The sequence below is a fragment of the Enterococcus eurekensis genome, assembly GCF_042654605.1.
Lineage (GTDB): Bacteria > Bacillota > Bacilli > Lactobacillales > Enterococcaceae > Enterococcus_I > Enterococcus_I eurekensis.
On record NZ_JBHSGT010000013.1, the window covers coordinates 57,672 to 115,342 of the forward strand.

Annotated in this window: 56 protein-coding genes, 1 pseudogene, 1 riboswitch and 2 other annotated features (2 of these 60 cut by a window edge); of the genes and pseudogenes, 10 read left to right on the plus strand and 47 right to left on the minus strand. The window is 36.7% G+C overall.

The window, feature by feature from the left end; all coding sequences use genetic code 11:
* The 4 genes from ACFO3L_RS01390 to ACFO3L_RS01405 all read right to left on the minus strand — a co-directional run.
* Positions 1–317, minus strand: the beginning of a protein-coding gene (locus tag ACFO3L_RS01390) for a DUF4179 domain-containing protein (protein ID WP_379963093.1). Its footprint begins 700 nt before the window's first position; the window shows 317 of its 1,017 coding nt (coding positions 1–317); it begins with the start codon at positions 315–317; the stop codon falls past the left edge of the window.
* Positions 310–831 (minus strand): sigma-70 family RNA polymerase sigma factor, encoded by a 522-nt coding sequence (locus ACFO3L_RS01395; protein ID WP_379963095.1) that lies wholly within the window; start codon positions 829–831, stop codon positions 310–312. Before ACFO3L_RS01395 ends, ACFO3L_RS01390 begins: the two co-directional genes overlap by 8 nt.
* Before the next feature lie 104 nt (positions 832–935).
* Positions 936–2,453, minus strand: a complete 1,518-nt coding sequence (locus ACFO3L_RS01400) for a DUF1846 domain-containing protein (RefSeq protein ID WP_379963097.1) — start codon at positions 2,451–2,453, stop codon at positions 936–938.
* A gap of 113 nt (positions 2,454–2,566) precedes the next feature.
* Positions 2,567–4,579: a hypothetical protein gene (locus tag ACFO3L_RS01405; RefSeq protein ID WP_379963099.1), complete on the minus strand. Its 2,013-nt coding sequence runs from the start codon at positions 4,577–4,579 to the stop codon at positions 2,567–2,569.
* A gap of 683 nt (positions 4,580–5,262) precedes the next feature.
* Between ACFO3L_RS01405 and ACFO3L_RS01410 the strand changes: the two genes are divergently transcribed.
* Positions 5,263–5,643 (plus strand): hypothetical protein, encoded by a 381-nt coding sequence (locus ACFO3L_RS01410; RefSeq protein ID WP_379963101.1) that lies wholly within the window; start codon positions 5,263–5,265, stop codon positions 5,641–5,643.
* A complete protein-coding gene (locus ACFO3L_RS01415; RefSeq protein ID WP_379963103.1) occupies positions 5,640–6,059 on the plus strand; it encodes a DUF2871 domain-containing protein in 420 nt (139 codons plus the stop codon). The genes ACFO3L_RS01410 and ACFO3L_RS01415 overlap by 4 nt, the downstream gene beginning before the upstream one ends.
* Positions 6,060–7,132: 1,073 nt before the next feature.
* Here the strand turns inward: ACFO3L_RS01415 and metF are convergent.
* Both metF and metE read right to left on the minus strand, forming a co-directional pair.
* Positions 7,133–7,996 carry a methylenetetrahydrofolate reductase [NAD(P)H] gene (gene metF, locus ACFO3L_RS01420; protein WP_379963105.1) on the minus strand — a complete coding sequence of 288 codons (864 nt, stop codon included), beginning with the start codon at positions 7,994–7,996 and terminating at the stop codon, positions 7,133–7,135.
* A 5-nt stretch (positions 7,997–8,001) separates the two neighbouring features.
* Positions 8,002–10,248, minus strand: coding sequence for a 5-methyltetrahydropteroyltriglutamate--homocysteine S-methyltransferase (gene metE / locus ACFO3L_RS01425; RefSeq protein WP_379963107.1), 2,247 nt, complete (start codon positions 10,246–10,248; stop codon positions 8,002–8,004).
* A 134-nt stretch (positions 10,249–10,382) separates the two neighbouring features.
* Here metE and ACFO3L_RS01430 point away from each other — a divergent pair, with 134 nt between their 5' ends.
* A complete protein-coding gene (locus ACFO3L_RS01430; RefSeq protein WP_379963109.1) occupies positions 10,383–11,306 on the plus strand; it encodes a LysR family transcriptional regulator in 924 nt (307 codons plus the stop codon).
* Between the two features lie 45 nt (positions 11,307–11,351).
* Here ACFO3L_RS01430 and trpA read toward each other — a convergent pair whose 3' ends face one another.
* The 13 genes from trpA to ACFO3L_RS01495 all read right to left on the minus strand — a co-directional run bounded on the left by trpA (position 11,352) and on the right by ACFO3L_RS01495 (position 22,778).
* Positions 11,352–12,125 carry a tryptophan synthase subunit alpha gene (trpA, locus tag ACFO3L_RS01435; protein WP_379963111.1) on the minus strand — a complete coding sequence of 258 codons (774 nt, stop codon included), beginning with the start codon at positions 12,123–12,125 and terminating at the stop codon, positions 11,352–11,354.
* Positions 12,118–13,317 (minus strand): tryptophan synthase subunit beta, encoded by a 1,200-nt coding sequence (trpB, locus tag ACFO3L_RS01440; protein WP_379963113.1) that lies wholly within the window; start codon positions 13,315–13,317, stop codon positions 12,118–12,120. The genes trpA and trpB overlap by 8 nt, the downstream gene beginning before the upstream one ends.
* Before the next feature lie 3 nt (positions 13,318–13,320).
* Positions 13,321–13,938, minus strand: a complete 618-nt coding sequence (locus ACFO3L_RS01445; protein WP_379963115.1) for a phosphoribosylanthranilate isomerase — start codon at positions 13,936–13,938, stop codon at positions 13,321–13,323.
* The gene (trpC, locus tag ACFO3L_RS01450; RefSeq protein WP_379963117.1) at positions 13,935–14,693 is read right to left on the minus strand and encodes an indole-3-glycerol phosphate synthase TrpC; all 759 of its coding nucleotides are present in this window, start codon (positions 14,691–14,693) and stop codon (positions 13,935–13,937) included. The genes ACFO3L_RS01445 and trpC overlap by 4 nt, the downstream gene beginning before the upstream one ends.
* A gap of 10 nt (positions 14,694–14,703) precedes the next feature.
* Complete coding sequence (gene trpD, locus ACFO3L_RS01455; RefSeq protein WP_379963119.1) at positions 14,704–15,708, minus strand: anthranilate phosphoribosyltransferase; 1,005 nt, start codon at positions 15,706–15,708, stop codon at positions 14,704–14,706.
* Positions 15,709–16,272 carry an anthranilate synthase component II gene (locus ACFO3L_RS01460; RefSeq protein ID WP_379963121.1) on the minus strand — a complete coding sequence of 188 codons (564 nt, stop codon included), beginning with the start codon at positions 16,270–16,272 and terminating at the stop codon, positions 15,709–15,711.
* The gene (gene trpE / locus ACFO3L_RS01465; RefSeq protein ID WP_379963123.1) at positions 16,269–17,657 is read right to left on the minus strand and encodes an anthranilate synthase component I; all 1,389 of its coding nucleotides are present in this window, start codon (positions 17,655–17,657) and stop codon (positions 16,269–16,271) included. Before trpE ends, ACFO3L_RS01460 begins: the two co-directional genes overlap by 4 nt.
* Positions 17,658–17,720: 63 nt before the next feature.
* Positions 17,721–17,962 (minus strand) — a binding site (T-box leader).
* Positions 17,963–18,009: 47 nt separating this feature from the next.
* Positions 18,010–18,243 (minus strand) — a binding site (T-box leader).
* 81 nt (positions 18,244–18,324) lie between these two features.
* Complete coding sequence (locus ACFO3L_RS01470) at positions 18,325–18,774, minus strand: ASCH domain-containing protein (RefSeq protein WP_379963125.1); 450 nt, start codon at positions 18,772–18,774, stop codon at positions 18,325–18,327.
* 58 nt (positions 18,775–18,832) lie between these two features.
* Positions 18,833–19,513 carry a GAP family protein gene (locus ACFO3L_RS01475; protein ID WP_379963127.1) on the minus strand — a complete coding sequence of 227 codons (681 nt, stop codon included), beginning with the start codon at positions 19,511–19,513 and terminating at the stop codon, positions 18,833–18,835.
* Positions 19,514–19,566: 53 nt separating this feature from the next.
* Positions 19,567–19,656: riboswitch (guanidine-I (ykkC/yxkD leader) on the minus strand.
* Positions 19,657–19,727: 71 nt separating this feature from the next.
* Positions 19,728–20,699, minus strand: a complete 972-nt coding sequence (locus ACFO3L_RS01480; protein ID WP_379963129.1) for a diaminopimelate dehydrogenase — start codon at positions 20,697–20,699, stop codon at positions 19,728–19,730.
* Between the two features lie 122 nt (positions 20,700–20,821).
* Positions 20,822–21,292: a YehS family protein gene (locus tag ACFO3L_RS01485; RefSeq protein ID WP_379963131.1), complete on the minus strand. Its 471-nt coding sequence runs from the start codon at positions 21,290–21,292 to the stop codon at positions 20,822–20,824.
* Positions 21,293–21,362: 70 nt separating this feature from the next.
* Positions 21,363–22,169, minus strand: coding sequence for an alpha/beta hydrolase (locus tag ACFO3L_RS01490; RefSeq protein ID WP_379963133.1), 807 nt, complete (start codon positions 22,167–22,169; stop codon positions 21,363–21,365).
* A 60-nt stretch (positions 22,170–22,229) separates the two neighbouring features.
* Positions 22,230–22,778 (minus strand): DUF1697 domain-containing protein, encoded by a 549-nt coding sequence (locus ACFO3L_RS01495; RefSeq protein ID WP_379963135.1) that lies wholly within the window; start codon positions 22,776–22,778, stop codon positions 22,230–22,232.
* Between the two features lie 244 nt (positions 22,779–23,022).
* Between ACFO3L_RS01495 and rluF the strand changes: the two genes are divergently transcribed.
* A complete protein-coding gene (gene rluF / locus ACFO3L_RS01500) occupies positions 23,023–23,730 on the plus strand; it encodes a 23S rRNA pseudouridine(2604) synthase RluF (protein WP_379963137.1) in 708 nt (235 codons plus the stop codon).
* A gap of 21 nt (positions 23,731–23,751) precedes the next feature.
* On the opposite strand, the gene ACFO3L_RS01505 is transcribed toward rluF, so the two are convergent.
* The 4 genes from ACFO3L_RS01505 to ACFO3L_RS01520 form a co-directional block, all read right to left on the minus strand.
* Positions 23,752–24,474, minus strand: a complete 723-nt coding sequence (locus ACFO3L_RS01505) for a hypothetical protein (protein ID WP_379963139.1) — start codon at positions 24,472–24,474, stop codon at positions 23,752–23,754.
* A 102-nt stretch (positions 24,475–24,576) separates the two neighbouring features.
* Positions 24,577–25,026, minus strand: coding sequence for a DUF7000 family protein (locus tag ACFO3L_RS01510; RefSeq protein WP_379963141.1), 450 nt, complete (start codon positions 25,024–25,026; stop codon positions 24,577–24,579).
* A gap of 48 nt (positions 25,027–25,074) precedes the next feature.
* Complete coding sequence (truA, locus tag ACFO3L_RS01515; protein ID WP_379963143.1) at positions 25,075–25,824, minus strand: tRNA pseudouridine(38-40) synthase TruA; 750 nt, start codon at positions 25,822–25,824, stop codon at positions 25,075–25,077.
* A gap of 217 nt (positions 25,825–26,041) precedes the next feature.
* Positions 26,042–27,148, minus strand: coding sequence for an alpha/beta hydrolase (locus ACFO3L_RS01520; RefSeq protein ID WP_379963145.1), 1,107 nt, complete (start codon positions 27,146–27,148; stop codon positions 26,042–26,044).
* Positions 27,149–27,474: 326 nt separating this feature from the next.
* Between ACFO3L_RS01520 and ACFO3L_RS01525 the strand changes: the two genes are divergently transcribed.
* Positions 27,475–28,056, plus strand: a complete 582-nt coding sequence (locus tag ACFO3L_RS01525; protein WP_379963147.1) for a rhodanese-like domain-containing protein — start codon at positions 27,475–27,477, stop codon at positions 28,054–28,056.
* 92 nt (positions 28,057–28,148) lie between these two features.
* Here the strand turns inward: ACFO3L_RS01525 and ACFO3L_RS01530 are convergent, their stop codons facing one another.
* The 12 genes from ACFO3L_RS01530 to ACFO3L_RS01585 form a co-directional block, all read right to left on the minus strand.
* Positions 28,149–28,664, minus strand: coding sequence for a signal peptidase I (locus ACFO3L_RS01530; protein ID WP_379963149.1), 516 nt, complete (start codon positions 28,662–28,664; stop codon positions 28,149–28,151).
* 11 nt (positions 28,665–28,675) lie between these two features.
* On the minus strand, positions 28,676–29,269 hold the full coding sequence (locus tag ACFO3L_RS01535) for a hypothetical protein (RefSeq protein ID WP_379963151.1): 594 nt from the start codon (positions 29,267–29,269) through the stop codon (positions 28,676–28,678).
* 149 nt (positions 29,270–29,418) lie between these two features.
* Entirely contained in the window at positions 29,419–29,904 is a 486-nt protein-coding gene (locus ACFO3L_RS01540) for a signal peptidase I (protein WP_379963153.1), read from the minus strand.
* Complete coding sequence (locus ACFO3L_RS01545; RefSeq protein WP_379963155.1) at positions 29,901–31,436, minus strand: hypothetical protein; 1,536 nt, start codon at positions 31,434–31,436, stop codon at positions 29,901–29,903. The genes ACFO3L_RS01540 and ACFO3L_RS01545 overlap by 4 nt, the downstream gene beginning before the upstream one ends.
* Before the next feature lie 33 nt (positions 31,437–31,469).
* Positions 31,470–32,066: a SipW-dependent-type signal peptide-containing protein gene (locus ACFO3L_RS01550; protein WP_379963157.1), complete on the minus strand. Its 597-nt coding sequence runs from the start codon at positions 32,064–32,066 to the stop codon at positions 31,470–31,472.
* A 473-nt stretch (positions 32,067–32,539) separates the two neighbouring features.
* A complete protein-coding gene (locus ACFO3L_RS01555) occupies positions 32,540–34,522 on the minus strand; it encodes a heavy metal translocating P-type ATPase (protein ID WP_379963159.1) in 1,983 nt (660 codons plus the stop codon).
* Positions 34,523–34,724: 202 nt separating this feature from the next.
* Positions 34,725–36,302, minus strand: a complete 1,578-nt coding sequence (locus ACFO3L_RS01560; protein ID WP_379963161.1) for a heavy metal translocating P-type ATPase — start codon at positions 36,300–36,302, stop codon at positions 34,725–34,727.
* A gap of 26 nt (positions 36,303–36,328) precedes the next feature.
* Positions 36,329–36,568 (minus strand): hypothetical protein, encoded by a 240-nt coding sequence (locus ACFO3L_RS01565; protein ID WP_379963163.1) that lies wholly within the window; start codon positions 36,566–36,568, stop codon positions 36,329–36,331.
* A gap of 345 nt (positions 36,569–36,913) precedes the next feature.
* A complete protein-coding gene (locus ACFO3L_RS01570) occupies positions 36,914–38,803 on the minus strand; it encodes a hypothetical protein (protein ID WP_379963165.1) in 1,890 nt (629 codons plus the stop codon).
* Between the two features lie 173 nt (positions 38,804–38,976).
* Positions 38,977–39,426 carry an FUSC family protein gene (locus tag ACFO3L_RS01575; protein ID WP_379963167.1) on the minus strand — a complete coding sequence of 150 codons (450 nt, stop codon included), beginning with the start codon at positions 39,424–39,426 and terminating at the stop codon, positions 38,977–38,979.
* A gap of 269 nt (positions 39,427–39,695) precedes the next feature.
* Positions 39,696–39,920: a hypothetical protein gene (locus ACFO3L_RS01580; RefSeq protein ID WP_379963169.1), complete on the minus strand. Its 225-nt coding sequence runs from the start codon at positions 39,918–39,920 to the stop codon at positions 39,696–39,698.
* Between the two features lie 208 nt (positions 39,921–40,128).
* Positions 40,129–40,977 (minus strand): aldo/keto reductase, encoded by an 849-nt coding sequence (locus ACFO3L_RS01585; protein ID WP_379963171.1) that lies wholly within the window; start codon positions 40,975–40,977, stop codon positions 40,129–40,131.
* Positions 40,978–41,210: 233 nt separating this feature from the next.
* On the opposite strand from ACFO3L_RS01585, the gene ACFO3L_RS01590 reads away from it, so the two are divergent.
* The 4 genes from ACFO3L_RS01590 to ACFO3L_RS01605 are packed head-to-tail and all read left to right on the plus strand — an operon-like array spanning position 41,211 to position 44,757.
* A complete protein-coding gene (locus ACFO3L_RS01590; protein WP_379963173.1) occupies positions 41,211–41,927 on the plus strand; it encodes an amino acid ABC transporter permease in 717 nt (238 codons plus the stop codon).
* Positions 41,920–42,654 (plus strand): amino acid ABC transporter ATP-binding protein, encoded by a 735-nt coding sequence (locus tag ACFO3L_RS01595; RefSeq protein ID WP_379963175.1) that lies wholly within the window; start codon positions 41,920–41,922, stop codon positions 42,652–42,654. Before ACFO3L_RS01590 ends, ACFO3L_RS01595 begins: the two co-directional genes overlap by 8 nt.
* 24 nt (positions 42,655–42,678) lie before the next feature.
* Positions 42,679–43,563 carry a transporter substrate-binding domain-containing protein gene (locus tag ACFO3L_RS01600; protein WP_379963177.1) on the plus strand — a complete coding sequence of 295 codons (885 nt, stop codon included), beginning with the start codon at positions 42,679–42,681 and terminating at the stop codon, positions 43,561–43,563.
* A gap of 12 nt (positions 43,564–43,575) precedes the next feature.
* The gene (locus ACFO3L_RS01605; protein ID WP_379963179.1) at positions 43,576–44,757 is read left to right on the plus strand and encodes a M20 family metallopeptidase; all 1,182 of its coding nucleotides are present in this window, start codon (positions 43,576–43,578) and stop codon (positions 44,755–44,757) included.
* Positions 44,758–44,807: 50 nt separating this feature from the next.
* Here ACFO3L_RS01605 and ACFO3L_RS01610 read toward each other — a convergent pair whose 3' ends face one another.
* From ACFO3L_RS01610 to ACFO3L_RS01655, 10 genes and pseudogenes are all read right to left on the minus strand, one after another.
* Positions 44,808–45,320, minus strand: coding sequence for a VanZ family protein (locus ACFO3L_RS01610; RefSeq protein WP_379963181.1), 513 nt, complete (start codon positions 45,318–45,320; stop codon positions 44,808–44,810).
* Positions 45,321–45,341: 21 nt separating this feature from the next.
* Positions 45,342–46,934 (minus strand): putative ABC transporter permease subunit, encoded by a 1,593-nt coding sequence (locus tag ACFO3L_RS01615; RefSeq protein ID WP_379963183.1) that lies wholly within the window; start codon positions 46,932–46,934, stop codon positions 45,342–45,344.
* Positions 46,927–47,685 carry an ABC transporter ATP-binding protein gene (locus ACFO3L_RS01620; RefSeq protein ID WP_379963185.1) on the minus strand — a complete coding sequence of 253 codons (759 nt, stop codon included), beginning with the start codon at positions 47,683–47,685 and terminating at the stop codon, positions 46,927–46,929. The genes ACFO3L_RS01615 and ACFO3L_RS01620 overlap by 8 nt, the downstream gene beginning before the upstream one ends.
* 348 nt (positions 47,686–48,033) lie before the next feature.
* On the minus strand, positions 48,034–48,165 hold the full coding sequence (locus tag ACFO3L_RS01625) for a hypothetical protein (protein WP_379963187.1): 132 nt from the start codon (positions 48,163–48,165) through the stop codon (positions 48,034–48,036).
* A 1,023-nt stretch (positions 48,166–49,188) separates the two neighbouring features.
* Positions 49,189–49,777, minus strand: a pseudogene (locus ACFO3L_RS01630) (amidohydrolase family protein); the annotation flags it as partial.
* A gap of 256 nt (positions 49,778–50,033) precedes the next feature.
* Positions 50,034–50,273 (minus strand): hypothetical protein, encoded by a 240-nt coding sequence (locus ACFO3L_RS01635; protein ID WP_379963189.1) that lies wholly within the window; start codon positions 50,271–50,273, stop codon positions 50,034–50,036.
* A 194-nt stretch (positions 50,274–50,467) separates the two neighbouring features.
* Positions 50,468–51,121 (minus strand): tRNA (guanosine(46)-N7)-methyltransferase TrmB, encoded by a 654-nt coding sequence (trmB, locus tag ACFO3L_RS01640; protein ID WP_379963191.1) that lies wholly within the window; start codon positions 51,119–51,121, stop codon positions 50,468–50,470.
* Between the two features lie 54 nt (positions 51,122–51,175).
* On the minus strand, positions 51,176–51,952 hold the full coding sequence (locus ACFO3L_RS01645; protein WP_379963193.1) for a phosphotransferase family protein: 777 nt from the start codon (positions 51,950–51,952) through the stop codon (positions 51,176–51,178).
* 95 nt (positions 51,953–52,047) lie between these two features.
* On the minus strand, positions 52,048–53,265 hold the full coding sequence (locus ACFO3L_RS01650) for an ABC transporter permease (protein WP_379963195.1): 1,218 nt from the start codon (positions 53,263–53,265) through the stop codon (positions 52,048–52,050).
* Between the two features lie 6 nt (positions 53,266–53,271).
* The gene (locus ACFO3L_RS01655) at positions 53,272–54,000 is read right to left on the minus strand and encodes an ABC transporter ATP-binding protein (RefSeq protein ID WP_379963197.1); all 729 of its coding nucleotides are present in this window, start codon (positions 53,998–54,000) and stop codon (positions 53,272–53,274) included.
* Between the two features lie 251 nt (positions 54,001–54,251).
* On the opposite strand from ACFO3L_RS01655, the gene ACFO3L_RS01660 reads away from it, so the two are divergent.
* On the plus strand, positions 54,252–54,785 hold the full coding sequence (locus ACFO3L_RS01660) for a 3'-5' exonuclease (RefSeq protein WP_379963199.1): 534 nt from the start codon (positions 54,252–54,254) through the stop codon (positions 54,783–54,785).
* 418 nt (positions 54,786–55,203) lie between these two features.
* Here the strand turns inward: ACFO3L_RS01660 and ACFO3L_RS01665 are convergent, their stop codons facing one another.
* Both ACFO3L_RS01665 and ACFO3L_RS01670 read right to left on the minus strand, forming a co-directional pair.
* On the minus strand, positions 55,204–57,090 hold the full coding sequence (locus tag ACFO3L_RS01665; protein ID WP_379963201.1) for an ABC transporter ATP-binding protein: 1,887 nt from the start codon (positions 57,088–57,090) through the stop codon (positions 55,204–55,206).
* Positions 57,087–57,671 carry the end of an ABC transporter ATP-binding protein gene (locus ACFO3L_RS01670; RefSeq protein WP_379963203.1) on the minus strand. Its footprint extends 1,143 nt past the window's final position, so 585 of the gene's 1,728 nt are visible here — the last part of the coding sequence; its start codon lies beyond the right edge, outside the window; the stop codon is at positions 57,087–57,089. Before ACFO3L_RS01670 ends, ACFO3L_RS01665 begins: the two co-directional genes overlap by 4 nt.

A 57,671-nucleotide genomic window follows, 5' to 3' on the forward strand; every position in this document is an offset into this window, starting at 1 on the left:
TCTTCACTTACTTCATTGATTTTAGTCACGAGCCCTTGCTCCTCTAAGCTTCGTCCAACTAAATCATTGAACTGACTATAGAGCGATCCAATAAAAGGAATACTTGCAAAAGCTTGCGAAACTGGTGCAATTGCAAGGCTTAAAATGATTCCCACACTAGCCATCGCTAAGATTATCCCTTTAGGTCTAATCATCGGACTCTTAAAATATGTTTCATGATTTTTCCCCATCAGAATGCCTTTTCTAATTGCTTGGCGAACATCTTCTTCTGGAACTTCAATCGTCTGTTTTATTTTCTCGAATTCATGTTTATTCATCGTAACCCTCACCTTTCAATATTTTTTTCAATTGCTTTCTCCCTCGAAATAAATAAGTTTTTACAGTTCCTTCTGGTATTACGAGTACCTGAGAGACTTCTTTTACCGTTAACTCTTGAAAATAATGCAATAAAATCACATCTCGATACTTCTTACGTAATTGTTGAACGACCTTTAACAGTTCAGAGTTGCTTAGATTTCTATCTGCTTCATTCAAAACTTGAACATTTTCTTCTTCAACAAACGAAATTTTCTTCTTTTTTCGGATGCACTCATAAGACGTGCGAATTAAAATACGAATTAACCAAGTGGAGAAATATTCCACTTCTTTTAGTTTCTTCAGGCCGACATAAGCTTTGTAAGATGTTTCTTGAACAACATCTAACGCGTCCTCTCGATTCCCGACATATAAATAAGCTGTTCGATACAATTGTTCCGTATGTAGTATTAATAACTCTTCAAAAGCTGCTTCGTCACCGGCTTTGGCTCTTTGTACTAACATTCCTTTTTCCATCTTTTCCCTCCTTTTACTTATTAGAGTCCCTTGAGGTCACATTGGTTTCATTTTTCAAAAAAAAAATCCTTTCACGTTTTACCGTGAAGGGATTTTTTACTTACTTAAATATAATACAAGTTTTTTGATGGGAAGTTTGGATCACAAGTAGATGAAATTCCTAAACTACGTAAAACTTGTTCGTCATCTTTGTTTAAAATAACGGTTGAATGAGCTTGTCCATCTTTTAATTCACTTAATTTTCCGTAAGCTAATTGCGCTGTCGGATTGGTTACCGCACTAATCGATAAGGCAATTAAAATTTCAGAAATATTTAAAGAAGTCACTCGGCCATCTAATTCTTTAGTTTTTAACTTTTGAATGGGTTCTAAAATATTTGGTGATAATAATAAAATCTCATCACTAATATTGGCTAATGTTTTAATTGCGTTAAGTAAAGCTGACGCACTCGCATCCATTAGTTCTGAACCACGCCCCGTAATAATCGTACCATCGGTTAACTCCAAGGCCATAACTGGTGGAGTAAACTCTTGGTCCCATTCAGGTAAGCTCTTTAAGCGTTCTGAATACTGACGAGCTGGTGCCACACAATTACGATCTTCTGGTTTCAAATCAAGTTCTTCCATAATGATTTGCATCCGATTTAAGGCATCAATATCGGTTAAGCCTTTTTTATAGTTACTTTCAGTTTCAAAATAACGACGAATAATTTCTTGTCTAGCAGCTTCTTGTACAATCTCATCATCAATAATCCCAAAACCAATTCGATTAACGCCCATATCAGTTGGTGAATGGAATTCTGCTTCACGACCGGTAATACGTTCGATGGTTCGTTTAATAATTGGGAAAGTTTCAATGTCACGATTATAGTTAATGGCTACTTTTCCATAATAATCATAATGGAAAGAGTCAATCATATTAACATCTTTTAAATCAACCGTTGCTGCTTCATAAGCAATATTGACTGGGTGTTTTAACGGAATATTCCAAACAGGGAAAGTCTCAAATTTTGAATAACCACCCGTATGCCCATAACGACTTTCATGATAAAGTTGATTCAAGCAAGTTGCTAATTTTCCACTCCCTGCTCCAGGTCCTGTCACGACAACAATTGGTTTCGTTGTTGGAATATATTCATTTTGTCCAAAACCTTCATCGCTAACAATTTGATCAACATTGACTGGGTAACCTTCAATCTCACGATGTGTGTAAACTTTCATCCCACGTTGACGCAACTTATTCATAAAGATTTTTGTTGATGGTTGTCCATTATAACGAGTAATCACGACACTGTTAACGGCTAATTCATAGTCACTCAACTCATCAATCAAACGTAAAATATCCATATCATACGTGATACCATAATCCCCACGAATTTTATTACGCTCGATATCACCTGCGTAAACACAAATGATGATTTCCGTTTTGTCTTTTAATTTGTGTAGTAATTTAATTTTTGCATCTTCATCAAAACCAGGTAACACGCGTTTTGCGTGCATGTCACCAATTAATTTCCCACCAAACTCCAAGTACAATTTGTCGTAATTGTTCACGCGTTCTAAAATATACTTCGATTGCTCTTCGATATACTTCTGTGGATCAAACCCAATTTTCTTTGCCATAACATACATACCCCTCATCTATATTGACTCGAAAGAAATGCTCTTTATCCATTCAAACAGAAAACGGGCCAATTGACAACTAAAATCGAATAATTTTTAATGAAAAATTAGTTTCATTGACGCTCTAAGATAATCGTCTCATAAGCTTTTAACTTGTAAGGGAGTACAAAATGATCTACTTGTTTTTTCAAAGTTACTTGATGTTGACCATCTCGTGAAATTAAAGTAACTGGAACCTGCTCCAAGTGTTGTTCCTCTGGTAAACAAAGGCGAATTTCTTCAAAATCATCGAGTGAAAAATTCGTAAAATACAAACGTTGTTCATCTTGTTGAAATTGAACGACAGGCATATCGATTAAATAAGCGACCTTGCTTTGAGCTAAGAAACGCTTAATAATTTTTTCTTTGTAGTTAATATATTTCCCATCCCACGCATATTTCAAGTGATAACGAATCGGTAAAACAAAGAACTGTCCAGCAACTTGGGCCATGCCTGTTCCAAAAGCTTCACGATTTTCATTATACAAACTCGTTAAGCATTCGACTTCTGATTCATATTCAACACTTGCCAAGTGACCAATTTGTTGCATCACAGTCATTCGTGCTTTAAAGACCCCTTCAATCGCTTCTGATCCATTCCATTCTTCATGCGTATGCTGGCCTGTTTGTGGCACTAACCACTCATAATTTTTGGCTTTAATTAAATACGCTAATTGACGTTCAAATAAGATAGCGACACTCGTACCGTCTAATAGAACTTGGTTGTGCTCAAATAAGGCAATAATCGCCTCATCGCTTAAATTACGTAAAAGTTGGTCGCTAATCGCAACCACTTCTGAATTTAGTTGCTCTTTTTGTTCAATATCCCATAGAGTACTATTAATTCCAAACGTCGACAACAATGCTGACCATTCAAACTCACGTGGAAACATTTCCTCTAAACTTTCTTGCTCACCACCATGTCGCGTATAAACCGTTCTAGGGCTATACAACACTTTCACACCTTTTAATTCATGGCGTTTAATTGGCTTTTGTGCACTGTAATCAAGTAGTTGTTTACTCTCAGCTAAAATCTTTTGGTGATTATACGACTGAACCACACCATTGCCCATCATGTCGTAAAAATTAAATAAAATCCCTTTGGCTCCGACTAAAAGCGTAGTCTCTAGTTGTAACTGGGTAAATTTGTTTGACTTGGCATACATTGAATACATATAGTTTTCTAACTCAGGTAACATGCGTGCATCCGCCCGTAACATATCCGCCACTGGACGAACATTTCGATTGAACTCACGAATGTATTTCAACCCTGGAATTTCGTTGTAACTGGGTAAATGTGGACGTGAAGTAGCGGGATGTTCAATTGATAATTTTTCAAATAAAGCATGCCAGTCTCGACCTTCTAGTGCATGGTATTCCGGTTGCGAAGACATCAAACCAACACGCGTTTCTGGTGAAATTTCGTGAACGGCTTGAGCGATTGCTTTGGCGATTTGATTCATTTCAAGTGCTACCTGCTCTAAAAAGACCCTGCGTTCCTTAGTGGGTGCTCCTTCTTGGAAAACGCGGGCTACAAATGCTTCGCGCGATAAATTGTCACCCAATTTTTGATTAAAAATAGCCATATGTCCTTCACAAAAACAGCCAAAAGTAAGTGGCTTATGATTGAAATGGCGAAAATCATCATCTAACCAAATATGACTTGGTTGAACACTCGCATACATCCCGTAAATTTCAGCGATATATTCGACAAATTTCGGATCTGCCGGACAAGCTACCGCTGTTGCTTTAACGCCTTGGTAATCCACCATCGTCCGAAACTTAAAATCTTCTGTTAAGTGACGGCCACGATCACTATATAGTAAGTTCGTCCATGGATTCATCGAAATTGTAACGGGTTCGTCTTTTAAGTCCTCCATAAAACGTCGTGTGATTGCTAACCACGGCTCAACTTGTTTTTTAGTGACATGTCCGACATTTAATTCCTCACTGTTAATAATAAGATTAATATCATCTAGTTTGGCTTCATGAGTCAATTGTTTCAGTTCATCCATCTTTGTTTGGTCCCAATAATGTGGATCAATTCCTAACCGTAATGAATAGATATATTTTTCAGATGCTGTCATACGTCGCTTCTTCCATTTATTTTACTCACTTTATCATAATGAATCCTGCTAAAAATGACCATCGAATATTAATGATTTTCATGGACTATCTTCCTTTTCAAAAAATATTTAAGCTTTAATTGTCTGTACAAGAAAAATGGGATTGCCCTAAGTCTAATACTCAGTAAGACAAAGATAGTATGAAAGTATCGAGCATAAAGTCGAGGCCAAAAAGCTTTTAACTGTGGGTGTTAAGTAGTTATTCTAATTAATAACTGACAGTTACAATAGTGTTCTTAGAAATCCCCCACTTCTAAATAAAGTGAAGCATAGGTAATTCAAGATTATTTTCATGTATCACAAAAATCCTTAATCATATCTATCGACTTCTCCATTTTGATATGATAAATTTATAAAGGTGACAAAATGTCACTAAAGAAATCACCTAGAAAATCAGCTCACATCCCACGAAAGGAGAATTACTTTGCCGATAGAACGTCAATCTCGTATTGAAACCATTCTCTTAGATATTTTCTCTGAAAAACATCTAAGCCAAGTCAACGTTTCAGAAATTGTCGAAAAAATGTAAATGTCCCGTGGTAGTTTTTATAAATATTTCGAAGATTTAGAAGATGCTTATCAATATATCATCAAAAAAAATTCAGCTATTATTCATCAAGATATTCTCCGTTACGCGATGATGCATGAGTCTAATTTTTTTCAGGGGAATTCGTGACTATTTTACTTGGTGTGATGCACTTGAGCGAACGAGTAATTATTGGAAAGGTCTTGTGTTACTGACACGTGTTAATCACCAATCGACTGTCAGAAAAAGTGACTTCAAAAAAGATTCTATCTATGCTAAGCAATGGATAGCTCTACTGAAAAAGAACCATTATCATGTCGACTCAAAAGAAGAAGCTGTTGCTTTATTATCTTTTATGACCGAAATGATCATTGATTCTTTAACCAACTGGATTATCAATCAGTCGGATACCCAAGATTTTCTGAGAGACTTTGACTATCGAGTTAAATGGCTAACTCAAGGAATAACAGACAAAAAGAAAGAGGATGACGAACAATGATGAACAAATTAGCAAGAGCAAGTATGACGTATACAATTTTAGGTTTATTGGCTGGACTATTTTACCGTGAGTTTACAAAAATGAATGACTTTACTGGGACAACACAACTAAGTGTTTTACATACGCACTTACTCATTTTAGGAATGTTTTTCTTCTTAATTGTATTACTTTTAGATAATGCGTTTCATTTATCAGCTGAAAAAAACTTCAAAAAATTCTACATTTTCTACAACAGTGGTTTCGGTTTAACTGTTTTAATGATGATTATTCATGGAATCATGCAAGTACTTGATAAATCCGATCATGCAGCAATTAGCGGAATGGCTGGTTTAGGGCATATTATCCTATCAGTTGGTATTTTTTTCTTCTTCCAATCATTATTAAGTGCGGTTAAGAAAAAAAACAGCTTAATATAAGTAAAAAAGAGGTATGACAGCAGTCGCACCCCTTTTATATTTCAGATATTTTTTTAGGTTGAATAATATTTGGTGTTGATGGAAAAATCTCATAGAGATTTTCTTTCAGCACTTTTTTAATTTTGACGACAAAAAGAGACCTCAAACTGATAAAATGTAGTCGGCTAAAACAAACACGATCAGGAGTGAAGCCCCATGGACAATAGTACTAGAAAAATGCTTGGATTAACAGATGAAAATATTACTTTCCCAGAAGATTGGTTGAAGGATGCGAAAATAGACGGTGTCACTGAGGGATCGAACAATTAAAATTAAATTAATTAATCGCGTTTCCTATGGCTATCGCAACCATTATCATTTAAGAGATCAAACATATATCATTCTGGGCTTAATTTTTGTCCCCACTGAAGCTTGATATGAATAATCAATAAATCATTTGAAAACAGCACTAGCGACTCGAAGAAAAATACCTTGTGCCCGCTACGTCAAAAGACGAAATGTGAATTACTCTAGGAGGTGTGAAAAAAGTCGTTTTGCTCTAAGCAACTGGAGGTAAATTTAAACAATCGGGGTTTTCGATTGATTAAATTTAGTGAAGTTGCCGTAAGAGCAGACTTTTTTCACCCGTTTAGTGCTTTAGCACTTAACAAGAGTTTGAAGCTTTCGAGCTGAGTTGTCACGCAGATTCTGATATTGTATCCGTAACTCACTACGTTCGAACGGCTCCAACAACTACAGGCTCTATTAGAGGTCATGAAATGAGCGAATAGTGACGAGTAATAAGCAAAGAATCGTTTGAAAGTGTTTTGTACTTTCAAAAAGATTATAGCTTATTACCGAGTCGCTGCTCATTTCATACCGTTTCGAAGCGGTCTCGCAGCTTTCGTCAACAGGGTGATTTTTCGCAGGGGAGCGGGAGGCTCCGCCACTCTTTTCTAATATCAAAAAATCGATTGAGAAACAATTTACTCTACCGATTATGACGATTATTTTTACTCATTTTGGGCCCATCAAAACAATTTGACGAACAACCATTTTTTACGAGCTAAAATGCCTTTATCAGATTTTTAGCTTTAAACGACAAAACTTGCTGTTTTACTTGTAAACAACGATTGCGTATTGGTGACAATATGTTGCGCTACTTTGGCATCATTCATCGTATACAAATGAATACCTGATACGTCTTGGGTCACGAGATCGACAATTTGATCTACCGCATATGCCAGCCCGGCAGCTCGTAAAGCAATCGGATCGTGTTCGTATTTTTCAAGGATAGCCAAAAATTTACGTGGCAACTTGGTTTTAGTCGTTTTCAGTAACCGCAAAGCTTGATTACGATTAACAATTGGCATAATACCGGCAATGATTGGTGCTCCAATTTCTGCTAATTCACAAGCTTCTTGAAAATGATAGAAACAATCATTATCGAGAAACAGTTGGGAAATTAGTTGATGGCACCCCGCTTCTACCTTCTTTTTTAAGTGTTTAATATCACTTAATCGACTGATTGATTCTGGATGGATTTCCGGATAACAAGCGCCACTTAAATCAAACTGCGGGGCGACTTGTTTAATATAACTCGTCAATTCACTAGCATACTGAAAATCAGTTTTTGGTGTTAACTGTGGTAAGATATCGCCACGCAAGGCCAAAACTTGATGGATTCCTAATTTATCTAGCTGTGACAAAACTTCATCGACTTCTTGCCTAGATAAATAAGTGGCTGGTAAATGTGCTATTGTTGAAATATTCAATTCTTGATGAATATAACTAGCTACTTTAACGGTTGTCTCGGCGACATTATTTGTGCCATTACTACAAGTGACACTAATAAACTCGGGTTGCAATCGTTCGAGTTCTTGGAGTGTTTCAAATAATTTATTGAGTCCGATTGTCGTATTTGGTGGAAAAACTTCAAATGATAACCCCTTTAACAAAATATTTACAACTCCTCTCGTACGCTCCTCGCTGCTTCCGTCATATTGGCTAAACTGGCTCTTGTTTCTGGAATTCCTCGTGTTTTTAAGCCACAGTCAGGATTAATCCAAACTTTTTCAATTGGAACTTTGGTTAAAATCGTTTGGATTGTTTCTTTAATTTCCTCGACCGTCGGTACTCGCGGCGAATGAATATCATAAACACCTGGTCCAACTTGTGTCTTAAAGTTTTGACGCTGTAATTCATCTAAGATTTCTAAATTCGAGCGGGAAGCTTCAAACGAAATCACATCAGCGTCCATTTGATCAATAGCTGGGATAATGTCAGTAAATTCGCTATAACACATATGCGTATGAATTTGTGTTTCTGGTTGGACCTTACTATGAACTAAACGAAAAGCGGGAATCGCCCAATCTAAATATTCTTTGCTCCAATCCGATTTTCTAAGAGGAAGTTTTTCTCTCAGTGCTGCTTCGTCAATTTGAATCATCTTGATACCATTCGCTTCTAAATCCAAAACTTCTTCTTGAATCGCCAATGCAATTTGGTAAGTTGATTCCTTTAGGCTAATATCTTCACGTGGAAATGACCAATTTAAGATCGTCACGGGTCCTGTTAACATGCCTTTCACAATTTTATCCGTTTGGCCTTGCGCATATTTCGACCATTTAACTGTGATGGCTTGCTCCCGTTCGACATCGCCCCAAATAATCGGTGGCTTAACACCACGAGTGCCATACGATTGTACCCAACCATTTTGACTGAATAAATAACCTGATAAATTTTGTCCAAAATATTCAACCATGTCATTTCGCTCAAATTCCCCATGAACTAAAATGTCCAAACCGATTGACTCTTGCCAAGCCAACCAGTCATTTATTTGTGCGGCTACAAAATCATCATACTCAACTTGCGATAATTCTTTACGGTTAAATTTTGCACGAGTTTGTTTAACTTCTTTCGTTTGAGGGAAAGAGCCAATCGTTGTGGTCGGTAAAACAGGTAATTGAAACCGGGCTTTCTGTAAGGTTTCGCGTTGGCTAAAGATTGGTTTTCTGGTAAAATCATCGACTGTCAATTGCGCAATTTTCTCAACCAAAGCCTGATTTTGAACAAATCTTTCCGTTTCAAAAAGTTGTCTATTTAATAGTTGTTGTTCCGTCGCTTCGTCCTTTAAAATCGTATCCAAATCAGTTAGTTCACGTAATTTTTCTTTAGCAAAAGAAAAATGTTGTTTAATCTCTTTAGGAAATGATTCATTTTCAGTCGTAAAAGGGACATGTAGTAATGAACAAGAAGTCGTCAAAACTAGGTTTGAAACATTCAAGGAACGAAGTAAAGCTTGTGTTTTTTGATAATTATTCCGCCAAATATTTTTTCCATTCACAACACCTGCGTACAAAATTTTATCTTGTGGGAAATTTTGTTGTACAAGTGCTTGGTTTTGTATACCTTCAACAAAATCTAAGCCAATCGCATCAATTGGTAAATCGATTAAAGTTTGATACACATCTCGAACATCACCAAAATAGGTTTGAAGTAAAACTTGAATGTTTTTGTTTGCTAATAATTGTTGGTAGGTCAATTCAAATTCTTTGATTTCATCAACTGTCAAATCTTTTACTAGCCCTGGTTCATCCAGTTGTATCGAGATCGCACCCAACTCACTTAGACGAGTAAATACTTCTTTATAGGCCTCAATCAAAGCCTCACTGATTGCTTTTCGATCCACGCCTACTTCGAACTCACACAGTTGCAACAATGTGAAAGGACCGAGTAAAACCGGTTGTGTCTCAATTCCTAGTTGCTTTGCTTCTAAATATTCATCAAAAATTTTGCTGCCTTTTAACTGAATTTTTGTCTTTTTTTCAATTTTTGGTACGATGTAATGGTAATTGGTATTGAACCATTTCTTCATCGGACGGGCTTTAATATCACCTTTTTCTCCTTGATAGCCTCTTGCAATTGCAAAATACCGTTCAAATTCTGATAATTTCGTTGCTTCTAAAGATGCTGGTATGAGATTAAACAAAAAACTTGTATCCAGTGTTGTGTCATAAAAAGAAAAATCATTACTCGGAATAATTGTGATACCACTAGCTTTGATGAGTTGCCAATGTTTTTCACGCAACTCTTTACCAAACGCTACTAACTCTTCTTCGTTAATCTCGTTTCGAAAATATTTTTCTGTTGCATATTTCAATTCTCTTTGTTCGCCGATTCTTGGAAAACCGATAATTGTTGTTGTCATGTCTGATTCCCCCTCAAGTTGTTACGTCATAATTTATCACGCTTCGACGATTTGCGATAATTGATAAAAATAACATCTAGTTATAGCTATAAACTATACCTTCTGCTATATTATTTAAAACGGGAGGGATTCGTATGCGCTTAGAACAATTAATGTATTTAGAAAAAATCATCGAAAAAGGCTCGATTAATGAGGCCGCTAAAGAGTTATTCTTAACACAACCGAGCCTCTCAAACGCTGTCAAAGATTTGGAAAATGAGATGGGGATTCAACTTTTACTGCGTAATGCGCGTGGTGTTAGTCTGACACCTGAAGGGCGAGAATTTTTAGTTTATAGTCGTCAAATTTTAGATCAAGTCAACTTACTCGAAGAGAAATTCAAACATAGCGAGCCAAGAAAACAAGCTTTTTCCGTTTCTGCACAACACTATGCTTTCGTTGTTCACGCCTTCGTTGAATTAATTCGAAGCGTCGATGCCAAAGAGTACGATTTTACCTTGCGCGAAACAGAAACCGAAAATATTTTTTCCGATTTAACTAGTTTCCGTAGTGAACTCGGTGTCTTGTATTTAAACTCGTTCAATCGGCAAGTCATGACGAAACTTTTCAATGAAAAAAATTTAGTCTTCACGCCACTGTTTGATGCCAAACCACATGTCTTTGTGAGTCGCGAGAATCCTTTAACCAAAAAGAAAAAACTCACACTGGAAGATTTAGAAGATTACCCCTATTTATCTTATGAGCAAGGAGAAAACAATTCCTTTTATTTTTCAGAAGAGATCTTAAGTACATGGAATCGAAAAATGAACATTAAAGTTAGTGACCGTGCGACGATTTTTAATTTGATGGTTGGGTTAAATGGCTACACGATTAGCTCGGGGATTATTAGTAGTGAATTGAACGATGATAAGATTGTTGCAATCCCACTGGATCATGATGATACGATGACCCTTGGTTGGTTAAAACAAAAGCAACGTGAACTGAGTCCCGTTGCTCGTCTGTATTTAGAGATGCTAAAAAACCATATTCGACAATATGGTTTTCAAATCTATGAATAAGCTTGCGCAAGCTTCTTTCGTTTGGAGAGAACTTGCGCTTTTTTGTTAACCGCCAGTTAATTGTAAAACCAGTTCACCGGTTTCTTTGATGCCTTTTCTGGCTAATGAATCGACAATTTTCGAGCCAACAATCACGCCATCACAACATGCATTGAAGCGTTCCACATGCGCACGTTCAGAAACGCCAAAACCAGCTAAAACTGGAATGTCACTCACTTTTGTAATTTCACTAAGATGCGTGTCCAACGATTCACGGTACGTTTGATTAACCCCCGTTGTCCCATTCACTGTCACCGCGTAAATAAATCCTTGCGCCTCTTTTACGAGTTGTTCAATTCGTTCTTTTTTGCTCATTAAAGTCACTAACTGAATCAAGGCAATATCGGTTTGATCTAGCTCAGGTAAAATCAATTCTTGATGTTCATAGGGAATATCCGGAATAATCAAACCTTTCACGTCGGTTGATTCCAATTCTTTTAATAGTCGCGTAAAACCAAAGCGTAAAAAGGAATTGGCATATCCCATTAAAATAATTGGAACGGGCGCGTTGATTTGTTGTAATCGTTCAACGATTTTAGCGAAAGTCACTTGATGCGCGAATGCTTGCTGAGCTGATTTTTGAATAATTGGCCCATCTGCAACTGGGTCTGAAAAAGGAATTCCTAACTCAATTGCTGTTGCACCACTATCGGATAATATTTGAATTTCTTCTTCTAATCGTTCCAATCCGCTTCCACCAGCCACGATATATGGAATAAATAACTTCGTCCCTTTGTTTTTTTTATCTTGCAAATACGACGTTAAACTTTTTTCAGGCATTATTTTCACCCTCCATTCGATTTTTAATTTGAATCACATCTTTATCGCCACGACCAGATAAACAAACAACTATAATCTTTTCTTTTGATAGGTTTGGAGCTAATTTGATGAGGTGAGCTATTGCATGTGAACTTTCTAGGGCTGGAATAATCCCTTCTGTTCGAGAGAGTAAATGAAAAGCAGCGAGTGCTTCTTCATCGGTCACCGCAACATATTTTGCTCGTTTAATATCTGCTAGATAAGAATGTTCCGGACCAACACCAGGATAATCAAGTCCAGCTGAAATCGAATACGGCTCGATGACTTGACCGTCTTCATCTTGTAGTAAATACATCTTTGATCCATGGAGAATACCGACTTCGCCTTTTGTTAAAGTTGCTGCATGCTCACTTGTTTCTAGTCCCATTCCCGCTGCTTCCACACCAATTAGTTCGACAGTTGAATCATTAATGAACGGGGCAAATAAACCAATCGCATTACTACCTCCCCCAATACAGGCCATCGCAATATCAGGTAACTTTCCTTCTTTTGTTAAAATTTGTTGCCGCGTTTCTTTTCCAATCACACTTTGAAAATCACGAACCATTTCCGGATAAGGATGAGGTCCCAAAGCCGAACCTAAAATATAATGCGTATCCTCAATATTGGCTACCCAGTAACGTAAAGCCTCATTGACTGCATCCTTTAAGGTATTATTGCCAGCTTCGACACTTTCAACTTTTGCCCCTAAAAGTTCCATGCGAAAAACATTCAAAGCTTGACGTTCGACATCTAAAGCACCCATGAAAACTGTACATTCCATACCAAATAATGCAGCAGCTGTTGCGGTAGCGACACCATGTTGTCCAGCTCCCGTTTCAGCAATAATTTTCTTTTTCCCCATTTTCTTAGCTAGTAAGACTTGCCCTAAGGCATTGTTAATTTTATGGGCTCCCGTGTGATTTAAATCTTCCCGTTTTAAATAGATTTTGGCACCACCTAAATGCTTGGTTAGTTGTTCGGCTAAATATAAAGGTGTTTCACGTCCAACATAATCTTTTAAAATCGCAGCTAATTCTGCTTGAAATCCTTCGTCTTTTTTTGATAATTCATAGGCTTCACTTAATTCTTTTAAGGCTTCCATCAACGTTTCTGGCACAAATTGACCACCATATTCGCCATAAAAGCCTTTTTCATCTGGTTGTTGGTACATCTTCTAACCCCTAACTGCCTGTATGAAGGCCTGAATTTTTTGAATATCTTTTACACTATTTGTTTCAACCGCACTTGAGACATCGACGCCATATGGTTGAAAATAATGAATCGCAGCTTGAACATTTTTAGCACTTAAACCACCGGCCACCCAAAACTGCTTTTGTTGCAATTGTTGTTGGGTCTTTCTTGCTACAACAGACCAATCAAAAACTTGACCATTGCCTCCAGCGTGCTGATGATTGCTCGGCGCATCGAGCAATAAACTGTTCGCCCGACTCCTCATAATTTGTTGCGATAAATCATTCGCTTGACTATCCAATGCTTGAATCAGCGGTACCGTTATAACTTGATTTATCATGCTTGGTATTTCACCATGAATTTGAATAACATCAAGTTCAGCGATTTCGATGATTCGCTGTAAATCGACGAATGATGGTGAAACAAACACTCCCACTTTCTTGACATTTTCTGGAACATTTTGTGTAATCTTCCGCACACATTCCGGCGTCACCTGACGCTTGCTTGGGGCAAAAACAAAACCTAAATAATCGGCACCCGCAGCTACTGTCGCTTCCACGCTCGCTTGATTCATCAAGCCACAAATTTTAACTTTTGTCATAAGCGTTGAACCTGTAACCTTTCCGCAACTTGTGCCGGATTTTCAGCACGCATCAGCGTTTCTCCAACTAAAACGGCCTGATAATTTTTGGCAACTTTTGCCACATCAGCCGCTGTTTTAAATCCCGATTCACTAATATAAACTACGTCTTGTTTACTTGGCGCTAACGCGACACTTGTTTCAAGCGTCACATCAAAGGTTTTTAAATTGCGGTTATTCACACCGATAATTTTGGCTCCCAATTGTTCCGCAATTGCCAGTTCTTTAGCATCATGCGTTTCGACTAAGACTTCTAAACCAAGTTTGGTCGCTTCTGCATAAAGCTCGTACAACTGCTCTAGTGACAAGGCCGCCACAATCAATAAAACAATACTTGCACCGGCATTTCGCGCTCGAATTAATTGCTTTTTGGAAATGATAAAGTCTTTGCATAAAATTGGAACAGCTACCACTTGACTGATTGCATGTAAATCATCGATAGAGCCTTTAAAAAAGACAGTATCAGTTAAAACAGAAATCGCACTCACTTTCGCTGCTTGATATTTTTGAGATTGTTCCAAAATATCAATTGTCGGTTGAATGTCCCCCTTTGAAGGTGAAGCACGTTTAATTTCACCGATTAAATGCATCCGCTCGGGCTTATTTTTGACCGTTTCATAAAAAGAAGCGCGTGGTCGGAACTCTTGCAACACTTCGTCTGGTAGTTGCGCAACTTCACGTGCTTTTTCTTGTAAGATTTTATCTAAAAAATTCATCGACTTCCTCCTATTTTTGCGCTTGTAGTAAGGCTTGTAATTTATCGAAAGCTGCACCAGATGCAATACAGGTTCGAGCCAAGGCAAATCCTTCCTCTAATGTTTTGACTTTTCCATTAGCGAAAAATCCTAGACCAGCATTCAAAACAACCGTTTCTAGATAAGGGGAGGCTTGATTGGTTAGGACGTTCTTTAAAATTTCTGCGTTTTGCTGTGCATCGCCTCCAAGAATTGCTGCTAATGGTAGTGGCTCAAAGCCATAGTCTGCTGGATTTAGAACAAATTCTTGCACCTGTCCCTTTTCTAACAGCGCACACTGGGTTACACCCGATAAATTCGCCTCGTCCATCCCAGAAGCACCATGTAAAACAATTGCACGCTTGCGTCCAAGTTGACCTAGGGTTGCCGCAGTATCAACGATTGTTTCACCCGCATAAGTTCCCATTAACTGTGTTTCTAGCTGTACCGGATTAATCAGTGGCCCTAACATATTAAAAATGGTCGGTGTCGCCAGTTCTTTACGGATTTTCATCACGGCTCGCATACTTGGATGCATGGCTGGCGCATATAAAAAAGCAATCCCAATTTCATTCAACCAATCCGCTAGTTCCTCTGGTTTGGTTTCTAAACGTAATCCCAGCTGCTCTAAAGTATCCGCACTACCCGAACGGCTTGAAATACTACGGTTACCGTGCTTTGCCATGACAATCCCACCAGCAGCTAAGACAAATGCAGCTGTTGTCGACACATTAAAGCTGTTGGAATGATCACCACCCGTACCACAATTATCCATCGAATTTTGTGGTGTATTTGTCACACGTAGCGCATTTTTTTGCATGACTTTAGCAAAAGCCGAAAGCTCAGCTACACTCACACCCTTGTATTTTAAAGCGACTAATAAGGCACCTAATTGCCCTTCAGAAAATTCTTGCCTAAAAATCGATTCTGCAATTTGTTGCATCTCTTCAAAAGATAAATGTTGCCCTTGATATAATTGTTCGAATAATTGCTGCATTTAACTCGCCTCCACGACTTTCATAAAAGTATCAATCATGTGTTGTCCTTGTGGCGTTCCCAAAGATTCCGGATGAAATTGCAACCCAAAAACCGGATAATCTTGGTGCTCCACCGCCATAATCCCATCCGAACACTCGGCGGTTATTTTTAAGCAAGAGGGCAATGTTTCACGTTCAATAATATACGAATGGTAACGCATCACCGTAAGCTCGCCTTCAATTGATTGAAATAGACCGGATTTTTGATATTGAATCATCGATTGTTTTCCATGGATAATTTTCGGTGCTCGAATGACCTTGCCACCAAAAACTTCCCCTAAAGCTTGATGCCCCAGACAGATACCTAGAATCGGTTTCTCGCGGTACATTTGTTCAATTATCGTTGTCAGTAAGCCGGCTTCCTTTGGTAAACCCGGTCCTGGCGATAATACAATCCCTTGCGCTTTTTGTGCCATTGCTAATAAAGTTGGATCATCATTTCGTAAGACTGTGATTTCTACCTCGCCAAATTGTTGCACGAGATTATACGTAAATGAATCATAATTATCGACAAGTAAAATCATCTTTCTCCGACCTCCAATAATGTTTTAGCTTTTTGTAATGTTTCAAAATATTCAGCAGTTGGATCCGAATCGTAAACAATCCCAGCACCCGCTTGGACGTACGCTCGTTGATTTTTTAAGACGAGCGTACGAATACCAATTGCAAAATCCGCTTGATTGTCTTGCGAGAAATAACCGATGGCACCGGCATAGACACCACGTTTAACTGGTTCCCATTCGTAAATCCGTTGCATTGCTCGAATTTTTGGCGCCCCACTGACTGTCCCAGCTGGTAGCGTGGCTTTTAACGCATCCATCGCGGTTAAGCCTTTTTTTAATTTCCCCTCAACTAGCGAAACGATATGCATCACATAGCGATATCTTTCAATCACCATATAAAGTGGGACCGTCACACTGCCGACTTCAGCAATTCGACCAATATCGTTTCGTCCCAGGTCAATCAGCATCAAATGCTCCGCTCGTTCTTTTTCATCGGCCAACAACTCTTCGGCTAATTGATTGTCTTCAGCTTTGGTTGCGCCCCGTTTACGCGTACCGGCAATTGGGTTTGTCATGACTTTCTGCCCCTTAACTTGCAATAAACTTTCGGGTGAAGAACCGATGACCTTCGTCCCTTCATTGAAATCTAAATAATACAAATAAGCTGACGGGTTCGAAAGGCGCAACTTACGATAATAATCAAAAGGATTTTGCTTAAATACCCCAGATAACCTTTGGGATGGCACAACTTGAAATAAATCACCGTGAGTAATGTATTCCTTGGCCTTATTGACCACTTCTTCAAATGCTTCTTGTGTAAAATGACTTGTAAAAGCTAATTTTTCTGGGAGAAGCGTCGTTTGTTCTTCTTTCGTCGGGGTTTGCAGTTCCCTTTCCAAGATGGCTAGCTGACTGTCCAGTTCCCCTTCCGCTCGTTGACTATAAGTATTTTCCACGACTAATGTCAGCGCTTCTTTTTGGTGATCAAAAATAACAAAACTTTCAAAAATAAATAAATCAATATCTGGAATATTCAACTCATCCCGTGGAATCTCACCTAGATTTTCATAGCAAGCAATCACGTCATAGCCGATATAGCCAATGGCACCACCTTGAAAAGGCAGCTCTTCTCGTAATTGATTATCGGTTAAAACATATTGCTCGATTTCTTTTAACGGATCTTTCGTTGGGTACTCTTTTTTTTCAGCCGTCAAATGATTACAAACACTAAAAATTCCTGCTTGAAATTGAAGCTCAAAAACGGGATTAAAGGCGATCACTGAGTAACGACTTGATTCTTTCTCACGTGGAATACTTTCCAGCAAACATTTATTTTTTCCTCTAATTCGTAAAAAGGCTGATACTGGTGTGATGCAATCAGCATTGATTATTTTCGTTTTTCTCATGTTGACACTCCCCTTTGTTATTTATAAAAAAAAGCCCTCAAATCATCACAAAAATAGCAACGATTTGAGGGCGAAAATTCGCGGTACCACCTCAATTGATTTAGTCAAAAACCTAAATCCACTTAATCAGCTGCCCAACAGCAACCTTCCTCTATATCGGGAGTACCCGGAAATCTCCTACTCTATCTTCAAAGATTCATCTACTAAGCCCATTCATGTATCTCAATGTTTGTTTACTTCTCACCGACTGTAAACTCTCTGGAAACATTTTTTAGATTCATTACTCTTCTTAGTTTCGATTGATTATTTAATTTAAAACAACAAAAAAGCCCTCAACACGCCAAATAGCGTTGTTGAGGGCGATAACATTCACGGTGCCACCTCAAAAGAATGAACAAGTACTTCATTTTCTCAATCAAGTATCAAACAATACTCTTCCTCTGTAACGGGAGTACCCGGATAAAGCCTACTAGATTCAGCTTTTCAGCACGGAAGTCCATTTCATCTAAAGGATTTACTGATTCCCACCACCATCAGCTCGCTGTAAAATTCGCTCTAAATTACTTCTCTTCCGTCTTGCTTTTTAAGATTGAGTTTATCTTACATGAGAATAAAATGAATGTCAACGATAAACACTCATTTATTTTTAATCTTGATTCATCAGTAGCTATTGATGAACAACTTCAAACTTTTCAAAAATAATCATCATTTCAGGATGATACGCGTAACCAACGATTTTGCCAACAGCGTCAAAAAACTCCATATGCTTTTCTTGCCAAGTTTCTAAGGTTAAATCTTCCCCTTCTAAACGGCAAATATCATACGTCATCTCATTGAATTTTAGTTTGATGACTTCGGTTGTTTGAATAATGCATTTTGGATTACCCGCAAAATCAGTCACAATCGAATAATCACCGACTTGCGGTTCTCTTTCATTTGTTAAGATATATTCTTCTTCAGCTGAACTCGTCGCACTTTTTTTTCCTTCCAAAACAAGCTGCAATAAATGCTCGGCTGATTGCTGGTCATGTCCGAAGTAAAAAGCTTCAAGATATCTTGTGTCTAATGCTTGATTTTGTTTCATTAAAAAATGGTTCCAATAAGATTCAATATTCATACTAATCCCCCTTTCAAACGTCATTCTTATTTTATCAGATTGGATGGCTTTCACAAAATCACAAGGTGAATTGATTCCAACTTTGCCAAAAAAGAAACAGAATTACACTAATTAAAATAACTGGAACGAGCACTTTCTTCCATTGAATCATCTTGATTTGAATCCAGTGATAAAACTGATCAAAACGAGCTTCTTGCGTACGATAAACAACATACATAATCATTAATGGTCCCATATAAATAAGATTGTAAATAACCATTAAACCAATGACCGTCCAATATGAAAAGCTTTGATTCATCAACCAACCAATAAAAGCAAAATACGGTAACGCTGTTGCTAACTCTGAAATTGTCGCACCTATGCCTAATAAAACTAATGCCAATGGTGAAACAGAACCTTTAATCGTCACTTTGACCTCTTCTTCTTTGGTACGACGAATCAACCAAAAATAGCGAATTAAATATAAAATCAGACCCACGGCACCAATCAAAGTAATTATTGAAAGATACGGTGTCACGCTTGTTTTTATTTGATTCCATAACTGAATCAAAATATCTGATAAACTAAAATAAAATAACACTCCCCCTAAAAAATTAACGAATCCTGTCGTCAAAATAAAATACCAAATATCCCTTGGTTTCTTGACCAATCCTTGTAAAACAAATTGTTGTCCAATCGCCATTGGATTGAGACTATCAAAAGCACTTGTTGAAATCGTTACTAGTAAAACTTGCCACATCTTTTTTCCTCCTCTAAAATAAAAAAGCCAAGGGGCAACGATCAAATGATCATTACTCCTAGGCTTTTTTCCTACCGTGTACGCAGTGCGCGTTTTCTCTCGGACCAGACTAGTTAAACTACGGAACCCTAGAAAACCTTTTTATTTAAGTCCCATCATTATAGCAACTCTAAATGGGAAGTCAAGGTGACTGTTTGAAAATAATTTTTGCCTTTTACAGTAATTCTTTTCTTAATGTTTCAACATCAATTGGAGATAAATATTTTGGCGCGATATCAAAAACGGTATAGGCACCAAATTGTTTTTCATTCGCTAAACGAACACACGCGCGCGCATAAGCGACAAGGACACTTGCGGTAAATTCTGGATTACTATCTAAGTGTAGGTTGTATTCAATCACTTGTTTGGTCGACTCGTTTGTCACACCTGTATGCAGTACAGTACCGCCATGTGGAGCTGCTTTGTGGTTTTTATTTAATTCTTCTTGTGAAATTACATGAATCGTTGTATCGTAATCGGCAAAATAATTCGGCATCGTCACGATTTCTTCGCGAATCGCCACTTCATCAGCTCCAGCTTCTAAAACAATAAAACATTCACGTAAATGTTTGTCACGTGTCGTTAATTCTAATTTTTCTCCTGCTTTAAGTCGTTCAATAATCTCCGTATTTGGAATGGTATATTGTGTGGCATCAGCAATGCCATCGATTCTTCTTAAAGCATCCGAATGGCCTTGGCTCACACCTTTCCCCCAGAAAGTATAGGTTTCTCCTTGCGGTAAGATACTTTGTGCGTAGAGGCGATTTAAACTAAAGAGCCCTGGATCCCAACCTGTTGAAATCACTGAAACCTGCTTATTTTCTTTAGCGATTTTATCGACTTTCGCAAAATGTTCTGGAATTTTTGCATGGGTATCGAAACTATCCACCGTGTTGAAATATTGCGTTATTTCTGGCGTTTGAACGGGTAAATCTGTTGCGGAACCACCGCATAAAATACAGACATCAATCTCACCTTTTTTTGCTAATAAATCATTCATGTGATAGGCCGTTGCACCTTGTGTTTCAACCGTTTCAGGAGCTCTTCTTGTAAATACCCCAACTAAATTCATATCAGGGTTTTGTCTTAGTGCGAATTCAACACCTCGACCTAAATTTCCATAACCAATAATTGCGACTCTAATCATTTACTTCACTCCTTTTCGTTGAATAAAAAAAGTATACTACAATTATCATTCAAAAGACAAATTCAAGATAAAACCCATGTACTCTTATTAAATAAATAAGAAGACATGGGTTCATTTTTTAATTATTCACCACGGTGTTCAATCATTAAACCTTTTAAAAAATTACGCGCGTAACGATCCCCACAAGGTTTGTAGTTACGATGACCTTCTTTACGTAAAATGGCACTGATTTCACCTTTTGAAACACGGACACCTGCTAAGTCTAAATAGTTAATAATATCATCACTCGTTAAACTTAAAGCGATTTTAACTTTTTTTAGCAATAGGTTATTGGCGTTGCCCTTATGCAATTCCATGGCAGGCTCTTCGCCTTCGCGAGCGCCACGTTGCGAGATAATTAAACCATTTAAAAAGCGTTCAAATTGTTCATCGGTCAACTCGACTTCGTATTCTTCATCATTTTTCTTAACTAACATTTCACGAAATTCTTCTTTTGTTACCTCAACGCCACCAAATTTAAAAATCTTAACAACATCAGTATCTTTAATATCTAAGGCATAACGTAAACGTTTCAAGCGATCATTATTATTCATTTATTGCACCTTCCATTCTCATCTTATATTTTATCAAATTTTAACCGACAGTTCAAAAGCGAATTGACCGCTACATTGAGACATTTCCACTATGCAACTCTTCTTGACTCGATTCTAGAGGAAGCCAATCAATAAATTTTTTAAGGTGACGATCCCAGAATTCCCAATCGTGTGCGCCATCGTCTTCAATATAATCGATATTAATTGGTTTATTTTTAATCTCATGATAAAAATCACGGACATTTTCTAACAAGAAATCTTGTTTGCCGATTGATAAATAAATTGAAGGCATCTCTACTTTTTTAGCAATTAACTGATCAATCAAATAATAGTAATCACGATCACTGTCTTTAATCGTCGAAATATCATTAAAAATCGCATCAAAAAAAGCCAAACTAAACATGCGACGGTCTGCTAATGACTGCGGATTATCCCAAAGCTGTGTTAAAAATGTTCCTGGAGAAAAAGCACCGATTCGACTAAATGTCTCATGATATTTAAGACCATTGACTAATGCTCCATAGCCACCCATCGATAACCCGGCAATAAAGGTATCTTCTCTTCGATTAGATACAGGAAACATTTTACGTGTAAAAGCGACGAGTTCTTCGGCGATAAATTCGCCGTAATATTCATTTTTAAACGCTTGATCGATGTAAAAATTATTCTCACCGGCTGGCATAATTACCGCTAAGTTTTTCTCTAACGCCCAACGTTTGATGCGCGTTTCATTCAGATAATCATTATGGTCACCGACTGCGCCATGTAATAAATATAACGTTTTCAACGGTTGATCGGATTTCATCGGGATGATGGCATTAAATGTTACCGCCCGGGTTAACTTTTTGGATACAAAATTTACTTGAACTAAAGACATGTTGAAACCTCTTTCTTGTTTGTGTTAATAAAATGATTTTAGCATAAGAAAAATGTCCGATTACGATTCTGAAAGATTATTCATTAACTCAAAAATTTTTCGAGTCGTATTTACGTTTCGGATCGTTGTTTGCTTGTATAGAGGCAGACTAATAATTTGTTTTAAGCGACTCTTATTGAGTTCATCGCGGGAAATAGTCCATAAAATAGCTCCTGAAACCAATTTTACCGTATCAATCGCTGGATTGGGTTGAATTTGTTCCAGTAACGTTTTCTGATCAACACCATCCCATAAAAATAAGACATCACTTTTCATCGTAGCATTATTTTCCCAATTTACAGGTAAGGCTTCAATAATGCTGGCAAGATCCTCTTGATCCTTGATTAAAACAGGAATCTTTAAATCAAAAACAGTGTGAATTCTCGCTTCAATTTTCATTGCTAAAATGGTCTTGGCTTCCTTTGGTGCTTGAAAAATAATATTACCTGAATGAAGATAAGTTTTTACATTTTTAAACTCAAGGGACTCAAATACTCGCTTTAAATCAACCATTTTAATTTTATTATTGCCTCCAACGTTGATTCCACGCAATAATGCCACATAAATCATTCATAATCATTCCCTTCATTCAGTCGATTTATTATCATTTTACTTAAACGTTCGACTTTCACCAACAAAATTGCTTTGGTGAATCAAAAAATTCAACGATTGGTGTCGTTTGTTTTTCTTAAATTTTATTATTATCGCCTTACACCTTGGATACTAGCATGAGAAAACGAGAATCTTTCTTGCTTTCCACGCCTTTTTCAGTATAGTTAGGAGTGAAGAATTCTCTTATAAAGGAAGTGTCCAGATGCGACTAAATAAATTCATCAGCGAGGCGGGACGCGCTTCAAGACGTGGGGCCGATAAGTTAATCGAAGAAGGCCGCGTGATGATTAATGGAAAAAAAGCTAAAATTGGTAGTCAAGTAAATCCCGGCGATGATGTCCGCGTTGATGGGAATCAACTATACGTTGCCCGAAATAACGTCTATATTGCGCTTCACAAACCAGTTGGAATCACAAGTACAACTGAAAAAGGTGTCAAAGGAAATCTTGCAGATCTGGTTAATCACACACCGCGTGTTTTTAACGTTGGACGCTTAGACAAAGACTCTGAAGGCTTAATTTTAATGACCAACGATGGAGATATCGTGAATGAAATTTTACGTTCAGAAGGCCGTCATGAAAAAGAATACATTGTTTCCGTTGATCGACCAATTACACCCGAATTCATTAAAGGGATGTCTGAAGGCGTCCGGATTTTAGGTACAAAAACCTTGCCTTGTGAGATTGAACAATTGTCAAAATATGATTTTAAAATTATTTTAACGCAAGGTTTAAACCGCCAAATTCGTCGAATGTGTGAAGTCTTCGGTTACGAAGTTTATCGCTTACAACGGATACGGATTATGAATATTGAATTAGGTAATTTACCAATGGGGCAATGGCGTTACTTATCAAAAAAAGAAAAAGATCGTTTGTTTAGAGACCTCGACTACGAAGCTCGCGAATGGTAAAAAAATAGCGCTAGGAACAATTTAATTGTCCTTAGCGCTATTTTTTACTTCTTGAATCAATTCCTCGTATTGAATATCCCCATAACCATATTGTGGAAATTTCACCATTAGTTTACTGACTAACGCCTCTACTTCCAGTGCCTGGTTTACTTGAATAAAGCGTGTGAACGGATTGTCTTTTTGTTGCAGCGCAAGATACGATTCGATTGCCTCGTCCAATATTGGAAAATGACACGTATTCGCTGGGCTTTTTTCAATTAAAACACGGCAATAGGTTGCTTGAAAGCCATCTAATATTACAGAATGTAGTGTCATTTTTTCGTAAGTTGGTTCATCAAAGGTAACCACATGAACCGGGATTTTTAATTTTTCTTGTTCTAAAAAAGCCAATAAAGTTAATAAATTCAGCTGGCAAAAAACATCTTCGCCAAACCATAAAACAATCGTTGCAAAAGATTTTTCAAAGAGTGGTCGTAAATGTTCAATGACAATCTCTTGATATTGGTCACTCGTCGATTGATGACCTTTGGCGCGTAATTCTTGAAATGCTTCATCAAAAATTGGATAACTTGTCGCACGCGTACACATCGCCTCATTAAATGACGCTTTAAGACTCTTTGACAACAAGTTATTTTCTTGAACGACTTGCATCATCTCTTGGCCATTAAAAACATGCAATGTCTCTGGATTAACCAATTGTGGATAAATCTTTTCAAATCGTTGAATTTCTACTACAAGTCCCATTCAATCATCGCTTTCTTTTCTCTTTATTCTGACACAGCGACTTTCTAGTGTCTAGCACACAAAAAAGAACCTAACCTAAAAAAGGATAGATTCTTTCTACTTCTAATAATATTTTTCTAAAATACTGTCGGCTAATTTGTCTAAATCAGAAAAATATGGATTGGCTTCAATCACGGTATCCAAAACGGTATAACGAGGCATCGCTACTTTTTCCCGATTCCACTCTGGCTCTTTTAGCTTCTCCCAGTAAAAAACTTGTCGTTCCGTATTTTGTGCCATCAACCACAGTTCAAATTGCATTTGATGGTGATTTAACACAATCCCAAAGCGTAATTGCTGACTTCTCAAATATTCATCATAAAAAGCAAAGTAAGTATAATCCATATATCCCGGTGAAAGATTTCCAACACGATATTGAGCGGTTTTTTTCGGTAAATCAGAACGCAACTTTGTAACAAAACGCAAGAGTAACTCATTCGTCGTACAAATTAAACTGCCTTCAAAAACAGATTGTCGATAGACTTCAATAGCCTTATGTCGATTGCATCTCACCCTATCTCTCCTACTTTACTATGCTTGCGGAGACTGTTGAGCTCTCGCTTAGTTATTTTCCGGATAATAAACTTCGTCTAAGAATAGTCCTAGTGCTGGCGCCGTCACTCCGGCATTCGCACGAATTTTTTTCGCAAAAACTTCATCAATGGTTTCAATAGGCAATTTACCAGCTGCAATTTCTAAAATCGTTCCCATCATAATTCGAACCATGTTGTATAAGAAACCATCACCGACAAAAGTGAAATGTAAAATACTACCTTCACGTTCCACAGAGATTTCTTTAACTGTACGAACCGTTGATTTTTTCGATTTTTTCAAAGAAGAAAAACCAATAAAATCATACGTTCCAACTAGTCGTTGACAAGCAGCATTGACTTTATCCATGTCTAATTGTTCCGGATAGTAGTACGTATGGTAGCCTTCAAAAGCTGATGGGATAACCTCGTTCCAAATATAGTAGCTATATTTTTTGCCTTCTGCATTGTAGCGAGCGTGGAAACGTTCGTGCACTTCTTCGATTTTTTTGATAATAATATCACGCGGTAGATAGCGATTTAATAAGTTCTGCATTTCAGTTAAATCCATGTTGCTTGCCGTCTTAAAGTTCGCAACTTGTCCACGTGCATGTGCCCCTGAATCGGTACGACCTGATCCAATAATTTCAATTTTTTCGCCAAGAATTTGTTCTAAAACGCCTTCGATTTTTCCTTGAATTGTTTTCTCTGAATCCCCTAAACGTTGCCATCCTAAATAACGTCGGCCATCGTACTCAATTGTTAATTTAATGTTTCTCATTCTTTTTCTCCCCCAATTGCTTACCCTTTTCAGAGCAAACATTGCTTTTAATATCACTTCATTATAACAAGCTTGAAAATAATTAACAACGAAGGGCTTTATGAGAATTGAATATTCTTCAAAAAGATTGAAGAAATGACTTCATAATTCGTAAAATTTTTCTATGTCAGGCTTAGACTAATAAGGGCCACTTCATCCTTTTAATCTAATGAATGAACTAGACTTTATTTCGCCGAATAAAATTGGCAATATCAATCATACAATCCTCTGCTTGCGGATAGTTACCAATATTGTCAATGTATGCATGTCCAAGCCCACAATAATAAGTGAAGGTCACATCTACACCATGGTCTTTAAGTTTTTTAGCGTAGGCTAGACTTTCAATTGTTAAAAAATCGTGTTCTCCTGAACTAATCATCGTTACAGGCGATTTTTCACTGACCTCAACATATGGTGTTAAATCTTTATTCATGATATCGTTCGTTCCTAAAATCTTTTCAAACATCTCTTGCGCTTGACTAAACATTTCAATTGATGGGCGAATGAGTGCTTCATGTTTTTCATACATGTCAATATCATCCATAGTAAAGGTCGTGTATTTATCCTTAATCCCACCCATATTAACCGTTGGATAGAGCAAAATTTGACCTCGAATAAGATTCGTTCCTTCTTCAATGTCTTGATTGCTACAATAAAGCGTCAAATTACCGCCCGCACTGTCGCCTCCGACAAAAATATTTTGACTATCTCCTCCAAATGACTTTGCATTTAATCCGAGCCATTTCAATACGGTAAAACAATCAGTATGTCCTACTGGATAAGGGTTTTCTGGCGCTAGACGATAATCGACACCGACAGCAATCATTCCAGTATTAGCTACAAACAGTCTAAGCGCTTCGGCTACAACTTCTGTACGACCAGCCAAAAAACCGCCCCCATGAATAAAGTATAAAATTGGCGCATTCGGTATTGTCTTTTGACTTTTAAAGATTGTAATCGGAATCACATAACCATCCGACGCTTGAACGGTTTGATGAACTTCCTCGATTGTTTCATTCACCATTGGTGTACTATCAACACTGTTAAACATTTTACGCAAACGCTGGATAGTTTTAGGTCCCATATCGATTTTCATTAGGCTTTTTGGTATCCATTTCATTAAAAAATGTACTTTTTTCATAGAACGATAAAGCCTTGGATCCATCGCTCCTTTAATATCCGAATCTGGGATGGGTTTAACAATCACTTCTACGCCACGTTTAATTTCCTTATATTGTTTTTCTTGAATTTTTTTAACTAACTGTGGATCATATTTTTGGGTCATTTGATATTCCTCCTTTTACTTTCTTTCCACCCCACCACGTAATGCTTTAAGGATTCTTTTGCTTTTCGTTACTTGGAATTGGAGGACGTTATATCCATACTTATTGCGACTCTTTATACCTATCCTATCACTAAAAGATATTTTATTGTCTTTGTTTTATCAAACATATTTCTTTTCTTAACGGAAAGTTATATTAGGAAGAAGATTTAACCTTATTACTTATTAACCTTTGAATAACAAGATTAGTTTCTACAATAGCTTTTTGTCAAAATATTAAAATTTGTTGTATACTGAGACTAACCTATAATTTCTAAGGAGTGATTCTGTTGAAAAAATTAACAATTCAAGATGTTCAAACGCAACAAATTATCGATACGCGGTTGCAACATGATTATCAGTCTGGTTCAATTAAAGGCGCGATAAATATTCCTTATGCTAAATTTAAAAAAGTAGCGCCTCCATTACTCGATTCACAACGACCACTTATTTTCATCTTAGAAAACGAAGATAAAGAAGTGATACAACTACTTGAACAACAAACTAATAATCCATCTTCTCATCAAGTTGACGGCTACTTATTAGTTACTGAAATTCCAGCCGAACTACTAGTAAAAACCGAAACTATATCGGCACACGACTTTCTTACGAATGAAACAGATTACATTTTATTGGATGTTCGCGATCAAGCGTCCGTTACAAAGCCTGCTCCAACAAAAAATTTAGTAGCCATATCACTTAATGATTTAGCGAATGAATACAATCAATTGGATACTAAAAAAGAAATTTTTACCCTTTGTGGATCAGGAAATAGTGCCACAACTGCTGCATCGTTTTTAAAAAATAAAGGTCTTAAAGCGACCGTAATTGAAGGTGGCGTAACTGCTATTCAAAAAGAACAAGAAAAATAATTCCTATCAAAAAGCACGGTATCAACCACTAAAAATGGTTTGATACCGTGCTTTTTCTAGAATTGTTACTATCTTATTTTTGATTCAAACAATTAATGCGTATTCGTTTCCCGACTCTCTTTCTCAGAGTAGAAAAAAATTGCTATCAATAATCGGGTAGCAATCAACGCCATTACAATTCCGAAAATAATTGGTTCTTGTAGCCAAATCATAATTTTTCCTAGATAGGGAATTCGAAAACGCATTTGCCCAATATATTCATCCTCACCAACAGCTAATTGATCGTCAATCCGATTGGCATCTCCACGAGTGATAAGGCGCCCGTCAGGGAGTGTTTTTTCAATTCGATGAGTAACGATCGTTTGACCATTTTCAAATGAAATCACATCGCCCTCTTTTAAGTGATCAAAATCATGTTCTTTGGTAATAATATAGTCTCCAAGAGAGAGAGTCGGTTCCATACTTCCACTAATCACCGTATAGCCTCGATAGCCAAACAGTGAACGTTTGACCGGATTTGAAAAATAATTTAACACGGCGATGAACAGCACAAAAACAACAAATAATAAACCTAGAAGGCTCATTACTTTTTTTATTAATTTTATCATTGATTACTCCATTACTTTTTTGCAATATGACTTTCAACAATTGTTGTTAACGCCTCTGGATACTTAGAATTATAAATATACTCGTTTCGTTCTGAAAGAATATGCACAACTGTTTCTGATTGATGAAAACCATTTGCCTCTTTAATTTTCTCTACAAATGATGGTAAATAATTAATCCATTGTTCAGGTGGATTCGATGTCACCAGGCGGACATTGAATTCTAAGACATTCGAAACCAAGCCTAATTTTCCATCTGATATCACAACGAAAGGGGCTTCAGATAATGACTCTTCAGGTTTTAGATCGAAACGATGTGTATACATTAGACGGTGATTCGTCCCAGAATTACTAAAAGTCACTTCTGAAAATTCTCCATCACTTTGATTGATTTCATCTGGATAGTTCGTAACATCTTTTAAAGTAATTCGTGTGGGCTCGTTGCTTCGTTCTAATTCATTTTTAATTTTTTCTAGAAAATCTTCCTTGGAGAGTGCCTGCTCAATAATGATTTCTTCATAGACACCTTCCATATAGCGATCAATGCTTTCATCTAGTCGAAAGACGGTTGATAGATAATATTTATTGTCACGATTTCGTTGATTCATTTTGTCCTTCATTTCATAAAAAATGACTAGGAACAAACAAAAAATTGCTAAGATACAAATACTCTTTTTACGCTTTGTCAATTTACAAATCAACACCCATCGTTCTAAGATTCTTATCTTAGTCCTATCGGTTGATTTACTTAGTTATTCTAGCTTTTCTTAAAGAAATGATAGAGTAAATAAATACCAAATAAAAGACTGATGACAACTAAGACAATCGGTTGTCCTAATTTTATCATTAATAGACCTAATTTGTGAACTGTATATTTGTGTTTTCCAATATAATTTTGTTCGGTAACTACGGTTGCATCGACAAAATCATTGCCGTCCCCTTTTAATAAAAGTCCCTCTGCTGTTTTTTCATGGACACGATGCGTTACCAAGACATTTTTATCATCCATATAAGAAGCAACATCCCCCACAGATAGTTCTTCAAAAGGGACTACTTGATCGATAATATAATCACCTGCTTCAAATTCCGGTACCATACTATCACTTAGGACAATAAATCCTTTATAACCAAAAAGTCCTTTTTTTTCAGGCGCAGATGAAAAATTCAAAAAAGCGAACAATAAAATGACCGCTACAAAAACGGTCGCAAGGCTATTTAAAATTATCGGTATAATTTTTTTCATTTTATTTCTCCAAACAAGTTTTCATTCGTTGAACCGACTTCAGACATCATTTCTGAGGAAGAAACAATCTGACTCTCTTCAGACGAGCCCTCTTCAATATCAGAAAACGATTCCTGTATGAAACTAATTTCACTACTAGTTTCATATGATTCTGTTGTTTCAGTCTCTTGAGTGTCCGTTGTTATTCCGGACTCGCTTTTCGACATTTCGACTGACTCTGAGAAGAAATCAACATCGCTTATCGATTGACTAGTAGATGTTGTTTCCTGAGCGACACTCGATTCAATCGCATTATTTATCTTTTGGTTATCTAGACTCTGGACTAGATTTTTTACTTTTCGTCTAAAAACGACTTTTTTGGTATTATTATCACGTAATTCAATATATCCTAAATCTCCATTTGTTTTCGCTTCTAATACCATTGCAGAATAGTCTTTAGTATAATGTACATTCAATTTATCTGGATTGGTCGCTTCTAATTTAATATTTTTCTTGAAGTACTCTTTTTCAACTTCAGAAAGCCGTTTATTTCGAATTTCTGACGCTGGTTCCCAACTTGTAAAAGGGACAAAAGGTATTTCTTCTCTTTCATTAATAATAAAATTATCTTTTATCTCTGGATCGTCACCATGCCCAATTTGTTTAAAATCTTTACTAAGTATTAACGGAAAAGAAAATGGTGGCGTCCCCCAGTGAAAGTTAATTCGATTACTAACTCCCGATATATGAAATTGAATAATAGAAAAATGCTTGTCCTCAATCTGGCCTAACGTTCCTTCTCGGTGAGTGAGTACTATTTTAAAGCCTTGATTAGCAATGTGTGTTAATTCTGAAATCGTGTAGTTCATTCCATTAGCTTGTTTTTTGACTTCTTCTTTAAATTCATCTATATACTTCCCTGTGTATTTTAAATAAACAACACCGGGCATAACAGTTGTCAATTTTCCATCTACAACACTTCGATATAAAGGTTGCGCAATATAGCCATTTTCTTTAAATTCTGGCCATTCTGGCGTTGTCACACTATTATTTGTCAAAGTTATACGATAAATTTTCTGATCGATAAACCCCGATTGATCCCCTACTACATTCGTTTGACTAATTCGAACTGGGATAGCTAATTCTATCAGTTTTTCTTTCGCCCAATCTTTTTTCTTAGTTACTATTACCGTCATGTTTCGGATTGATGAAGCAGTAATATTAGAATCATCAAAAGTGACGTTCACATCAAAATATTCTTTATAGTTAACTGATTTACCATCTTGAATGGCACTTATTTCTTTGACCGTTAACTTCCCATCTAAGCTACCCGTATTTTTAACAACAGTTGTTACTGGCAACTTTGTTTCTGTTTTAAACGTTAAACTGCTCGCTGCGATATCAGCTAATGACAACGTTCCTGTCTTCAAACTAATATTACCATTAACTGACGTGTGATCTGTGAAATAAGCATAGGTTGTTTGAAAGGGATAGATAAGAAAAAAGAGAGTCACTAATAGAAGTAGTGACACATATACTCGGTATCTCTTCATCTTAGTGATTCTCCTTTATAATTATCGTTATTATTATAGTCCAGTTTGTTCAACAGAGAATGTCACTGCTTCAGCAAGTTCATCTAGATTAAACTCCATATTTTGTCGTTCTGCAGTAGGTTTTTCTTCAACTTCTTTAAGTAAAGGTATTGTTACTTCTAAAGTTACATTGAATGATTTATCTTTTCCGACACGGATTGTTTCATTAGGTTCTATACCTTTACCATCTACTAAAACTGTATACTGTAGACCTTTCTTAAGTTTCTCATTAGTAAACTGTTTTACTGTCACAATCCCATCCAATGTACCTGTATATTCAACCTGTACTGTTTTTATAAAAGAATCACCAGGTTGAACATTTTGAAAATCAAAATCTTCAACTTCAGTAGAACTAATTTTCTCATTTCCATTTTTTTGATACTCCCAATTGGATTCCGTAATATCAGAAAATTTAACTGTACCTGTCTCTAATTTAATATTCCCATTAACTGATGTGCTGTCTGTAAAATAAGCATACGTTCCGTAAGTTGCCATTCCGATAAATAACAGGGCTAGTAATAAAATTGAATAGCGACGGTTTCCATTTTGTTTCTTTTGATTTTCTTGATTATTCATGTCTTTTGATAACATATATAATCCTCCTTTTTTTTTGGTCTATAGAACCCGTTTATTTCTTACGTTTCTTATCGAAAAATAACGAGTCTATTTCATAGACATTGGGTGTTTTGTCACCCATTAATTTCTCGAAAATCTGTTTCAAGTTACTCACTTCTTCTATAGCAAGATTGATAATATCACTTTTTTCTAAAAAAACAAGCATCTTGCTCACTTTTGGTCCTTTTAAATAATACCTCGCCTTTTTTGTTCCTTTTGAATAAATTCGTTCTATATCGAACAAAAAAACAGAAGGTTTTTATATAAAAAGTATATCTGAATTAAAAAACATTAATTATTAAATCATTATTCATGTCTATGTATATTGGAATTTGACCTCTCGATAAATCTCGTTATTTTTATAAAATAAAAATAATAAAAAAATCCTAAAAATTAGACTTAAAATTCTAATTTTTAGGATTTTACTCCATTTAATTATCTTTTTGGTGTCATTCCTTAACCGGCACTAGCAATCTTAGCCCATTTAATAAAACGACGATTGTACTTCCTTCATGGGCAAGAACACCGATACCAATGTCAATTTTACCGAAGAAATTTAATCCGACAAGTAATGCGACAATCAACATTGAAAAAACAATATTTTGCATCACGACTCGATCTAACTTCTTAGACACTTGATGCGCTGTTTTCAAACGGGTTAGGTCGTTTTTCATAATAACAGCGTCAGCCACATCTATTGCAACATCTGTACCGTCGCCCATCGCAAAGCCAATATCGGCTTTCACTAAAGCAGGCGCATCATTAATACCATCCCCAATCATGGTCGTCTTCCCATATTTTTGTTGCAATTCTTCAATAATTTTATATTTATTTTCCGGTAAAACATTGCCCTTAACTTCATCGATGCCTAGTAATTTAGCGACTGCCTCACCTGTTGATTGTGCATCACCAGTAATCATGACGGTTTGAATTTCTTGCTGATGTAAATAGTCAATCACATCTTTGGCATTTTCTTGTGGTAAATCCATCATCGCAAGATAACCCACTACAATTTCATTTTCACTAAAAAAAACAACATTTTTTCCTTTGCTCATTAGTTGATCTGCTTGTGCTAAAAGATCTTGGGACACATTTGAAAAGAAATCTTTTTTACCAATTTGGTAATGATTATTTTTAACCGTTGCGACGAGCCCTTTACCAATTTCATTATGAACATCAATTTCCATCGGCTTAACATCTTTAAAATGACTTAAAATTGCTTTTGCCAGTGGATGGTTAGCACTTTTTTCCATTGAAACAATCATTTGAATCCATTCTTCTGTTCTTTCTCTATCGACAAAATAAACATCCGTCACGGAAGGATTGCCTTGGGTTAACGTTCCCGTTTTATCAAAGGCAACGGCTTTAATTTCTGCTAAATTCGCTAAATACGTACCGCCTTTAAACAAGACACCTCTTTTAGCTAAATTCGAAATACCAGATAATGTTGCAGGAATCGCACTGGCTGCCAATGCACATGGTGAAGCCGAAATCATTAAAACCATGCCGCGATAAAAACTTATATACCATCCCCAATCAAAGAGGAAAACACCTGCTAAGATAAAGAGCGGGACCAAGGCTAATACGCTATTAACATATAATGGTTCAATCTTTTTAATTTTTGTCGCAGTTGGTGATAAGTTACGTTGGGATTGATCAACCAATGAGAGTATTTTAGCAAAGACGGTTTCTGTTGAATCTTTGGTCACCTTCATTGTCAATGTGCCATTACCATTAATCGTACTGCCATAGACTTCGTCACCAACCAATTTTTCTACTGGCATACTTTCACCATTAATAGAAGATTCATTTAGCAAACTGCCTCCGGTTACGATTACACCATCTGTTGGAATTTGATCGCCTGGTAAAATTTGTAATTGATCACCAATTTCCAATGTTTCAACAGCAACCAAAGTCACTTCGCCATTTTCTTTCATCAAACGCGCTTGCGTTGGGTTCATCTTCAATAAAGAAGTAATTTCACGTTTACTACGATTTTCAGCGTAATCTTCTAAGAAATGCGCACCAGCAAAAATTAAAATGAGCAACGCCCCTTCATCATAATCGCCAATAATTGCGGCCCCAATTGCAGCTAACGTCATTAAAACATGGACGTTTGGCCAAAGCTTTTTTAAACGCAGGCTATCCGCAATCGTTTCACCAATTCCTTCTAAAATAACATGGTAGCCAGCTGTAACCATTGATATCAACATTAAAAGATTTGTAATAAAAATGCTTGTTGGTAAAAAAAGCGCCATTAAATAGACAACTAAGCCAATCAAATATAATATGACTGGAGATTTGCCATGGTTATGGTTGTGCCCACAACTGGATGCAACCTGTCCGTGTTCATGTTCGTGTTGATGACTGCAATTATGATGTTTTTGTTCTTCTTTAGTAATTGATTGTTGATGCTCAGATTCTGGTAACATACTAATCCCTCCACAATGAATATATGAATATCCGTTCATTTGTTATCTTCATTATAGATGATTACTTATTCATTTGTCAAAGGTTTTTTCTAAAATTTAGCTACTCTTAAATCATTTTTCGTTAACGCAATACAAAAAAATCGGCAGAAATATTTCCACCGATTAAACCAAGTACCACTTATTCATTTGTTAAACTGCACATTTATTTTTCTTCTTTTAATAACCGTAACCCGTTTAAAATAACCAGAATCGTACTACCTTCATGACCAATTACTGCTAATGGAATCGTTAATTTCTGCATTAAATTCAAAATAATTAACGTCACAATGACTGTGACACTAAATAGAATATTTTGCTTGATAACTCGTTTCATTTTCTTTGAAAGACGGTGAGTATAAACAAGTTTGGATAAGTTATTTTCCATAATTACCACATCCGAAACTTCCATCGCAACATCGGTTCCCTCACCCATACTAATCCCAATGGTCGCGGTCGCAAGTGCGGGCGCATCATTCACTCCGTCACCCACCATGGCATTTTTACCATAAATTTCTTTTTGTTTTTTGACATGTTCAACTTTTTCAGCCGGCAATAATTCACTGAAAACCTCGGAAATTTCTGCTTCTTTCGCAATTGTTTCCGCTGTGTAGCAGTTATCGCCAGTTAACATTACTGTATGAATCCCTTGTCGATTAAAATATTGCACCGCTTCCTTAGCATTATTATTCAATGTATCCAGTAAGGCGATACCACCGATAAATTGATGATTCTTCTCAACATAAATAACGGTTTTTCCTTGTTTCTTCCAATCGAGTAACGCTTCTGGATCCAAGTCAGCCCCTCGTTTTTTACCAATGTAATAAGTATCCCCATTGTAATTACTTTGAATCCCCATGGCCGTAATTTCTTGGGTTTCTAGCGATTGACTCGTATAATCATTTTTCCAATGATTCACAATTCCCTGAGCGAGCGGGTGTGTACTTTTTTCTTCTAAACCTAAAACAAAAGGAATAATTTCATTTTCATCACTCGCCCAATAGGTATCGGTGACGGTAAATTCTCCTTTGGTTAATGTTCCTGTTTTATCAAAAGCAATACTTTTCATTTCAGCTAATGCTTCGAGATAGGTTCCACCTTTAAACAACATTCCATGGCGCGCACCATTGCTGATTGCGCTTAGTAAAGCTGGCGTTGAACTTGCAACCAAAGCACATGGACTAGCAACAACTAGTAAGTTAACACCACGATAAATACTTTCAGTCCAAGTCCAATCAAAACCAAAATGGAACAATAAAATAGCTAAAGGAACACCGAAGACAATAATCATGACATAACGATTTTCAATTCGTTGAATAAAACTTTCAGTCTTCGTTTGACTGTTTTGTGCCTCTTCAACCAGTGCAATAATTTTAGCAATCACCGTCTCTGATTGTTCACGATTGACTTCGATTTCCAGAGCATCACCTAAATTTAACGTTCCGCCAAAAACTTCATCTGTTGGTTGTTTTAAACGTGGAACACTCTCACCATTAATGACGGATTCATCAATTTCCGACGCGCCTTCTAAAATAATGCCATCGATTGGAATATTTTCCCCTTTAAAAATTGCGACCCGATCACCTAGAACGAGCTCACTCGTCTCAACTAACTGATATTCGCCCGAAGCCAAAATCTTACGGGCTTTTTTGGGTTGTCTATCTAGCAAGCGATTAATTTCACGCGCACTTTTTTCGGTTGTGAATTCTTCTAACAAATGACTCAAACTAAAAATAAAAATCAATAACGCGCCTTCACGCCAATCACCAATTAAACCTGCACTGACTGTGCAGCTAAGATCATCAATAAATCGACATTAAAATGTTTGTCTTCAAATAGCTCTTTCAAGCCATTCCAAGCAATTTCTAATCCACCCGTTGTAACTGAAAGGACAAAAAGTACCCAACTATGCGGCCAGCCAAACCCCAAATCCATAATTAATCCTATCACCAAAAATAAGATACAACTGGCAGTACTTAAAAATTGTGTGTTTCCTTTAATTTTTTCCATGATTCCCACTCCTCTCACGAATAATCACTTATCCATATACCTACCATAGCACCAACATCAACGATAAGATATAACTTGAAAAAGAGAATCATTTTCAATAAGAGGTTATTCTTTTGAACGTTTTGATACGAGAGATAAGCGAGCATTATAGAAAATTGGGCTGTGATTTTATCCTAATGAACTCTTATCTCCGAGTAGCAGCTCAAAAAATACCGTTTCAATCAGAAGTTATTCTTTTGAGCGTTTTGATATGAGGGTTAATTCTAAAATCTCATATCTTCATTCTATACAAAAACTATACAAAAAAGAGTCGGAAAAGTGCTGATCACTTCACCGACTCTTTTTTTATGGTGTTGCCTCACTAACATAAATTCCTTCAATTTCAGTCCAATAGGTGGTTTCATCGGTATTTTCATCCACCATTATTTCTATATAACTGAACATCACAGAACCTTTAATTTCTGGACTTTCAAAATTGAATTGCAAATCGGAAACTCCTAGTGCTTCACCTTTTTCACTGGATTCAACTGTTGGTGGATATTTATCCATCAATTGATTGGTAAATGTTGCTAGTGATTCTTTTAAAATTTCACGCTCATCCAGTGTCACTTCTATCGTAGGTGGTTTTTTAGTCGCATCATCTTGCTGCCATTTAATTTTGAATTCACCTTGCGCACCTTTAAATGTACCCACCTGTTCTTTCGTGCTTTCACTATAGACCAAAGGTACTTGCCAATCAAACGGACTGATCGAAAAGGCCTGATTATCTCTTCTTAAGATCGTTCGTTTGACTTGCTGACCTGGTGGTGTTGGCGGCGTATCATCTTGCCTTGGGAAGATTGGATCAAAGCCCATAACTTCTTTAAATGATTGATCGTCATAAGCACCGATTTTTAACCATTTCGGTACTTTTTCTTGATCCTGCCTAGATAAGAAGGTGGCCGCCACCGTAATTTTTTCTCGTTCGATTCTTGCAAGCTCCGAGCTACTTGGAATAATTTTTGCGCCATCGAACATATCGGCTTGCGTTAATAATTTTTCTAAACGATTGGTTTGTAACATGATTGGTAAACTCTGATAGCCGACAATTGGTAAGACCGTAAAAATCATACTAAACATCGTCATTGCTAAAACAATCGCATAGCTCTTTTGCATTTTCATAACTAATAAAATCATAGCGATTATAGCAACAATCCAAACAATAACAAAATAGTATTCGGTTGTTTGCATACTATAATTTCTTAGTTGATTAAAAATCGCCCAACCTTCAAAGGCTAAAATGATTAAGGTCGCCATTGGATAGACTTTCATATAAAACTTAGCTAGTGCGTTATCGGCTTCTTGAACCATGATATGTAGCCATATACCGACAACCGTATACGTAGTGGCAATGCCTGACAAACGCAAGAAATTCTCACCGACTCCTTGGAAAATAATTCGGACGGTCCATAGTAACAAGACGACGGTTAACGACAACGTAATCGGTACAATAATATAAGAAAATAACAATTGGATAAAACCAGGCTGTTCTTCTCTTTCTCGCCGTATTTGATCTTCTTCACCTTTAGAAAAATCCGGTAAGTAACCTAAAAATAACATAAATGCGATAAAGCCAATCATTGTTGATAAATGCTGATACACTTTAAAACTCATAGCCGGGTAAAGCAGTCCTTGAATGGCTCCTGCGACTGCGGCCGTTCCTGCCAGTAGAACGAAGCCATAAATGCCAGAGATGATAACCGATTTTTCAGTCATAAAAATCGTACGAGCAACATATCTATTAATCCATGGCTTGGCTGCAAATAAAATAAAAGCAATAAAAACAACTCCAATGACAATGGCCATCCGTGCCTGAGCTAAATTGGTTAATCCGGGATAGCGATAATAACTATCGGAGGTTACTTTTGTTCCTCCTAAAAAATAGAGCAGTAAAAATGCCACTACACCACTGACTGCGGTGAGACTATTAGCAATCAGCAGGTTCCTCGACTGATTATTTCGACTACGAACATAAGTAACCGATGCCAATCCGACGATTGCAATTAACGCTGCCGACCATTGTAAACTATCGAAAAAGATTCGATTCGCATTTTGGATTGAATCTGTACTTTGAATTCGGAACAATGTTATTAGCATAAAGACAAATGCTCCAAAACTTGACATAAAGAAACGGGTAACTGCCTGATAAGCACCTTTAAAAGTCGACTCAATCGACTGTACAAATAGATTGTTCATCGTCAAAACCTCCTCTACTTTCAGTCTAATTATACCATACCGATAGAAAATACCATTTTTCAAACTATTTTTTTGTACTTCTTAGCCTTTTCAATTGATTTATAAACACTGAAAAAGTCGTTTTCCTAACGAAAACGACTTAAAAAATAGCTAATTAACTTACTCGAATTTTTTTATATTGATATACTGGAAGATTTTTTCATTCCTAAAAGATAGGTCACACCGAAGAGTATACCAAACATGTTCAATAGTACTCGTAAAGAAACAGCCGGTTCTAACCCATAGATTCCTTGAGCTAGCAATAAGGCTCCAAAACAATTAATCATTGTTTGATTACGATAATTTGTTGAAAATCCTAGGAAAAATCCAGCAGCTGGACCGACAAATAGCCAATAATCACTTGGCAAATAGCGCATCACCACTAAAAACAAGACGGAGCCACTAATCGCTCCAAGCAATCGAGCAATCGAACGTTCTTTTAATTGTTGATGATTGCCTGCTAGCAAGGAAGAGCACGCAAATCCCGCCCACATAAATCTTTCCAATGAGAATAAATGCATCACTAAGAAAAACAAGCTCATACCAAACGCTAAAAATAATAAGAAGCGATTATTCTCATTCAAAAACTTTTCACCGAGCATACGTGACTTAAATGTATGATCCACATGTTTATTACGATGTTTTTTATAATAAATGAACGCAAATAAAAGATACACCGTAACCATTAAGGTGGTCCGTGAACCCAAAGTACTCCAAGGTTGACTATTCCAACTAAAAACATGTAAGAAAAACTATACAAAATCGGGTTACCATAATTTCAATCGTAACTTGTTATATAAAAAATGGAAACTAATGATGCAAAATGTAGCATAAAAGCAATCACAGGTGATAACTAGCCGACAATTTGCAGCACAATTAAAAGAATGGTAAAAACAAGATCTAAACCTACGATACTTTCCTTAACGTTATAACCAAAGTCAACGGCACGTAAACTAAGTAATAAGCATAATAAGACCACAGCTGAGCTACTTTGTTTTTGCTCAAAAACATTTGTACTACCGAAAATAAATAGTACAGAAAATAAAAGCATTAATACTGAGCGTAAAAATAAGACCATTATATAGTAGTTTTTTTATTTTTTTCGTCGTTCCCTCTTTCACTCGACTTTTTAGTTCGAATGGGGATATTTGTAGCGATTGATATAAATTCATCTAAAATTCCGCTCCTAACAAAAAAATACTAGTAAAAAGAATACGACTTATTTAGTAATTGAGCAAGAAAAAAACTTGAACCTTTTCATTAGGGGTTCAAGTTTTTCAAAATCTTTAGAAACTGACTTCATCTGGATTTAGTGCGCTTGCAGCTGCTCCTTGCAATTGATCAATCTGCGTCATTTCTGCTTCGGACAATTCAAAATCAAATAGTAAACTATTTTCAACAATTCGACTATCTGTCACTGATTTCGGTAATGGTAAGAAGCCTTTTTGTAAACTCCAACGCAAAACAATTTGCGCAATCGATTTATGATGACTTTCCGCTAAACTTTGTAATTCTTTAATTTCTAAAATATTCCCCGTACCTAGTGGGCTATAGGCTTCACTTAAAATATCATTTGCTTTATTAAAGGCTACAAGTTCCACCTGTTGATCACTGGGATTTAAATAAATTTGATTGACGGCTGGCTGAATTGTTGCCGTTTCAAATAGTTTCTCTAAATGGTGAGGTAAGAAATTTGAAACCCCAATACTTTTAATTTTTCCCGCGACAACTGCCTCTTCCATCGCTTGCCAACAATCGGCATTGCGTTTTTCCCAGTACTCACGGTAAGTAATTGGTGTCGGCCAATGAATTAAATATAAATCAATATACTCTGTATCAAGTGCTCTCAGTGATTCATCAATTGCTTGAACCGCACCTTCATATGTACCAACAGGATTAGCTAACTTGGTTGTAATGTATAATTCTTCGCGTGCAATCCCACTTTCAGCAATCGCTACCCCAACAGATCCCTCGTTATGGTAAGCGGCCGCCGTATCAATATGGCGATAACCGGCTTCTAACGCTTTTAATACAGCATGCTTTGCAATTTCTCCATCTGGCGTTCGCCACGTACCAAATCCGACAACTGGAATTTTATTCCCATCATTTAATGTATACGTACTTGTTAGACTCATTTGCTTACCTCCTAATTTTTATATTCTATAGATAGAGTATCGTATTTTTCCTATTTTGTCATGAAATCCCTTTCTTTCATAAAATCCGAACATTGAATATTTCTTTCAAAATAATAAATAAATATGCTTGCTTTCCCTTTTAAAATGAATTATTATACATTATATACTAACAAAACGTAAATAATATTCATAGAAAGAACAAAATAATGAATATTTTCGAAAGGAGTCTTCAAATGGATTATTTTCATCTTGTGGGGATTGTTGTTGATTTTGGAAAAATGACAAAATGGATTCCCACTTTCATTGATGGCACAATTGTTACGATTGTTCTATCGTTAATGACCGTCTTTTTTGGTTCAATTATCGGATTGCTAGCCACACTACTCCAACAATCACCAAATCGTTTCTTTAAAGGAATTGCGGCTGTGTATACGCAAGTCATTCGCGGAACACCCATACTCATTCAATTATATATTTGGTTATATGGCTTACCGCTAATTGGTGTGACCCTTCCCGCTTTAACCTTCTTAGGTGATACATACGGCTCGCGAGAATTTTTAACTGCCGTCGTGGCCTTATCCATTAACTCAGGTGCTTATATCTGCGAGTTATTACGTGGTGGCTTAGATGCCATTGATAAAGGGCAAATGGAAGCCGGTCGCTCACTTGGATTAAGTCGTCGCCAAACAATGCGTTCGGTTATTATCCCTCAAGCGATTCGAGTGATTTTACCAGGTTTAGGTAATGAATTTATCGCAATGATTAAAGAATCTTCTATTGTATCGGTTGTTGGAATCTTTGATGTCATGTATACAACGAATATCGTTAAAGCATCGACTTATTCTATCTTTGAACCACTAATCATTGTCGCAATCATTTATTTCTTCCTGACATTCACTTTAACAGCCTTAATGAAACAGTTAGAAAAGAGGTTAAGTATTTATGATTAAAACAGTTAATCTACAAAAAAGTTACGGAGACTTAGAAGTTTTAAAAGGAATCTCCACTGAAATTAAAAAAGGTGAGATTTTAGCTGTGATTGGTCCCTCTGGTTCAGGTAAATCAACATTTCTTCGTTGTTTAAACTTGATGGAACAACCAACTGGTGGTGAAGTCTTCTTTAAAGAAAATTCATTAACCGATAAAGACTTAAAAGAAAGTGACATTGATTTGATTCGTCAGCAAATCGGAATGGTTTTCCAACACTTTAATTTATTCCCAAATATGACGGTTTTAGAAAATATTATTTTAGCACCGATGAAATTAAAAAAATTATCCAAAGAAGCCGCAACAAAAATTGCCGAAGAACTTTTGAAAAAAGTCGGATTACTCGATAAAAAAGATGTTTATCCAAGCAAATTATCTGGTGGTCAAAAGCAAAGGGTCGCTATTGCTCGCGCACTAGCGATGGAACCGGAAGTTATGTTGTTTGATGAACCGACTTCAGCCCTTGATCCTGAAATGGTTAAAGAAGTATTACTCGTTATTCAAGATTTAGCCAAAAGTCATTTAACAACTGTTATCGTGACACATGAAATGAACTTTGCTAAAAAAATTGCTTCCCGTGTCTTCTTTATTGATAAAGGGGTTATCGTTGAAGAAGGAACCCCAGAAGAACTCTTTGATCATCCGAAAGAACAACGTACCAAAGAATTTTTAGATCAAATTACTTTTTAGTACAACAAATTGGAGGAAAATAAAATGAAAAATAAATTTAAACTAGCCGTGGTTGGCCTATTAACAATGACAGTCTTAGCAGCGTGTGGTGGCGGCTTGACAAATGACACAACAGATGGTTCAAAATCAGATGCTGGAACCGATCAATTAAGTAAAATTAAAGAAGCTGGAAAAATTGTGATGGCAACGTCACCTGACTTCCCACCTGCTGAATTTTATATTTTAAAAGACGGTAAAAAAGAAATAGTAGGAAGCGATGTCGCTTTAATTCAAGCAATTGCCGATGAAATTGGTGTGGAACTTGAAATCAAACCGACTGACTTTAACGGTGTCTTAGCCAATATTCAAACCGGTAGTGTCGATCTTGGAATTGCTGCTTTCGTAGGAACCGATGAACGTGGCCAAGTGATGGAATTTTCAGATGGCTATCAACAAGAAGCTGCCGATGGTTTCCAAGGTTTATTAATGACGAAAGAAACTGCTAAAAAATATACTTCGTTAGATGAAATTAAAGAAGCTAAACTTCAGGTCGGTGCACAAGCCGGTTCAATCCAATATGAACTTGCAACAACGGTTACTGATGAGAAAAAGATCAAACAATTTGGTACAATGGATGCCGCAATCTTAGCGTTAAACTCTGGTGACGTAGATGCAATTACTGTTTCTACTTCACATGTTATCCCAATGCTTGCAACATTCCCAGATTTAGAAATTTTACCGCAAGAAACTTTTGACCTTGATCCTGAACAAAAATACGCAACTAACGTTATTGGTTTTCCAAAAGGACGTGACAACAAAGCTTTGATTGAAGTCGCAAACAAAGTAATCAAAGAAAATCTTGAAAATGGTAATTTAGAAAAATGGCGTGCTGAATATACAAAACTTGCAGTCGATGCAATCGAAGAATAGGATGGTTTTAAAATGACTCTTACAGCGAAAGATACCCTTTTACAATCTGTTGAAAATAATATTGATGCTTATATGAATTTAGTTCAAATCATGTATGACAATCCTGAAATTGGGAATGAAGAATTTGAAACGATGGCCTTACTCGTAGATTACTTAGATCATGCAGGCTTTAAAACAACTTCCGGTTATGTTGTTCCAACTGGATTTATCGGTGAATACGATACTGGTAAACCTGGGCCAACAATTGCCGTAATGTGCGAATTTGATGCCCTACCAGAAGTCGGTCATGGTTGTGGTCATAACTTAATTGCTGGAATCGGAATCGCGACTGGTGAAGCGGTTAAAAAAATTATTGATCAATTTGGTGGGAAGTTACTTGTAGTTGGAACCCCTGCAGAAGAAAACTTTGGTGGGAAAGTCAGCATGTCTGACGCTGGTGTCTTTGATGATGTCGACGTTGCTTTGATGGTACATCCTGGTAGCCATAACGGTGTTGGCGGTCGTTCAAGCGCCTTGAATCCAATTAAATTTGAATTCTTCGGTAAAAACGCTCATGGTTGTAACCCACAAGCTGGCGCTTCTGCACTTGATGCAGCCGTGATGAGCTACTTACAAATCAATTTAATTCGTCAATTTGTTAATCCACACACTTATATTCATGGTGTGATTAAAGATGGTGGCGAAGCGGCTAACGTTATTCCAGGCTACGCTTCACTAGAGTATTACTTCCGCGCACCTACAATGGCTTACGCAAAAGAAATTACTGAAAAAGCCATGACAGCAGTTGAAGGTGTTGCACTAGCCAATGGTGTAACGTTTAAATCATCTATTTATGAATGTCCTTACGATGATACTGTTATCAACTACTTATTGGCTGATATCTTAACTGAAAAATATGAAGAACTAGGCTTAACCGATATTCACCCAGTTGATGAAGTCGCTACCGGTTCAACCGACGTTGGTGCCGTAAGTTACAAATGCCCGACGATTCAAGGCTTTATCAAAATTTGTGGACCAGAAGTCGGTGCCCACACAAAAGAAATGGCTAACGCAACGATTTCTCCAGATGGTAAAAACGGCTTAATCAAAGCTGCTCAAGGACTGTCGTTAACGATTCTTGAACTACTAGAAAATCCAGAAAAACTAGCCGCGGTTAAACAAGAATTTGATGAAACAATTGCAAGCTTAACCTAATAGAAAAACAGCTGTCGAAAATCGTCTGATTTCCTCGACAGCTGTTTTATTTAATTTGCCATAAAGATTAACGCTACTAGAATTAAAAAGCTAGCAGTTGCAATCGTGGCTAAAATATTAAAGATTTTATTGGTTTTTTGTCGACTTTTTAAGATTTTAACTGATACGCGATCGAACAAGATCCCTAACAAGCCTCCAAAAGTATTACCAATTAAATCGGTGATATCGCTAGCTCCAATCGTAAAAAGATATTGAATAACTTCAATTGATAAACTCGTGAAGCCCACAATTGCGACTAATTTAACTATCGCGCTATTTGGCTTTAGCATCGCTAAGTAAATACCAAACGGCACGAAAGCTAAAATATTCATATAGATTTCTGAAAAATCAACTTGTTGATTCACGATGGCAGAGTCACCATAGGGGATCAGATTAATGGAACGTAGTTGTGTTAATTCATGAATTGAGAAACTCATTTTAAAAATAATCACCCAAATAATCACCACAAAATAAATCAGGAATAACCCCAGCATCCATCTTGTTTGCTTCTTTGATTGAATCATAAACTATTCCTTTCGAATTTCTTACTCTAAACGATCCCAAAACCGTCGTTTGTAAAAATAAAGAATCGCACCACAAATGAGCAATAGACTACCAATAACTACTGGTGTTAAAGGCATAAATGGTAAGGTAAAGGTAGCAAATGCATACCCTGCGACTACTAATGCCCCGACAAACATCCCGACCATAATGAAGATGCCCATTAGAATCGTACCACCACCACGTTGAAAAAGTTGGTTGATACTTGTCCAGTTTGTCAGTAATAAACGATAATCTCGGGCAAAGTAGATTGTACTCATCACGAAACTCCCAAGCACCGCACCTAAAATTCCAGCAACTAGCAATAAAGGTGACAATTTTAAGAAAATACTAGCAACAACAATTGTCCCTACCGTAATTATCACTTGAATTAAAAAGCCAATTCGAAATTTTTCTTTTAAGTAGGCTTTTCTAGAAAATGGTAATGTACGAATAAAGTCGTAATTTTCACGGTCTAAAGAGATTAGATTAGCAACAAATGACGTTTGATTACATGACATATATGCGATAAACATTCCGACTACAAAGACGACCCCGACTAAACGATTCGGTAAGCCTTCGCTTGCCAATTGATTGATCACACTCCCAAAAGAAAAAAGCATAATAATCGGAATAACTGCTGTACTTGACAGAACTTGCATCGCAATATTCGGTTCTTTAATTAATTGCCAATTATAAGAACGTAATAATTGTTGTGTTGTTTGACCATTTTTTCGTTTTCTTTTTTTGAATGTTTCAGCAGTCGACACGGTCATCAATTGTTCGTATAAACGAGGTAAAAAGAAAACTTTAATACATAAAGCTAAAATCACAAAAAGACCAATTAATAATCCCCAACCAAGCAATCCCTTACCCGTCAAAGGTGCTGTTATTGCCCAATGGATTGGTAACAACGGGAGCATCGCTGTTCGATCTAAAATTTGACTGTCATTTCCAACATTATTCTCTGATAATTGCATAAACAAAATACCCGCGACAGCCAAAACGGTTGAGAACAACATCAAACCAGTCGTCATTAATTTTTTATGTTTTTGAAAAACTTTTGTCCGCGTTAACGCTAAGACGATTAATGAACAAATAAATAGCATTGTCCCCAAAATTAAAAGGAACGCCAAGAAACCTAAAATAACAGCTAAAAACACCCAATTTCCTGCCTGCCACGCAGTTAAACTAAACAAGACAAATAACGGTAAAATATAGGGTACCACCGTCAATGTCACTGCTAAAATTTTCGATAGGAATATTTCCGATTGTCGAAAAGGTAGCGGGAGATAGGCTTCTAAATCTTTGCTTTCAAAGAAGACATTATAGATGACTGAAATCCCCTGTGACATGGCTAGTAAGCCAAATAAAGCAATGTATAAAGTAAAATAGCCCGGCATTTTCGAAAAATCAATTACAAATAAAATCGCACCATAAACGCCCGTAAAAATGGCTGCTAGCAAAACGTATTGCATCACTATCGCCTGGGTTAATTTTTTACCCGATTTCCCTTTGCGACGCGCTTGATCGGTGTATTGAGGATTCGTGTACAGTAACGACGTCCGTAACAAAGCGGACAGTTTTTGTTTATTCATGCGCCTCACCATTTAAACTATCTCCCGCAGCACTTTGACGACCCGCCATTTTTAAATAAATGGACTCCAATGACTCGCCTGGTGATTGCGCTAATAAATCATCGGTATTTCCCTGATAAATCAATTCGCCTTTTTTCAAAATCGCCAATTCATCGCATAGTTGTTGAGCCGTATCTAAAACATGGGTTGAAAATATCACGGTATTACCGCGAGCGGCATGTTGTTTCATCATTTCTTTTAAATCAAAAGCCGCTTGCGGATCAAGGCCTGTCATTGGTTCGTCTAACACCCAAATATCTGGATCTGGTAAAAGCGCTCCGATTAAAATCGTTTTTTGACGCATCCCATGAGAAAAGCTGCCAATTGCTTCATCTTGATGGCTGAACATATCAAATAGATTCGCTAATTCTTGGATCCGGGCCTCTTTCTTTTCCTTGCTCATTTCATATGCCGCTGCAATCAAGTCCCAATACTCAGCAGCTGACAATTGTAAAAATAAATCGGGCGTGTCGGGAACATAGCCAATGCGTTGCTTAATCGCTAGACGATTCGCACTCAACTCTTGCCCGTCAACGATAATTTGACCACTCGTTGGATCAAGCACAGAGACTAAACTCTTAATTGTCGTTGATTTTCCTGCACCGTTATGACCTAAAAAGCCAAAAATCTCCCCTGTTTTAATTGTTAAATTCAAATTATCAAGTGCAACTTTCTTACCATATTTTTTCGTAACCCCTTTAAATTCAATCATGTACTCCCTCATTTCTTTGATTTATGAACTATTTTAAGTGTAACGTTAATTGAAGTACCTGTCTATGGTCCTTAGGATGGATTTAGGAGTAAAGGAGAAATACAAGAATAGGTTATTTCAGCACTAATAATCAAAGATGGATACAAGTAAACTCTGTTATTCGATTCGTATTCGTGCTAAAAAAGCCCACAGGTCTTAACCTCCAGACTTTTATTTAGAGTGCTAGTTTAATAGTAAATGACAATAGACACAAATTAATTCTTTTCCTCATAAAAAAATTCTTTCTAAAACCTACGATAGATTTGAGTAAATTCCAGGCACACATATATAACGCTTTCAATTGATGAATTATTGTTTATCCCTAATTTCTTCAAGTACTCGGAGAATCTTCTGACAATACTTGAAAAACAATACAACCGCCAAAAACTTGAAGAGTATAACAACCCAATTAAAAATCAATACAAATTCTGCCATTGCCATTACCATTACCTCCTATTCTATTAATGATACATTTATTAAAACATATCATTATATAAAAGTTAATGCAATTTTTTATACATAAAAAACTAAATAGCCTGCCTTATCCCCTTGCCATAATGCGATTTATATCACATTCCATAACAAAAAAAAGCAACGCATATTTTCCTACTGTCATTTGACATTCAGAATAGATATAGTTGCTTTTACTATAATTTGCAGAAAAATAAAAAAGCCATTTTTTTCCAGATCTTTGCTTATTTATCGTAGCTTAACGATTGGTTTATAGCCTCTTATTGAAACGGCATAAAAAAGTAGGTACTGCGGAGATAAGTAGCCTCAGAACAAATCAAAAAACGATTTTTTCTAAGGCTCTCTTATCTCTTGCACCTGGGCACTTTTTATAGCCTCTTAGCGAAACGGCATTTTTGAAGCAATGTCTCGGTAATAAGCTGGAATCTTTTTGAAAGTAAAAGACACTTTCAAACGTTTCCTTGCTTATTACTCGTCATTAACCGCTTCAAGAATAGCCTCTTATTGAAACGGCATTTTTGAAGCAATGTCTCGGTAATAAGCTGGAATCTTTTTGAAAGTAAAAGACACTTTCAAACGTTTCCTTGCTTATTACTCGTCATTAACCGCTTCAAGAATAGCCTCTTACTTGAAACGGCATAATTTAATCAGCTACTCAGAAATAAGCCAATCTGGAAAAAATGAAAAAGCCATTTCTTTCCAGATTTTTGCTTATTTATCGTAGCTAAACGATTAATTTATAGCCTCTTATTGAAACGGCATTTTTGAAGCAATGTCTCGGTAATAAGCTGGAATCTTTTTGAAAGTAAAAGACACTTTCAAACGTTTCCTTGCTTATTACTCGTCATTAACCGCTTCAAGAATAGCCTCTTATTTGAAACGGCATAATTTAATCAGCTACTCAGAAATAAGCCAATCTGGAAAAAATGAAAAAGCCATTTTTTTCCAGATCTTTGCTTATTTATCGTAGCTTAACGATTAATTTATAGCCTCTTAATATACTTTGGTTGTTTTGGTTGTTTCTACGGTGATTTTTCCGTTTTTGATGACGTATAGGCGTGTTGGGATGTCAATAATGGCATCGTGTACGTGTTTTGTATCTAAGACGACTAAGTCTGCTTTGTTGCCTTCTGCGATTCCGTATCCTTCTAAGCGTAACGCCTTAGCGGGATTTTCAGTAATCATTGGTAAAACTGTTGGTAAGTCATCGGCACCACCTAAATGTGCGACTGGTATCGCAAGCATCGCCGTTTGTAAGATATCCCCATTACCATATGGCGTAAAGGCATTGCAAATATTATTTGTTGCAATACAAACATTCACACCTCCGTCGCGTAATTTACGGATTGGTGTCACCGCTCGACGAACATTGTACTCATCATTACGTGCCCTAAATGTAAATCCGTAGCCGGTAAGGCCATCACATTAATTTTTGCTTCTGCCATTAAAGCAATGATGGGATCTAGTTCTTCTTTAGGCAAAGCATGTAGCGCGGTCAAATGTCCCACTGAAACACGCCCTTGATAACCTTCTGCAATGTTTTTTTACACAAGTATTCAATATTCATATTATCTGCTTCATCGCCGCTTGGTCTCCCACTACTTTCTAAACCCACGAGATAATGGACCACTCCTGACCAATCTAGACTAGTATGTTGCATTTTTCAAAGATTTCAAATATCCTGCCGTCAAGCGGTAGATCGGTTTTTTCTTTGAGCTTTGTATTTTTTAAAACTCTTTTAAGTAAAAAGTAAGCCATTTTCTTTTAATGATAACTGACGGACGTCTAATGAACATGTTTCAATTCCAGTTAACGGTAGATGGTAAATGTTCTTTTGGCTATAGAAACAAATTCTTTATCGCTAACTTTGACAAAATCACCGCGTTGTACATACGGTGAACTTCTTCAAAAATATTTTGGGGTAAATACAAACCGTAACTTACCAAATATTCAAAAAAACTTGAAACATTGATTAGCAGTTTTCCTACTTGTAAGTTAAATGAATAAGGAAACACGCTATGAACGCTTCCTAACTTTGCAAATTGCTCAATTGGATGAATAAATTCACTAATTTTCATCTGGTTCCTCCCTTCAATAACCTCCCTTTGTTTTCAATATTATCAGATTTATACGAACTTCACCAATTCCAAGACTGCCTTCTTTTTTACTCTATCAACTTATCTTTATCAATAAAGATAGCGTTTACAAAATTTCCGAAAAAACAAAAAAACCCCCTCTATTTTGAATAGAAGAAGCTCTAAAATTTTATATATTATTTTTTCGTTTTATCTGGAAATTTCGCTTCGACACGATAGATTGGTTGCCCTTTTGAGGCAAATTTTTCTTCGTACTCCGTCATGATATTTCCTTCGTAATTACTCTTATGTAAGTCTAACCAAACTTGTTGCAAGATTAAACCGTATTGCGAAAAACTAGCTAGTGAGTATTCAAATAAACCTTGATTATCAGTTTTGAAATGAATTTCACCGGCTGGTCGCAAAATCGCTTCATCAACAGCTAAGAATGTCTTATACGTTAAGCGGCGTTTTTCATGTCTTGTTTTTGGCCACGGATCAGAGAAGTTCAAATAAATTTGATCGACTTCACTGTCAGCAAAATAATTAGTTAAATCCGATCCATCTACGCGTAACAATTGTAAATTCGGCACTTCTTCTGCAATTAATTTATCCAATGCATATGAAACGACACTCAATTGAATATCAATCCCAATATAGTTTATTTCTGGATTTGCTTTTGCCATACCGAAAATAAATTGGCCTTTTCCCATACCAATTTCAGTATGAATTGGATTCTCGTTACCAAAGCGTTCCGCCCAACGACCTTTCCATTTTTGCGGTTCATCAACAACATATTGCGGATGATTTGCAATTAGTTCTTCTGCTCCATTACGTTTTCTAACTCTCATTTGTTTTCCTTTCCATGAAAAGGGCTGTGAATTGATGGCCCACAGCTTTTTCTTTTAAACATAAATTCGTTTTAATTGTAAAATTTCTTGATTCATTTTTTGAAATTGACCTTTATAATAGTACTTTTTAATTTCTTGTAGCATACTTAGTAATGCATACCAGTAAGTTTTTTCTAACGTTTCACCACTTGGGTGAATTCCATAACTGATTAACCACTGACTCCAGCTAGCAGTTGGTACATAATGTCCCAAAATCGAGCCAATATCAACAAATGGATCACCGAACATCACAGAGTCCCAATCGACTAGATATAAATAGTGATTGCAAACGAGCCAATTACGACAATTGACATCACCATGAATCACCGTTTTATCTTTGACATGAAATGTTGGTACATGATTTTCTAAATATTGTTTCACTAAGACTAGAAATTGATTTTCATCTAACATCTTTGGTAAGTCTTGTGCATATTCTTGTAACATTTTTTGTGGTGTCGACGTCTGACCGCCCATTTTTTCTAACATATTTTTTAAAGAATAGGAATGATGCAAATGGTATAAAACATCAATCACATCGTTCCGCTCGCCAATCTCTTCTGGGCTTAAAATTCGTCCTTCTAACCACTCCTGAGCAGATAAGACATCACCATCGCCCGTTCGTTTCGTCCAAACTAATTTTGGCGTAATCCCTTCTTTTGATAAGGCAGCTAACATTGGGGTTGTATTGCGTTTAATAAAGACTTTTTCTTCGGCTTTTAATCCAAGGTACGTCTTGCCAGTATCGCCCTTAATTGGTCGAATTTTCCATTCGCTATCTAACCGTAGATCCATCTTTATTCCCCCCTTTAATTTTTAAACAGTAATACCCATTCTAGCGCCCTACACAGGCTTAGTCAAGCACATGTATGTTCGCTTTCAACAAAAATTTAGCGTTTTTTCATTTTCAAACGAATTGGTAAATAAACAAAGGTAAATAAAAGCGCCACCGTAAAATAACCTAGACTAACGAACAGCCCTTGAACAAGATTGGATAAGGAGATCAAGGCCATCACACTAAATAATGTCGCCGTGATTAACAATAAAACAGCAATTAACTGTTGAAGCGCTACTTTCGTTTGCTCCTGTTTGATTGGATACAATTGGAAACTTGTTACATAGCGAAAGCGTTGAGCTAAAGGCAACAACTGGAAGCCGATTAAATAAAGAAACAAACTGCCTATTCCCAAAGTAAAATAAAAATCATTCACAAAAAATAAAATTAAACTACCTAATAGCGTCAAGCGGGCATACAAGCCACTGTACTCTGTTCCACGAATAAAATGGCGACTAAATAAATACAACGCAGTATTTGACTGTTGAAATTTAATTTTTGAGAAGAGTCCATCTAAATAAGCCCGACGTTTAACTTGACCTTGGACTTCAGGAACATCCGTAAATAAATTAATAAATTGATACAAACGACGCAAGCGTGTTTGCTCACTATGTAGTAATTTTTCCCAATCAATTGAAGCGTCCATTTTTAACCACAGCCACTGATAAAAGAAAAATACTTGTAAAATAGATAAAATCAGAGCTAGCCATGGTGTTAGCCACAGACCGAGCGCTAAAATCACGGTACTAATCCCCAACCAAAAACCATAAGCAATTTTCTTTTGCTGTGCCATTTCTTGAAAAAATCCCACTCGTTGAATGATTAAATGACTGTATTTTAATCCCCAAATTGTTCCAATAAATAAAAGTGTTTGAGAAAAAGTCGCTGTCCCCGTTGTAACAACGACTAGCGGCATCGACATCGCCGTGGTCAAAAAGAGGACTCCTAGTGGAAAATACAAGCTGTAGTTCAATGCTTTCTCTAAATATCTCCGCATTTGTTTTTCTTTTGGTAATAAAAACACTTGGTCTGGTAGCTGTGTTAAACTTGCAAAGCGACCAGTCTGTAACGTTATTAACCAAAAAGCAATCAGTAAAAAATTACCTAGTGGAAAAGGTGAGGGCAACGTTTTAAGCACATTTGAATAATAAAGCCCAAGTCCTCCCACTAAAAAAGTCATCGTTAGTGCAAAATGATCGTTAAAAACATAGCGTAAATAACGTTGAATTTTCTTTTGATGTTGGCGCACTCGTTGTTGAAAAAAAACATCCATTGCTCGTTATGCCTCCTTCGTCAACGCTAAATAAATTTCATCTAAAGAAGCGTGTGGTAAATCAAAGGCTTGCTGCAATTCTTCAAGTGTTCCTTGCGCACGGACTTTTCCTTCATGCAAAATTACAAAACGGTCGCAATGTTTTTCAGCTGTCGCTAAAACGTGTGTCGACATTAAAATCGAGACTCCCGTGGCTTTCATCTCATCAAATAGCTGCAAGAGCGAATGAATCGCTAATGGATCGAGCCCTAAAAATGGTTCATCAACAATTAATAAACTTGGTTCAATTAAAAGAGCACATAAAATCATAACCTTTTGTTTCATTCCCTTAGAAAAATTCGCCGGAAACCACTCAATACGATTTTCTAAACGAAAGGTCGCTAATAATTTTTTGGCACGTTCATGTGCAATTTCTTGTGGAATATCATAAGCCATTGCGGTAATTTCGATATGTTCTTTCAGTGTCAATTCTTCGTATAACACGGGGGTTTCTGGGATGTAGCCAATTTTTTTACGGTACTTTTCCGGATCTTGACTTAGTTTTAAGCCATCTAACGTAATCGTTCCTGATTGCGGTTGTAATAACCCCATAATTTCTTTGATTGTCGTGCTTTTTCCAGCACCATTTAAGCCAATCAGTCCGACCAATTCATTGTCATTGACCTCAAAGCTGACTTCTTTTAAGACAGGGATATGACCGTAACCACCTGTCACTTGTTGTAAGGATAATGTCATGTATTTCTTTCCTCCAAAGCGTAGTACGTTTATTATACCACGCTCAAGAAAAAATAAAGAGCATCAACAAACGTTAAATGAAATTATTTAAAAACGAGACTGGAATTATGCTTTTGTAAAAAAAATTGTGCAACCATGCGAATTTAGAAGTATTCATAAATTTTTGAAACTTTGTTAAACTGTGTGTGTTTTTTTGTTATTTTCGTTAATTTATGATAAAGTACAGCTGAGAAATAAGGAGGCGCTTTAACTTGAATTTCATCGCAATCGACTTCGAAACCGCGAATCATTTACCCCACAGTGCCTGTTCCGTGGCCTTAGTTATGGTGCAACATGGAAAAATTGTTGGGGAATACTATACTTTAATCCAACCAGAAACAGAATTTTTTTGGCGTAATATCCAAGTCCATGGCATTCACCCAGAAGATGTGCGTGACGCGCCTAAATTCCCTGAAGTTTGGCAAAAAATTCAAACTTATTTTCAAGAAAATCGTTTAATTGTCGCACATAACGCAGCCTTTGATATGAAAGTTTTAGCTGGATGCTTGGATTATTACAACTTAGCCCAACCGAATTACTTATCTTTGTGTACGGTTCGTACCAGTCGAAAATTATTTCCAGAAATGCAAAACCATCGTTTGAATACGGTTTGTGATAACTTAAATATTACTTTAGAAAACCATCATGATGCATTAGAAGATAGTCGTACTTGTGCCGAAATTTTATTGTATCAATCCTCATACTTTGGCGTAGAACCATTGAAAAAACTCGTTATTCCAAAATAATCAGACAAAGAAATAATAAAAGACTAGATTTGAAATGTTAGACAACATTTTCAAGTCTAGTCTTTTTGGTTGAGATTCACAAATAAGCCCACCTGGAAAAAAGTAAAAAGCACACTTTCTTTCCAGGTTTTTGCTTATTTTTCGGAGCTGAACGCTTTTTTTGTAACCTTTTAGCTAATCAGTGTGATTGAAGCAATGACTCGGTCACAAGCCAGAATCCTTTTTGAAAGTAAAAAACACTTTCAAAAAATTCTTTACTTGTGACTTGTCACTAAACGCTTCAATAACAACCTTAATTGGACGGTGCTAAATAAGTAGCGACCACGGAGATAAGTGGTCACAAGAACAAAATCAAAAAGCGATTTTTTATCATGCCCTCTTATCTCTTGTCGCTAGACACTCATTTAACAACCTTTTATTACGCGACTTCTTCTGAGAATTGACTGTTGTATAGGTCGGCGTAGAAACCGTTTTTAGCCATTAAGGTTTCGTGATTTCCGGTCTCAACGATTGATCCTTGGTTCATCACGATGATATTGTTTGCATCACGTATCGTTGATAGACGGTGTGCGACAACAAAGCTTGTACGTTTTTCTAACAAACGTTCCATCGCGCGTTGGATTAAGTATTCTGTACGAGTATCCACACTTGATGTTGCTTCATCTAAAATTAAAACATCAGGATCTGCAAGGAAAGCACGGGCAATCGTAATCAATTGGCGTTGTCCTTGGGAAATGTTACTTGCATCTTCATTTAAGATAGTATCATAGCCTTCTGGTAATTTACGAACAAACTCATCTACATGGGCTGCTTTCGCTGCCTCGATGACTTTTTCTTTTGTCGCATTCTCATTTCCGTATAAAATATTGTCATAAATAGTTCCCGTAAATAACCACGTATCTTGAAGAACCATTGAAAAGTTCTCGCGTAGCTCTTCATGTTTCATATCACGAGTATCTTTTCCGTCATAGCGAATGCTTCCACCTGAAATATCATAAAAACGTTCCAATAAATTAATTAACGTTGTTTTACCCGCTCCTGTTGGTCCTACGACGGCAACCATTTCACCAGGCTTCACATCTAAACTAAAATCCGTCATTAACAAATTATCTTCTGAATAACCAAATTGAACATTTTCAAAAGAAACTTTATATGGTGAATCAGCAATGGCTGGTACTCCTGATGGTGTATCTTGCATTTCTTCTTCATCTAAAATTTCAAAGACACGTTCTGCTGAAGCAACCGTTGATTGAATCGTATTAATTAAACTTGCCATTTGTGTAATTGGTTGTGAAAATTGATTTGTATATTGTAAGAAAGCTTGGACATCCCCTAAAGGCATTTGACCATTTGCTACACGAACCCCACCTAGTACGGCAATAAAGACGTAACCTAAGTTTTTAATGAAGTTCATCAAAGGCATAATCATCGCTGAAATAAATTGAGCTTTCCAACCTGCTTGGTATAGTTTTTCATTTTCTATTTCAAAGGCTGCTTGATCGGCTTCCTCATGATTAAATGTTTTAACCACTGTATGGCCACCATATGTTTCTTCAACTTGGTTATTTAATAAACCGAGACTCTTTTGTTGATTGGCAAAATATTTTTGTGACTTAGGTGCAATTAACATCACGACCACTAAGCTTAATGGTACCGTAATTAACGCCACTAACGTCAATTGCCAGCTAATAGTGAACATCATCCACAGTACACCAATGAAAGTCACGGTGCTTGTCACAAATTGCGTTAAGTTTTGTTGCAAAGTACTAGCAATATTATCCATGTCATTAATCGCACGTGACATGATATCCCCATTTGAGTGCGTATCGTAATACGAAATGGGCAAACGTTTCATTTTTTGGTCTAATTCTTGACGTAATTCATAAACCGTTCTTTGTGATACACGGGTCATAATAAATTGTTGACCGAAGTTGAAGATTGCTGAAAGAATATACATCCCCGCTACAATCATCAGAATCTGAGCAATTTTATCAAAGTCGATTGGAAAGGCGGTTAACTGTTCCCCCAACTTCATTTGTTCGACGCCTTTCATCACGCCTTTAAAAATTTCAGTAGTCGCTTCCCCTAAAATTCGTGGTGTACGAATTTGAAAGATAACAGCGGCAATTGCTAAAATAAATACTAAACTAATCGCTACTAAACGTTTTGACATGTAACGGAACAAGCGCTTGGTGGTTGGCCAAAAGTTTTTAGGCTTCTCGCCTTTCATACCAACACCATGACCTGGCCTAGGTCCTCCCATTGGGCCATTACCTTGAGGTTTCTTTTCTACTTTTTGACTCATGCCAAGTCCTCCTCTCTCAACTGTGATACAACGATTTCTCGATATGTTTCATTTGTTGACAATAATTCTTGATGCGTTCCTTGCCCAACAACTTTTCCTTCATCAAGGACTAAAATCGTATCGGCATCCATCACCGTACTTACACGTTGTGCCACAATAACTAAAATTCCTTGAGTTAAGTCTTCTTTTAAGGCTTTTCTTAAGTTTGCATCGGTTTTAAAGTCAAGTGCTGAAAAAGAATCATCAAAGACAAAAATATCTGCTTTTTTAACTAAAGCACGCGCAATCGCTAGGCGTTGTTTTTGTCCACCGGAGAAGTTACCTCCCCCTTGTTCAACCCAACTATCTAGACCTTCAGGTAACGATTCTACAAAATCACGGGCTTGAGCAGTGGTCAGTGCTTGCCAAATTTCTTCATCGGTTGCTTCTTTATTACCGTATTGCATATTTTCACGAATCGTACCTGTGAATAAGACCGCTTTTTGCGGAACGAACCCAATCACTTCACGTAAATTCTTTTGCGTAACTTCAGAAATATTATGACCATTAATCGCAATTTCACCCGCTTCAATATCATATAA

What these genes read in the sequence shown, in the direction of transcription:
- ACFO3L_RS01395 (WP_379963095.1), bottom strand. Translation starts at nt 831, where the DNA reads ATGGAAAAAGGAATGTTAGTACAAAGAGCCAAAGCCGGTGACGAAGCA.
- ACFO3L_RS01400 (WP_379963097.1), bottom strand. Translation starts at nt 2,453, where the DNA reads ATGGCAAAGAAAATTGGGTTTGATCCACAGAAGTATATCGAAGAGCAA.
- ACFO3L_RS01405 (WP_379963099.1), bottom strand. Translation starts at nt 4,579, where the DNA reads ATGACAGCATCTGAAAAATATATCTATTCATTACGGTTAGGAATTGAT.
- ACFO3L_RS01410 (WP_379963101.1), top strand. Translation starts at nt 5,263, where the DNA reads ATGAGTCTAATTTTTTTCAGGGGAATTCGTGACTATTTTACTTGGTGT.
- ACFO3L_RS01415 (WP_379963103.1), top strand. Translation starts at nt 5,640, where the DNA reads ATGATGAACAAATTAGCAAGAGCAAGTATGACGTATACAATTTTAGGT.
- metE (WP_379963107.1), bottom strand. Translation starts at nt 10,248, where the DNA reads ATGACAACAACAATTATCGGTTTTCCAAGAATCGGCGAACAAAGAGAA.
- ACFO3L_RS01430 (WP_379963109.1), top strand. Translation starts at nt 10,383, where the DNA reads ATGCGCTTAGAACAATTAATGTATTTAGAAAAAATCATCGAAAAAGGC.
- trpA (WP_379963111.1), bottom strand. Translation starts at nt 12,125, where the DNA reads ATGCCTGAAAAAAGTTTAACGTCGTATTTGCAAGATAAAAAAAACAAA.
- trpB (WP_379963113.1), bottom strand. Translation starts at nt 13,317, where the DNA reads ATGTACCAACAACCAGATGAAAAAGGCTTTTATGGCGAATATGGTGGT.
- ACFO3L_RS01445 (WP_379963115.1), bottom strand. Translation starts at nt 13,938, where the DNA reads ATGACAAAAGTTAAAATTTGTGGCTTGATGAATCAAGCGAGCGTGGAA.
- trpC (WP_379963117.1), bottom strand. Translation starts at nt 14,693, where the DNA reads ATGAATTTTTTAGATAAAATCTTACAAGAAAAAGCACGTGAAGTTGCG.
- trpD (WP_379963119.1), bottom strand. Translation starts at nt 15,708, where the DNA reads ATGCAGCAATTATTCGAACAATTATATCAAGGGCAACATTTATCTTTT.
- ACFO3L_RS01460 (WP_379963121.1), bottom strand. Translation starts at nt 16,272, where the DNA reads ATGATTTTACTTGTCGATAATTATGATTCATTTACGTATAATCTCGTG.
- trpE (WP_379963123.1), bottom strand. Translation starts at nt 17,657, where the DNA reads ATGAGAAAAACGAAAATAATCAATGCTGATTGCATCACACCAGTATCA.
- ACFO3L_RS01470 (WP_379963125.1), bottom strand. Translation starts at nt 18,774, where the DNA reads ATGAATATTGAATCTTATTGGAACCATTTTTTAATGAAACAAAATCAA.
- ACFO3L_RS01475 (WP_379963127.1), bottom strand. Translation starts at nt 19,513, where the DNA reads ATGTGGCAAGTTTTACTAGTAACGATTTCAACAAGTGCTTTTGATAGT.
- ACFO3L_RS01480 (WP_379963129.1), bottom strand. Translation starts at nt 20,699, where the DNA reads ATGATTAGAGTCGCAATTATTGGTTATGGAAATTTAGGTCGAGGTGTT.
- ACFO3L_RS01485 (WP_379963131.1), bottom strand. Translation starts at nt 21,292, where the DNA reads ATGAATAATAATGATCGCTTGAAACGTTTACGTTATGCCTTAGATATT.
- ACFO3L_RS01490 (WP_379963133.1), bottom strand. Translation starts at nt 22,169, where the DNA reads ATGTCTTTAGTTCAAGTAAATTTTGTATCCAAAAAGTTAACCCGGGCG.
- ACFO3L_RS01495 (WP_379963135.1), bottom strand. Translation starts at nt 22,778, where the DNA reads ATGATTTATGTGGCATTATTGCGTGGAATCAACGTTGGAGGCAATAAT.
- rluF (WP_379963137.1), top strand. Translation starts at nt 23,023, where the DNA reads ATGCGACTAAATAAATTCATCAGCGAGGCGGGACGCGCTTCAAGACGT.
- ACFO3L_RS01505 (WP_379963139.1), bottom strand. Translation starts at nt 24,474, where the DNA reads ATGGGACTTGTAGTAGAAATTCAACGATTTGAAAAGATTTATCCACAA.
- truA (WP_379963143.1), bottom strand. Translation starts at nt 25,824, where the DNA reads ATGAGAAACATTAAATTAACAATTGAGTACGATGGCCGACGTTATTTA.
- ACFO3L_RS01520 (WP_379963145.1), bottom strand. Translation starts at nt 27,148, where the DNA reads ATGACCCAAAAATATGATCCACAGTTAGTTAAAAAAATTCAAGAAAAA.
- ACFO3L_RS01530 (WP_379963149.1), bottom strand. Translation starts at nt 28,664, where the DNA reads ATGATAAAATTAATAAAAAAAGTAATGAGCCTTCTAGGTTTATTATTT.
- ACFO3L_RS01535 (WP_379963151.1), bottom strand. Translation starts at nt 29,269, where the DNA reads ATGAATCAACGAAATCGTGACAATAAATATTATCTATCAACCGTCTTT.
- ACFO3L_RS01540 (WP_379963153.1), bottom strand. Translation starts at nt 29,904, where the DNA reads ATGAAAAAAATTATACCGATAATTTTAAATAGCCTTGCGACCGTTTTT.
- ACFO3L_RS01545 (WP_379963155.1), bottom strand. Translation starts at nt 31,436, where the DNA reads ATGAAGAGATACCGAGTATATGTGTCACTACTTCTATTAGTGACTCTC.
- ACFO3L_RS01550 (WP_379963157.1), bottom strand. Translation starts at nt 32,066, where the DNA reads ATGTTATCAAAAGACATGAATAATCAAGAAAATCAAAAGAAACAAAAT.
- ACFO3L_RS01555 (WP_379963159.1), bottom strand. Translation starts at nt 34,522, where the DNA reads ATGTTACCAGAATCTGAGCATCAACAATCAATTACTAAAGAAGAACAA.
- ACFO3L_RS01565 (WP_379963163.1), bottom strand. Translation starts at nt 36,568, where the DNA reads ATGGAAAAAATTAAAGGAAACACACAATTTTTAAGTACTGCCAGTTGT.
- ACFO3L_RS01570 (WP_379963165.1), bottom strand. Translation starts at nt 38,803, where the DNA reads ATGAACAATCTATTTGTACAGTCGATTGAGTCGACTTTTAAAGGTGCT.
- ACFO3L_RS01580 (WP_379963169.1), bottom strand. Translation starts at nt 39,920, where the DNA reads ATGGTCTTATTTTTACGCTCAGTATTAATGCTTTTATTTTCTGTACTA.
- ACFO3L_RS01585 (WP_379963171.1), bottom strand. Translation starts at nt 40,977, where the DNA reads ATGAGTCTAACAAGTACGTATACATTAAATGATGGGAATAAAATTCCA.
- ACFO3L_RS01590 (WP_379963173.1), top strand. Translation starts at nt 41,211, where the DNA reads ATGGATTATTTTCATCTTGTGGGGATTGTTGTTGATTTTGGAAAAATG.
- ACFO3L_RS01595 (WP_379963175.1), top strand. Translation starts at nt 41,920, where the DNA reads ATGATTAAAACAGTTAATCTACAAAAAAGTTACGGAGACTTAGAAGTT.
- ACFO3L_RS01600 (WP_379963177.1), top strand. Translation starts at nt 42,679, where the DNA reads ATGAAAAATAAATTTAAACTAGCCGTGGTTGGCCTATTAACAATGACA.
- ACFO3L_RS01605 (WP_379963179.1), top strand. Translation starts at nt 43,576, where the DNA reads ATGACTCTTACAGCGAAAGATACCCTTTTACAATCTGTTGAAAATAAT.
- ACFO3L_RS01610 (WP_379963181.1), bottom strand. Translation starts at nt 45,320, where the DNA reads ATGATTCAATCAAAGAAGCAAACAAGATGGATGCTGGGGTTATTCCTG.
- ACFO3L_RS01615 (WP_379963183.1), bottom strand. Translation starts at nt 46,934, where the DNA reads ATGAATAAACAAAAACTGTCCGCTTTGTTACGGACGTCGTTACTGTAC.
- ACFO3L_RS01620 (WP_379963185.1), bottom strand. Translation starts at nt 47,685, where the DNA reads ATGATTGAATTTAAAGGGGTTACGAAAAAATATGGTAAGAAAGTTGCA.
- ACFO3L_RS01625 (WP_379963187.1), bottom strand. Translation starts at nt 48,165, where the DNA reads ATGGCAATGGCAGAATTTGTATTGATTTTTAATTGGGTTGTTATACTC.
- ACFO3L_RS01635 (WP_379963189.1), bottom strand. Translation starts at nt 50,273, where the DNA reads ATGAAAATTAGTGAATTTATTCATCCAATTGAGCAATTTGCAAAGTTA.
- trmB (WP_379963191.1), bottom strand. Translation starts at nt 51,121, where the DNA reads ATGAGAGTTAGAAAACGTAATGGAGCAGAAGAACTAATTGCAAATCAT.
- ACFO3L_RS01645 (WP_379963193.1), bottom strand. Translation starts at nt 51,952, where the DNA reads ATGGATCTACGGTTAGATAGCGAATGGAAAATTCGACCAATTAAGGGC.
- ACFO3L_RS01650 (WP_379963195.1), bottom strand. Translation starts at nt 53,265, where the DNA reads ATGGATGTTTTTTTTCAACAACGAGTGCGCCAACATCAAAAGAAAATT.
- ACFO3L_RS01655 (WP_379963197.1), bottom strand. Translation starts at nt 54,000, where the DNA reads ATGACATTATCCTTACAACAAGTGACAGGTGGTTACGGTCATATCCCT.
- ACFO3L_RS01665 (WP_379963201.1), bottom strand. Translation starts at nt 57,090, where the DNA reads ATGAGTCAAAAAGTAGAAAAGAAACCTCAAGGTAATGGCCCAATGGGA.